Source organism: Streptomyces sp. NPDC057271 (assembly GCF_042668715.1).
Taxonomy (GTDB): domain Bacteria; phylum Actinomycetota; class Actinomycetes; order Streptomycetales; family Streptomycetaceae; genus Streptomyces.
Genome location: NZ_JBHUYJ010000011.1, coordinates 1 through 56,727 on the forward strand (window position 1 = coordinate 1; position 56,727 = coordinate 56,727).

The window sequence follows — 56,727 nt, forward strand, 5'->3', positions numbered from 1 at the left end:
GCGTGGACCTCGGTGGTCGCCGTGGCGCCATGGTGCCAGTGGTACGGAGGGAGCATTCCGGAGCAGCCGAGGAGGTCGCCAGACACGAGCGTGTCGACGAGCGCGGTGGCGTCATCGGGGCGGCGCTCGTCCAGGTCGACGCGGCCCGACTCGATGATCCAGAAGCGGTCGGCGGGCTGCCGTTCGCGGAAGATGCGCGTGTCCGCGGGGATACGGACCGGCCTTGACTGTCGCAGCAGCCGGTCGCGTGCCTCCGGAGTGAGTTCGCCCAGCAGCATGGTCATGGTGCTCATACCGCGCCTCCAGCCCTTTCCCGTACAGCTTCCCGCGCGGCGTTCGGGCCCGGGGAGGGCCGGACAGGCCCCACATGAGGGCCGACAGGCCCAGTCAGCGGATCAGCACGCCCTCCCCCGAGCGTGGTACGACGGCCGTCCAGCCCAGCTCCCGGTCGATGCGGTCGCGCAGTGCCTCGGACGCGGCCGGCTCGCCGTGGACGAGGTAGGTGGTGTGCGGGGGAGGGGCGCCGTGCAGCCAGTCGATGATCTGTCCGGCGTCCGCGTGGGCGGAGAAGTGGGGGACGTCGGCGACCTCGGCTCGTACGGGCACGTACTCGCCGAACATCTTGAGCGTCCTGGCGCCGTCGACCAGGTCCCGTGCGCGGGTGCCGGCCGCGGCGAAGCCGACCACGACGACCGCGTTGCGTGGATCGGGGAGCAGCCGGTGCAGGTGGTGCAGGACACGGCCGCCGGTCGCCATGCCGGCCGAGGAGACGATGACGGCGGGGCCGTGGACCTCGTTGATCTCGATGGACTCCTGGACGCTGCGCGCGGCGAGGAACGGTTCGGGGCTCAGCGCGGCCACGCCCTGGGCGAGGATCTCCGGCCGCAGTTCGGGGGACCGCGCGCGCACCGCGTCCCGGTACACGTCGAGGGCGGCCAGGGCCATGGGGCTGTCCACGTACACCGGTACCGACCGGGGCAGAACGCCCGACTCACGCAGCCGGGTGAGTTCGTGCAGGACGACTTCGGTGCGGTCGATCGCGAAGGCGGGGATGACGACGGTACCGCTCCGGGCGACGGTCCGGGCGATGACGCCGGCGAACTCCGACCGGGCGGACTCCTGGTCGTGGCGGCGGTCGCCGTACGTGGACTCCATGAGCAGCACGTCGGCGCCCGAGAACGGCTCGGGCGGTACCAGCAGCGGATGTCCGGGCCGTCCCAGGTCTCCGGAGACGGCCAGGGTATGGCCGTCCTCGAGCGTCAGGCGGGCCCACGCCGATCCCAGGATGTGCCCGCCGTGGTGGAGCGTCAGCCGGGTTCCGGCCATGATCTCGACGTCCTCGCCGACCGGCACCGGGTCGAAGAACGCCAGCGTCCTCTCCACGTCGGAGTCGTCGTACAGCGGCTTGGCCGGGCGGTGCTTGGACCAGCCGTGCTCGTCGGCGTGCCGGGCCGCCTCCATCTGGAGCCGTGCGCTGTCGCGCAGCACGATCGCGGCGAGCCGTGCGGTGTGCGCGCTGGTCAGGATCGGCCCCCGGAAGCCCTGCCTGACCAGGCGGGGCAGATAGCCGCAGTGGTCCAGGTGGGCATGGGTGACGACCACGGCGCCTACGTCGGCGGCGTCGCGGGCGAACCGTTCCCAGTTGCGCCGCCGCAGGGTCGCGAAACCCTGGAAGAGCCCACAGTCGAGGAGGATCCGCGCATGGTCGCTCTCGACCAGGAACTTGCTGCCGGTGACCGTTCCCACGCCGCCCAGGAAGCTGAGCAGCGCGGCTCGCGGAGCGGTGGGGGCGGGGTTCGGGGCTGCCTCGGACATGGTCAGCCCTCCTTCGGAGTGGACCGGTCTCCACCTTCGCATCCGGACCGGCCGGGTCCGGAGGGTCCGAGCGGGCCCCTTCCGGGGGCCGACCGGCTCAGGCGTGGGCCGGGGACTCCGTGGAGGCTCGCGGAGGACGTGGCGATGCCCGGCTCCGACCACGGCCCGGAACGGAGTGCCGCCGTGGACGACCGAGACCCGCGACTGCGCCGGCTCCGTGCCCTCGTCCTGGACACGGACGGCGTGCTCCTCGACTCGGCCGGCCTGCACGCGACGGCCTGGAAGACCGCCCTGGACGCCTGCCTGGAAGCGGTGTCGGGCGAGGATGAGCCGCCTTTCGACGCGGACGCCGACTACCGGCGGTTCGTCGACGGAAGGCCCCGCTACGACGGGGCGGCGGCCTTCCTCGCCGCCCGGGGGCTCGGACTCCCGGCCGGGACGCCCGGCGACCCGCCCGGCCGCACGACGATCTGGGCGGTCGCGGCACGCAAGGAACACGCGTTCGTCGATCTGCTCCGTACCGAAGGCGTCGCGGCGTTCCCCGACGCCCGGCCGGCCCTCGCGGACCTGCGCACGGCGGGTGTGGCGTGCGCCGCGGTGTCCGCCTCCCGGCACGCCCGGGCGCTGATCCGCGCCGCGGGGCTCACGGATCTCCTCGCGGTGATCGTGGACGGCGAGGACGCCGCCCGGCTCGGCCTGGCCGGCAAGCCGGATCCGGCGCTCTTCCTGCGGGCGGCGTCCCTCCTCGGCAGCCGTCCGCGGGAGACCGCGGTCGCCGAGGACGCGCTCGCCGGGGTCGAGGCGGCACGGCGCGGCGGTTTCGGGCTCGTCGCCGGTGTCGACCGCACGCCGCTGCGGACCGCGGCCGACGCCCTGCGAGAGCGGGGTGCCGACCTGGCGGTTCCCGATCTCACGACGCTGGTCCGGAGCGTGTGGGGTGAGCGCGGATGACCACCGGCTGGACGTGGAGTTACGACCGGTACGACCCGGAACGCGAGCCGCTCGTCGAAGCCCTCTGCACGCTCGGCAACGGCCGGTTCGCCACCCGGGGCTCCGCTCCCGAGTGCGCTGCCGGGACCAAGCACTACCCCGGCACCTATCTGGCCGGCTGCTACGACCGGGCCACCTCGGTCGTCGCCGGTGAACAGGTCGAGAACGAGGACCTCGTCAACCTTCCGAACTGGACGCTTCTGCGCTACCGCTGCCTCCCGGAGGACGGGCCGGCCGGCGACTGGCTGACGCCCGATGCCAGAGAACTGCGCCACTACGAGGTGCGACTCGACCTGCGCGCGGGTGTGCTCACCCGACGCCTGTTCTTCGAGGACGCCCGTGGGAGGGGCCTGCGCGTCAGCCACATCCGCGTCGTTCACATGGGAGACCCCGGACTGGCGGCCCAGTGCACTCTTTTCCGCGCCTACGGCTGGAGCGGTTCCGTCGAGGTGCGGTCCATCCTCGACGGCGCCGTCACCAATGCCGGAGTCGAGCGGTACCGGCATCTCGAAGGGCGTCATCTCACCGACCACCGGACCGGATTCGAACCCGAGGGCGTCGCCTGGATCTCCTGCCGTACGACCGACCCGGGCATGAGGATCGCCATGGCCGTGCGCACGGTGACCCGCCCCGTACGGCCCGCCCGAGAGGAGGCCACCCCGGCCGCCACCGTACAGACGTACCGCCTGCCCGTCGTTCCCCGGCGCTCGGCGATGGTCGTGAAGACCCTGGCGCTGCGCAGCTCATCGGACTGGCCCGCCGTCGACCCGCTCTCGGCGGCCACCGACGTGATCGCTCGTGCTCCGGTCTTCCCCCGGCTGCTCGCCACCCACAAGTCTGCCTGGCAGCGCGTCTGGGAGCAGGGTGAGCTGCATGTGCCCGGTGAGGCCGGCCGCATCCTGCGGCTGCACGTGTTCCACCTGCTGCAGACGCTCTCCCCGCACACGGCGGATCTCGACGTCGGCGTGCCCGCGCGAGGGCTGCACGGCGAGGCGTACCGGGGGCACGTCTTCTGGGACGAGCTCTTCGTCCTGCCCTACCTCGACCTTCACTTCCCGGAGGTGGCCCGGGCGCTGCTCATGTACCGGTACCGTCGACTGCCGGCCGCCCGAGCGGCCGCCCGCCTCGCCGGACACCAAGGGGCCATGTATCCATGGCAGAGCGCGAGTTCGGGCCGGGACGAGACACAGGCCCTCCATCTCAACCCGCGCTCAGGACGCTGGCTGCCCGACCGCTCCCGGCTGCAGCGCCACGTGGGCTCCGCCGTCGCGTTCAACGTCTGGCGGCACGCGCAGGCCACCGGCGATCGAGGATTCCTCCACTCGGCCGGGGCGGAGATCCTGCTGGAGGTGGCCCGCTACTGGTCCTCGGCCGCCACCTTCGACCCCGCCCTCGGCCGCTACCGCATCCGCGGGGTCGTGGGACCCGACGAGTATCACGACGCCTGCCCCGGTGCCACGACCCCCGGGATCGACGACAACGCCTACACCAACGCGACCGCCGCCTGGGTGCTCGCGCGCGGCCTCGACCTGCTCGGCGAACTGCCCGAGGCCCGCCGCTCGGAACTCTCGGAGCGACTGGCGCTGGACGACGGGGAGCTCGCTCGCTGGGAGGATGTCTCCCGCCGCCTGTACGTGCCGTTCCACCACGGCGTGGTGAGCCAGTTCGAGGGCTACGGGGACCTGGTGGAGCTCGACTGGGAGGCCTATCGGACCCGCTACGGAGACATTCGCAGACTCGACCGGATCCTGGAGGCCGAGGGCGACACGGTCAACCGCTACCAGGCGTCGAAGCAGGCCGACACCCTCATGCTCGGCTACCTGTTCCGGCCCGAGGAACTGTACGGGCTGTTCGGCCGGCTCGGCTACCGGCTGGACGACGAGGTGTGGCGCGCCACCGTCTCGTACTACCTGCGGCGCACCAGTCACGGCTCGACGCTCAGCAGTCTCGTCCACGGCTGGGTGCTGGCCCGGCAGAAGGGGCCCGACGCCTGGAGCTACTGCGAGGAGGCGCTGCTCGCCGACGTGGCCGACGTCCAGGGCGGAACGACCGGCGAGGGCATCCATCTCGGCGCGATGGCGGGCACGGTCGACCTCGTCGAACGAGGGATCACCGGCCTGGAAACGGGACCGGAGGGGCTTCGGGTGGCTCCGGTGGCGCTCGCGAGGATCCCACGGTTCGCCTTCACCCTGTGCGTCGGCCGTCATCGAGGGGTGCGCCTGCGGATGCTCCCGGGTCGGCTGGCCATCCGTGTCCCCGCCGCGTCCGGGGGCCCGCTCGCCGTGGTCCTCCCGGGCGACCGGCGGGTCACCGTCGCACCGGGACAGGAGCGTTGGTTCCGTCTCTGAGAGGTGGCTCGGAGAGGTGGCTCGCTCCGCCGGCGAGCGGCGCCTCAGCCGAAGGCCAGCACCTCGGAGACGGGCCGGCGCGGCGTGGCCTGCCCCTGGGGGCCGTAGCCCAGCCGGATCACCATGTGGACGAAGCCGACGGTCGAGCCGGGATCGCGTGCGTCGGCACGGAGTTCGGGCCATTCCAGCGGCTGGGACATGAGCGAGGTGGACAGACCGTCGAGTGTGGCCTGCAGCAGGACCCGATGCAGGGCCTGACCGGCCTTCAGCCATGCCTCCGGGGTGTCCTCGACCGTGCCGAGCAGCGCGATCTGCGGGTTCTTCTCGAAGCGTGCCGATGGACGGCCGGACACCTGGCGGGGGGCGCCGAAGTCCCTGACGGGGGAGGTCACGTCGTACTGCCGTGGACCGAAGGCGTACGCCGGGACACCCTCCGTGCCGGGGCCCTCGCCCGCCGCACCGGTGCGTGTCCAGGTGGCGATCTCCGCGCGTACGGCCTCGTCCGTCGCCTCGAACAGCTCGGAGGCGTGGACAAGTTCCATGACGGTGTCGGTGTGCCACGCTCCCGGCACGACGAGTCGGCAGCCCTCGAGGAGGGCCGCGGCACGGAGCCCGTCGATCACCTCGGAGGAGATCCGCTCCTCGGTGAAGGGAAAACGACTGGTGTGCCGCCGCGACAGGGCGGCATGGAGTACGCCCAGGTCGCTGTCGGCGTCGTCGGGAGCGTCCAGCCGTACGTCGGCGAGGTGCCAGGGATCGTCGGGCGAGGGCAGCAGCCGAACCGTGGGTCGCAGGCCCCGGTGTGCGGCGGCGACTCGCAGACCGAACAGCGCGGCGCCGCAGCCGATGTGGAGGGCGCGGTGGACCGGGTCCTCGTGCGGCATGCCGCGCAGCGGGTCGCCGTGCAGTTCGATGACCCCGTTGGCCGCCTTGCAGACGAACTTCCAGGGCTGTGCGTTGTGCATCGAGGGAGCCGTGACGGCGTCCTCGATCAGCGACGCCACGAGTGGCCGGGTCAGAGCGGTGGTGGACACGGTTCGTCCTTCTGCGGTGAGTCCCCGTCTGCGGTGAGTCACCATGAGATGTCCTGCGGGGTCCGGGTGGGGGATGTGAGACGCCGGTCGTCCTCGTGGAAGGACAGCCGGTCCACGACGGCGACGACGCCGTCCACGCGCTCGACGAGTCCGACGAGCATCTGGGCCTGACTCCGTCGCCGGACGCGGCCTCCCAGCGTCACCACACCGTCGAGGACGTGCACGTCCACCGCGTCCCCCGGCAGGTCCATGGCGTCCGTGAGGACGTCCTCACGGACACGGCGCCGTATCTCCGAGTCCGGGCGGAGGTATACACAGAGCAGATCGCGGCGGGTCACGATGCCCACCAGTCGTTCCTCCTCGTCCACCACGGGAAGTCGCTCGACCCCGCGGCGCAGCATCAGCCGTGCCGCGTCCGCCACCGTCTCCTCGGCGTGAACCGTGACGGGGGGCGAGGTCATCAGCTCCCGCGCGGTCAGCACGTGCCGGGCCAGGAGGTCGCTCTCGGAGACGACCCCGACGACGTGGTCGTCCTGGTCCACGACGGGAACTCCGCTGATGTCGTGCTCGGCCAGCAGCTTCGCCACTTCCTTGAACGGCGTCGCGGGGAGGGCGGAGACCACGTCGTCGGTCATCAGACCGCCGACCTTCATGTGCTTCATCGCCGCGCCTCCTGTTCGAGGGGTTCGGACGCTGTGTTGTCTCGCGTCACCACCCTCCAACGGACGCTCCGGGGCGGCGAGGGCCGAATGGTCCACCTTCAGGACCGAACGGGCTCGTCGCCGCCGGTCCCCTCCGCCCGCCGGGCGGGACCTTCGGTCCCGTCGTCGGCCCCAGCGGCCCTCCGGCCGCTCGGACCCGTTGTGCCAGGGTGGAAGTAGTCCCATGCACCCCGCATGAGGAGGAGCCGGGGACGGAACCACGACCCGTCCCCGCCTCGGCAGGGTCTCGCCGGTGTCTGCTCCAGCACGCCCACCGCCCCGTGGAGCTCATCCCCGGCAAGGACCCGGACACGGGAGCACGTCATGACACGCACAACGAACCGCCGTGACATCGTCGTCGGTGCCGGCCCCGTCAGGAACGGGCACCCGGCCCTCGCCCGGGCGCACGCCCGGCAGCCGGACGTGGCGACGCTCGCGGACGCGGCCGGGCACGCCCTTGCCGTCGTCGTCGGCCGTCGGGGCCGGGATGGGTACCCCGGGACGCGCGTCGGCTCCGTCGTCCGAGGGCTGCCGCACCGTCACCATTGCCCGGTGAACACCGTCCCTGCCGGGTGAGCGGGTCATGACGGCGTCCGCGGAGGACCGGGCGCGCGCCTCGCTGCGCGGGACCACGGGACTCACCGAGGCGGAGGCCGCCCGGAGGCTCGCCCGCACAGGCCCCAACGAGGTGACCCCGAGGAAGCCCGTACGGCTCCACAAGCGGGTCCTGGCCCAGCTGACCGACCCGCTGATCATGGTGCTCCTCGGGGCCGTCGTGCTCACCCTCGCGATCGGCGACCACCCTGACGCGATCGTCATCGGGCTGGTCGTCCTCGTGAACACGACCGTCGGCGTGGCGCAGGAGATCCGGGCCGACAACGCCGTCGCCGCACTCTCGGCCCTCACCGCCCCTCACGCGCGAGTGCGGCGCGACGGTTCCGTCCACGACCTCCCGGCGGCGTCGATCGTCCCGGGTGACGTCCTCCTGGTCGGTGAGGGCGACATCGTCGCCGCCGACGCCGAGCTCGCCGAGGCGTCCGCCGTCCTGGTGGACGAGTCCATGCTCACGGGGGAGTCGGTGCCCGTCGACAAGGACCCCGGCGCGACGCTGAGCGCGGGCACGGTCATCGTGCGGGGCCGGGGCGTCGCCACGGTCACGGAGACCGGGGCGTCCAGCGCGCTCGGCCGCATCGCGGCTCTCCTCGACGAAGGCCGCGAGCCGACCCCCCTGCAGCGCCGGCTCGCCGCCCTCGGTCGCGTCCTGGCGGCCGTGACGCTCGTGCTCTGCGTCCTGGTCTTCGCCCTCGGCCTGGTGCGGGGGCTCCCACTCGGCACGATGGCCGTCACCGCCATCAGCCTGGCCGTCGCGGCGGTCCCGGAATCCCTTCCCGCCGTCGTCACCCTGGCCCTGGCCCTCGGGGCCAGACGCATGGCCGCCCGGCACGCCCTGGTGCGGCGGCTGCCCGCGGTGGAGACGCTCGGCTCGGTGTCCGTCCTCGCCACCGACAAGACCGGCACCCTGACCGAGGGACGCATGGTCGTCCAGCACGTCTGGACACCGCGAGTGAGCGCCGAGCTCTCCGGCGTGGGTTACGAACCCGAAGGCGAGGCCCTTGTCGCCGGGAGGCCGGCGGAGGCGGACGAGCTCGAGCCGCTGACGGAGCTGCTGACGGTGACCACCCTGTGCAACGACGCCACGCTGCGCCCGGCGGACGAGAGGGCGTCCGACGGCCGCTGGACGGCTCTGGGCGACCCCATGGAGGCCGCGCTGCTGACGGCCGCGGCCAAGACGGGCTGCCCGGGGCCGACGGAACTGTCGGTGACCCGCCCCCGGGTCGCAGAGGCGCCCTTCGACAGCCTCCGCAGACGCATGACCACGCTCCACAGGACCGGCACAGGCGGGGTGCTCGTCTGCCTGAAGGGCGCCCCCGAGGCCGTACTCGACCCGGCGGTCCTGCTCGATCCTCCGGACGGGCTCGCGGCGGCACGCCAGGAGGCCGCGCACCTGGCCGCCCGGGGATACCGCGTGCTCGCCGTGGCGTCGGGCGTGCGGAACGACGTCCCGAGCCCGGTCACCGCGGCGGAGTCGGGGCTGGCGCTCCTCGGTCTCGTCGCGCTCAGCGACCCGCCCAAACCGCATGCCGCGGCAACCCTCGCCTCCTGCCGTGACGCGGGCATCACGCCCGTTCTCATCACCGGGGACCATCCGGCGACGGCCCGGGCGGTCGCGTCGCACGTCGCTCTCCTGGGCGACGCCGACGAAACCGAGGGCCGAGTCGTCACCGGGGAGGACGTGGCCGCGGGGCGAGTCGTCGACCTCACCTCGGTGCGGGTCTTCGCGCGTACGGACCCGCAGCAGAAGCTGGACATCGTGGAGGCGTGGCGTGCCCGGGGAGCGGTGACCGCGATGACCGGCGACGGGGTCAACGACGGCCCGGCCCTGCACCGTGCCGACATCGGTGTCGCCATGGGGGAGCGCGGAACGGAGGTGGCGCGGCAGGCGGCGGACCTCGTCCTCACCGACGACGAGCTCTCGACGGTCGTGGCGGCCGTCGAGGAGGGGAGACGTGTCTACGACAACATCCGCCGCTTCCTCGTCTACGGGATGGCCGGCGGCGCGGCGGAGATCCTCGTGATGCTCATGGGCCCGCTCCTGGGACTTCCGCTGCCTCTCCGCGCAGGCCAGATTCTGTGGATCAACCTCCTGACACACGGTCTCACGGGCGTCGCGATGGGCGCCGAGCCCGCGTCCCCGGGAGCGATGCGCCGCCCCCCGCGCCCACCTGACCAGCACATTCTCGGCGGCGGCGCCTGGCAGAGGCTGCTCGTTCTCGCGGCCGTCGTCACGGTGGCCTCCCTCGGCGCAGGGCTCGCCGCCCAGGCACTGGACCTCGCCTGGCAGAGCGTCCTCTTCCTCGCCCTGCTCGCCGCGCAGCTCGGCGTCGTCCTGGGACTGCGCACCCGGCTCCTGACCAAGGAGAATCCGTTCCTCCCGCTGTCCGTCCTCGCTTCCGCCCTGCTTGCAGCGGCCGCCCTGTACGTGCCCTTCCTGGCATCGGTCCTGGAGACCGAGCCGCTCGGCTGGGCGGGTGCCGGGATCGCTCTCGCGTGCGCGCCCGCCGGATTCGTCGCGGCCCGCGTCCTACGGACCGCCTTCCACCCGAGCGGCCCGACAGGAACCGGTGCCTCATCCGGACTACGGTGAGACTGCGTGCTTCGGGTGCCGCCCGAGCGCTCGACGCAGCCGGAGGTTTCGATGGGTCGTGAGGGCCCTGAGCGTGTGGAGAACCGGATTCCGCGGCTGAGACTCGACGAGCTGCTCGACGAGGTCCAGGTGCGCATCGACGAGGTGCGGGGCACCAGGGACCGGCTCGACGGTCTGCTCGAAGCCGTCATGTCCGTGGGCCGCGAACTCGACCTGCCGCAGGTGCTGCGCGGCATCGTGGAGGCGGCCGTGACGCTCGTGGACGCCGAGTACGGAGCCCTGGGCGTCATCGGCGACGACAGCAGACTCTCCGAGTTCCTCCCCATCGGCATCGGCGACGACCTGCGGAGGCAGATCGGCGACCTGCCCTCCGGACACGGCCTCCTCGGCGAACTGATCCGCAACCCCCGGCCGCTCCGCCTCTCCGAGCTGTCGGAGCACCCCACCTCGTACGGATTCCCGCCCCACCATCCGCCGATGCACACGTTCCTGGGCGTCCCGATCCGCGTCCGCGACGAGGTCTTCGGCAACCTCTACCTCACCGAGAAGCGTGGCGGAGCCGACTTCGACGCCGAGGACGAGGCCGTCGTCACGACCCTGGCCGTCGCTGCCGGCATCGCGATCGAGAACGCCCGGCTCTACGAGGAGGGCCGCCTCCGGCAGCGGTGGCTCGCCGCCAGCTCCGACCTCACCAGCGCCCTCCTGTCGGGCGCGGAGGACAGCCAGGTCCTGGACAGGATGCTGGAGCAGGCGGTCGACATCGCGGGTGCCGACGTGGGGGTCTTCTACCTGGTGGGGGCGGGCGGCGAGCTGCGGGGCTCGCTCGCCCGCGGTGAGGGGGCCGACGTGCACGCGGACGTCGTCCTGCCGAGCAGCGAGGGAACCCTGGCCGCTGCCGCCCTCACGGAGGGGGACGGCCTGATCACGGTGCCGGACGTCGAGAACGACCCGCGCGTCACGGTGCAGCCCGAACGGTGGAAGGGCTTCGGACCGGCCGTAGCCGTCACGGTCGGCACGAAGGAACGACTGAGCGGCGTACTGATCCTCGCGCGGCGCCACGGACGGCCCCCGTTCACAGGCTCGGAGATCACCGCTCTCCCCGGATTCGCGGGACAGGCCGCAATGGCGCTCGAACTGGCCGACCGGCGCCGGGAGGCCGAGCAGGTCGTCCTCCTGGAGGACCGCGACCGGATCGCCCGTGACCTGCACGACCTGGCGATCCAGCGGCTGTTCGCCACCGGGATGACGCTCCAGAGCGCCCGGCGGTTCGTCGAGCACCCGGAGGCCGTGGACCGGCTGGGACGGGCGATCGACGACCTGGACGCCACTATCAAGATCATTCGGTCGACCATCTTCGGGCTCCGGGACCACGGCACCCCGGGCGCCGCCCCGAGGCTGAGGAACCGCGTGGTCAAGGCGGTGGACGAGGCCGCGACCACGCTCGGGTTCGCCCCCGCCCTGCGCATGGAGGGCCTCCTTGACACGGACGTGCCCCCCGAGGCGGCCGAACAGGTGATCGCGGTCATCGGTGAAGCCCTCACCAACGTGGCCCGGCACGCGCGGGCCCGCCGGGCCGACGTGTCGGTCGTCGCCGACGACGGCGTCCTGGCCGTGACGGTGAGCGACGACGGCATCGGCATCCCGCCCGACGGCGCCCGCCGGAGCGGGCTGCGCAATCTGTCCGAACGGGCTGAGCGGTCGGGAGGCACCCTGTCGGTCCACGCGCGAGCCGAGCCGGCCGGCGGAACAGTCCTGGAGTGGCGTATCCCGCTGCCGGCCGAGCGGGAATGAGGACCCTACGCCTCCTCGTCGTCGTGCTCGTGGGCCTGTGCGGCGATGACGGCGGCCTGGACGCGGCGTTCCACGCCGAGTTTGCCGAGCAGGCGTGAGATGTGGTTCTTGACGGTCTTCTCCGACAGGTACAGCCGTTTGGCGATCTGCCGGTTGGTGAGCCCCTCGCCGATCAGGTCGAGGACGGACCGCTCCCGCTCGGACAGCACCGCGAGCCGCTCGTCCTCCGGCGGCTTCGCCGCCTCCGGGTCCCGAAGCGAGTGCATCAGCCGGGCGGTGGTGGCCGGGTCCAGCATCGACTGCCCGGTGGCCACGGTCCGTACCGCCGACACCAGATCGGATCCCTTGATCTGCTTCAGGACGTACCCGGCGGCCCCCGCCATGATCGCGTCGAGCAGTGCGTCCTCGTCGTCGAACGACGTCAGCATCAGACAGGCCAGTCCGGGCATCCGGGAGCGCAGTTCCCGGCACACGGAGATGCCGTCGCCGTCGGGCAGCCTGACGTCGAGAACCGCGACGTCAGGCCGCAGGGCGGGACCCCTGGCCAGTGCCTGGTCGGCCGTCGACGCCTCGCCGACCACCTCCATGTCGGGCTCGTCGTCGATCAGGTCCCGAAGGCCCCGGCGGACGACTTCGTGATCGTCCACGAGGAAGACCCGCGTGGGTGCGGTGGCTGTCTGGCGATCGTTCATGGCGATCCCTGTGGTCGGTCGCGTACGTGGTCCGCCCCTCACGAGGATTGTCCGTCATCGAACGCCTCACGGGCCGGGATCGAGGTCCATCCGGACGTCGACGACCCCCTCCACCGCGCGCACCGCCCGGGCCAGGAGCGGCACCAGCGACCGATCGGAGAGCACACCGCGGATCGTGGCCACCCCCTCCGTCACCGTGACGTCGAGCGCCGCCGGGGCAGCGGACTCGCTGAGCACGGAGCGACGGACGTCGTCCTCGATCTCGGCGTCCGTGCGGAGGAAGACCTTCAGCAGATCGCTCCGGCTGACCACGCCCTCCAACATGCCCACGCCGTTGACGACGGGCAGGCGCTTCACCCTCCGCGTCGCCATGATCCGTGCCGCTTCGGCGAGCGTCGCGTCCGGGTGGACGGTCACGGCCGGGCTGGACATGAGTTCCCCGGCCCGCAGGGCTCCGGCCTTGGACGCCGCGGGGAACTCGTCAGGACGGGGTTCGTCCGTGCGGAACTCCTCCTTCGGCAGCAGGTCGGCCTCCGACACGATCCCGATCACCCGTCCCTCCCCCTCCAGGACGGGCAAGGCGCTCACCTTCCACTGGTCCATGAGGGCGACGATCTCCTTGTACGAAGCGTCACGCCCGATGGCGACGGCGGTGTGGGTCATGACGTCGCTGACGGTGTAGCGCGAGGCGGGCATCACGTTCTCCCTGAGAGGTGAGGATCTACAGGCCGCTTCCGTGGGGGGCGTACAGATCCAGCAGCCGCACCCGGGCGGAGAAGAGACGATGGGCGAGCATCTGTCCGACGAAGTGGTCCAGGGCGAGGCCGAAGGCCGGATCGACGTCCATCATCATGCGCACGGTCGCCGCGTCGAACTCGTCCGCGCGTACCCGCGTCATCGCTTCGGCGCCGAAATGCCAGCGGTACGGCTCGAACAGCCACGACCAGCCGAGCAGTTCACCGGCGCTGACGCTGTCGACCACGGCCGGCCGCTTGCCGGGGACACGGACGTCCAGGGTGACTGTTCCGGTACGGACGATCCAGAACCGGTCGGCGTATCCGCCCTCCTCGAACAGGCGGGTACCTTCAGGGAAGTCCACCCGGTTGGCACAGTTCAGCAGCCGGTCACGCTGGTCGGCGGAGAGGGCTGCGGTGAGGCGTGGGTTGGGGGGAGTGCTCATCGGGGCCTCCTGATCGGTGTCCACTCCCAGTCTGGTCCTGTTCCGCGAGGGGCGAGGAGGGCCGGATGGCCCCCTTGGTGCACCGCTCGGCCCCGTGCCAGTCGGATCAGCCCCGGCTCCGGCATCCGCCGCGCGCGGCAGGCATCGGGTTCCGGATCACAGGCTCGACTCCGACGGCGGCCTTCCGGATCACGGACTCGACTCCGGCGGCGGCCTTCCGGATCACAGTGGCGACACCGGCGGGGCGACCTTCCGGCACGTATCGGAGGAAGGGCGCACCGGGCCGGGTGGCACGGGGCGCGTCTCACTCCGGCTGTCAGCGGGCCCTTCCTCGCGGGTCGGTCACGAGGCCTGGAGGGCCGCGCCCCACGCCCTCGCGCGCTCCCTCTCGCCTTCGCGCAGCGGCCCTTCGGTGTCCTCGATGATGAATCCCTCGGGTTCCGCGACGAGTTCGTAGCCATGGCTGCGCAGCCGGCGCGCGATGCCGCCGGCGGCGGCGCCGGCCAGGCGCATGTCCGCCCGGGTGTCGAAGGCCGCGGCGGCATGGGTACCGGTGTGGGCCTTCGGGAGCGTGTCGTGGAACCAGTCGCGGACGCCAGGACCCTCGGCGCCCTCCTCGGGGGCGAAGGGACGTTCCCCCTTCTCGGCGTCCTTCTCCTCCGACTTCAGCCCCATCTTCCGGCTCATCCCCGTTGTCATGCCCCGCATGTGGGTCGGTCCGCCGACGACCAGCAGGTCGGTGGGGCCGATGCGCTCCGGCAGCGCGTCGACCACGGCCACGCACTCGACCTCGGCGTCCGGGTGCGCCGCCTTGACGCCCTCTCCTATCGCGTCGGCGACCTCGCGCGTGTTGCCGAACAGACTCTCGTACACGATCACGGCACGCATCACGTCTCATCTCCTCAGGTGCTTCGTTCTCCGGCTTCCGAGGCCGCCTCGATCGTCCGCAGCGCCGCGCGCAGCACGATGCCGACGCCTGGGGAGACCAGCGTCCAGTAGCGGCCGAACCGTCTGGTGGAGACCGGGTCGGTGCAGGCGGTGCGGGCTTCGTAGGTCAGAAGCGACCGCTCTGCCCCGTAGGGGTGGACGACGAAGGCGGCGGCCATCTTCGCCCAGCCGGGTTCCTCGAAGCCCGCGAATTCGCCGGGTTCGACGCGGCGCCACTCGATGGTGGGCTTCCACACCTTGCCGACCGCCCCGAAGACGATCTCGCGCCCCGCGCGCTCTCCCAGGGCGACCCAGGGTTGGGCCTCCGGGTCCCGCCGATCATCACCTGTGGGCGTCTCGAACAGGTCGGAGACCCGCATCGAAGGCGGTGTGACCGCGGGCCGACGGCGCAGTCGGTCCGGTACGCCACGCGCCCACGTGACCGCGTCGAACAGCGGGGAGTGGATGGACAGCATGTCCAGATCCCGGGCTGCTCCGTACACCACGTCCGGCGGGGCGCCGATCACGGAGCACTCCAGGCGGGAGAACCGGAACTCGGGCAGAGCGGCGTCGAGCAGAAGAGACTCGGCGGTCGCGTCGGCGCTCGGCTGGGTGTTCATGTACACCTCCTGAATCCGACACCACCAGTCTGGTTCACAGCTCGGGCGTCTCGCTTGGGTCGAACGGTCCCCACTCGCCGCTCGACACGGCGGAGTCTCCGCTCGCACGGAGGTGCATCGACGATGTACGGCGGCCGGGGGAGGCACCGGGCGGCCCCGGGTGGGCGTGTCACGGACCCGGCCCGCGTTCCGGTGCGGGATGTTCGTCTCCGACGATCGGCGAATGTGCGGAGGTGTCCCGGTGGAGGCGAGCGACGGAGAGCGGAATCGGCCCGAGTCCCCGTCCCGGGCGCCGTCGGAGCCCGCGAGGCGGCCGGCTCCGCTGACGCGTCTGCGGGCTGCCGTGTCGGGGCCGCCCCCGCCGGGGCCGTCGCGGCCGGAGTTCTGGCGCAGCCCGCTGCGGGGGCTGTGGCTGACCGCCGTGCTCGGAATCGTCCTGCTGGTCGGCATCACGCTGCTGTTCGTCACGGGCCTGCTGTCGTACGCCGCGTACAACCCGGATCTGTCGCCCATCAACGACCAGACGCCGGACAAGGGGTGGCTAGGCTTCTACCTGTTCTCCTGGCCGACCTCGCCGTACTGGCTCTACCGGGTGAACCAGGGCGTACACGTGGTCCTGGGCGTCGTCCTCGTACCGGTGCTGCTGGCGAAGCTGTGGTCGGTCATCCCCAAGCTGTTCCGGTGGCCGCCCGTACGGTCGGTCAGCCACGGCATCGAGCGCCTGTCCTTGCTCCTGCTGGTGGGCGGCGCCGGCTTCGAGTTCGCCACGGGCATCCTCAACGTGCAGTTGCACTACATCTTCCCGGGCTCCTTCTACGTCCTCCACTTCTACGGGGCGTGGGTGTTCATCGGCGCCTTCGTCGTGCACGTGGCCTTCCGGCTGCCGCGTGCCCTGCGCGCGGTGAGGTACGGACGCGAGCTGCCGGAAGCCGGTACGGAGGAGGCGGCCGGCCTTGCGTCGCCCCGGCCGGCGCCGCCCACCATCTCGCGGCGGGGCGCCCTGGGCATGGTCGGACTGGGGTCCCTGGCGCTCTTCGTGGTGACGGCCGGGCAGAGTGTGGGCGGCTGGTGGCGCCAGACGGCGCTGCTTGCCCCGCACGGCCGCGATCCCGGCTCAGGTCCGAACGGTTTCCAGATCAACAAGACCGCGGCATCCGTAGGGATCCGGCCCAGCGACATCGGCCCCGCCTGGCGGCTGACCGTACGCGGCGCGGGCCGCCAGGTCGTGCTGACCCGAGATGCGCTCCTGGCCATGGAGCAGCACGAAGCGGCGCTGCCCATCGCCTGCGTCGAGGGCTGGTCGACCCCCGACCAGCTGTGGAGCGGCGTTCGGCTCACGGACTTGGCCGCACTGGTCGGGCGCGGCACGGACACCCCGCGGGCCCTGGTGGAATCGGTACAGCGGGGAGGGGCGTTCAGCTCCGTCGTCCTGAGGGACAACCAGGTACGCGACCACCGTTCGCTTCTGGCCGTGCGCGTCAACGGAGCCGTGCTCTCGCGGGACCACGGCTACCCGGCCCGCGTGATCGTCCCGGGCGCGCCCGGCGTCCACAACACCAAATGGGTCACCCGGATCACCTTCGGAGAGCCGGCATGAGCCACCTGGCCGCCTTTCGCCGCCGCTACGGAGCGTCCCCGCTCCACCTGCTCCTCGTGCTGGCCTCCTTCGCGCTCGCCGCCTACGCCGGCGTCCGGCTGTTCCAGGGGGACACCCTGGGTGTGGCTCTGTGGTTCGTCGGTGCGGCACTCCTCCACGACCTCGTCCTGCTCCCCTTCTATTCAGTGACCGACCGGGCCGCGCAGCGTCTGTTCAGGGAGAAGGCACCCGCGGGGGAGGGGCCGCCGAGGGCGAGTGTCAACTACGTGCGTGTCCCGGTCTTCGTCTCGGGGCTCCTGCTGCTGGTCTGGTGGCCGCTGATCCTGGGCCGGGTCGACCACTACACCGCGTACACGGGGCTCCCGGCCGACGGGTTCCTGGGACGCTGGCTGCTCGTCACAGCCGCCCTCCTCGTCGCCTCGGCAGCGACGCTCCTCGTCCGGAGGTGGCACGCGTCGGCGCCCCGACGACGCTCGGCGCGACGTCGGCGCCGGGCGCGCCGCGCCGCGGAATGACCTCCCCGGAGGCGTGCACCGCGCACGTCGAGGGCCGGCGCCACCCGATCCAGGAGACAGAACCTAGGTCGGCCGGCTCGCGGTCCGGGCCGAGGGCGGCGACCCCGGTCCGGACGCCTGGACGGAGACGTCCACGGGCCGACGCGTTCCGGTTCCGCGCTGCCGCCGCACGGCAGCGGCCGTGAGGACGAGGAGGGCAGCGAGACCGTACGCGATCGCGGCCGTCGGTTCCCGGTGGTCGAAGACCCGGCCGAGGACGTAGACGGCTGGGCCGGCCAGGGCGACGCCGAGCCACTCCCAGCGTCCGCCCAGTGCGACGAGGGCGACCAGGAGGAGGGCGTACCAGGAGTAGCCGGGCGTGAGGAGGGTGAACGCCCAGCCGGTGACCAGCAGCGCGCCGCTCCATGGCCGGTGCGGATCACCGCGCCACATCACGTACAGGGACACGCCCGCCATGACGACGAGGACCACGGGGAGCGCCCAGCTGTCGGGCAGGACCTGGCGGAGCAGCGCGTACCGGGAGCCGTCCGCGGGGTCGTCGTAGCCTTCCTCCTCCACATAGCCGCCGAGGTAGCCGAAGACGGAACCGTCCGAGAGGAGGGAGTACGGGAGGTAGGCGAGCGCGGTGAACGCGGCGGCGGGCAGCAGCACGGCGGCCGCGTCGCGGACGCGGCGGACTCCGGACAGCGCGCCCGGCAGGACGACGGCGGGCATGAGCTTGGTGGCGACGGCGGCGCCGAGGACCAGTCCGCCGGCCGGGCGACGGCCCGGAAGGACGGCGAGGAGCCCGAGGCCGGCCACGGCCAGCAGCGCCCCGAGGACGTCCACATGCGCGTTGTTGACCGCTTCGACGGGCACGACGGGACACCACGCCCAGTACGCGGCCCGCCGCAGGTCCGTACCCCTGCGGCGCAGGATCATCAGCACCGCACCGGTCACGCCCAGGGAGATCAGGCCGGAGCCGATCTGGAGGGGCTTGTGCCGGGCTCCCTCCGGGGAGAGCTGGTCGACGGCCAGGAAGTACGCTTCGGCCACGGGCGGGTAGATGGTGTGTACGGCGGGCCGGTTGAGACGCGTGCAGTGCCGTACCGGTCCGGTAGCGGGGATGCGGGCGCGGTCCGGCCCGGCGCAGGCCGCCCCCGTGGGAAAGAGCCACGAGTCGCGCAGCCGGACCAGCTCCGGGTCCTGCGGCGCGTGGTCGTACGGGGAGACGCCGGCCGACTGGACGCGGCCGTCCCAGGCGTAGCGGTACGAGTCGGTGCTGGTCCGGGGCGGCGCCACCAGCCCGGTCACCGTGACGGCGATCGCCCCGGCCACCAGCAGGGGTACGACATGGGAGGACGGAACCCGGCGCAGCGCGAGCAGAGCACCGGCGAACAGCGCCCAGCACGCCGCGTACCACCAGAACAGCCCGCCGGGGTCGGTGAAGTAGCCGTCGTACCGGATGGTCAGGACGAGGACGGTGGTGAGTGCGGCGAGGGCCGTGGCGGTGAGGGCAGTGCGCGTGTTCACGTCCGCAGCGTTCCAGGAACGGTCCTCGAAGTGGGGTCGGGCGTCCCGCGCGTCCGTGTTTCGTAAGGTGTTCCGACCACCCACGGGGGCCCTGCCGGGGGTGTCATGGGCTCATGCGCCCGACTCCGCCTCCCGGACCGCCGATCACCTTCACGGCGCGTCTGCACGATGCCCGTACCGCGACCGCGATCGGCCGCCTGCTCGGGCTCGCCGTCGTCGTCTGTTTCGCGACCGGCGTGCTCAGCCACTACCTCCAGCACCCGCCCATCTGGCTCGCCGACCGGCTGCCGAGCCGTCCCTCCTGGGGCTACCGGCTCACCCAGGGGCTGCACGTGGCCTCCGGCATCGCCGCGATCCCGCTGCTGCTGGCCAAGTTGTGGGCGGTCTACCCCCGACTCTTCACGTGGCCTCCGGTCCGGTCGGTCCGGCACGCGCTGGAACGCCTCTCGGTGGCCGTGCTCGTCGCCGCGGGGATCTTCGAGCTGTTCACCGGGCTGCTGAACACCTTCCAGTGGTACCCCTGGCCGTTCTCCTTCGTACCCGTCCACTACGCCGTCGGCTGGCTCCTGGTGGGAGCGCTGCTGCTCCACGTCGCCGTGCAATGGCCGCGGATCCGTGACCACTTCAACCGCCGCTCACCCGGCACCCTCGCCCTCCCCGCCGCCGACGGACCGGACCGCCGTCAGCTGCTGGCGGCCGTCGCGGCCGGGGTGGGCGCCGTCACGCTGACGACCGTCGGCCAGTCCGTCACCGCGCTCGGACCCCTGGAGCTGTTCGGCCCGCGCAGTCCGGACCACGGGCCACAGGGACTGCCGGTCAACCGCACGGCCGCCGCGGCACGCGTCACCACGGCGTCGCTGACCGACTGGCGGCTGACCGTCGCCGGGCCGCGCCCGTACAGCCTCACTCTGGAGGAACTGCGCGCGATGCCGCAGCACGAGGTGACGCTGCCCATCGCATGCGTGGAAGGGTGGAGCAAGTCCGCCCGCTGGACGGGGGTACGGGTGCGCGACCTGCTGAACCGGGCGGGCGGCGGCCCGGGGGCACGGTGCCGGGTGGTGTCACTGGAGGCGGCGGGCGCGTACCGGGTGATGGAGATGGGCCGCACGTACGCCCAGGACCCGCTCACCCTGCTGGCGTTGGGCCTGAACGGCGAGGTCCTGTCCCTGGACCACGGCTACCCGGCGCGGATCATCGCCCCGAACCGGCCCGGAGTGCTCCAGACCAAGTGGGTCGGCCGACTGGAGGTGCTGTGATGGCGTACCGGTACGTGCTGGGCGGCTGTGGGATCGTCCTGATGACCTTCGGCGGCTCCCTGCTGCTGGAGCAACCCGAGCCGTGGCGGGTCGGCGTGTGGCTCGTAGGCGGGGTCCTCGCGCACGACGGGCTGATCGCACCACTCGTCTTCGCGCTCGCCGCGCTCGCCGCGGCGGCGGGTCTGCGGCTGCGCGGTGTGCCGCGCGCCGCGCTGATCGTCGCAGGCTCGCTGACGGCCATCGCCCTGCCGCCGCTCCTGCGCCCTGGGCGCGTGGCCAACGCGACGGTTCTGCCACTGGACTACGCACGGAACTGGCTGCTCGCGATGGCGGCCGTCGCCGCGATCACTGTCGCGTACGTCGGGGTGCGCGCATGCCTGCGACGGGCGGCTCGGCGGCGGTGAGCCGGGGGCTGTGGAGAAGGGGGCCGCGTCTCCGGCGTCGGCCCCCTCCACGTCGCGTCGTCAGCGGCGTAGGCCCACGAAGCCGCGGCCCGCGGCCTGCCAGGTGAGGGTGCGGGTCCAGCCGGCCTCCGGGGCCTCGGCGCACAGGGCCCGCGTGCCGAGCCGGGCCCACCGGAAGGGTGCCCCGCGGCCGCCGCGGCCGTCGTCGACGTGGACCTCGCGTTCGTCGACCTCGGTGGTGGCCACCTCGACCTCCAGGGAGTGTCGTCAAAGTAGCGTCGTCCGGCCGACGGGCAGACGGGACTCTGACGACACGACCTAGGGGGCACCGGCGGGACAGCCGTTCCCACCAGGCCGGCCCTACGGCTGCCGGGCGAGCCCGGCCTCCCGCAGGGCCGGGCCTTCCGCGCCGCCGGTGAGCTCGGCCATCCCGTCGGCGAACGGCACTGTCGGGCGCCAGCCCAGTTCGCGGCGCAGCCGCCCGGAGTCCGCGGTGATGTGCCGCACGTCGCCCAGCCGGTACTCGCCGGTGACGACCGGGTCCGGGCCTCCGCACGCGGAGGCCAGCGCCCGGGCCATGTCGCCGACGGTCCTCGGATCGCCGCTGCCGACGTTGTACGCGGCGAAGCACGGTCCGTCCGCCAGAGCCTCCAGCGCCACCACGTTGGCCGAGGCCACGTCCCGTACGTGGACGAAGTCCCGGCGCTGTCCGCCGTCTTCGAAGACGCGCGGCGACTCGCCGCGCGCGAGCGCGGAACGGAACAGGGCGGCCACGCCCGCGTACGGGGTGTCGCGGGGCATCCCCGGCCCGTAGACGTTGTGGTAGCGCAGCGAGATCACGCGTCCGTCGATCGCCCGGGCCCACGAGGACGCGAGGTGCTCCTGAGCGAGCTTGGTGGCGGCGTAGACGTTCCGCGGGTCCATCGGCGCGTCCTCGGCGACCAGACCGGGTGCCAGGTCGGCGCCGCAGTCAGGACAGCGCGGCTCGAACCGACCGGCCTTCAGATCGGCCTCGGCACGGGGCCCTGGCCGGATCACGCCGTGCGCGGCACACTCGTACCGCCCCTCGCCGTAGACGACCATCGACCCGGCGAGCAGCAGCCCTCGTACGCCCGCCTCCGCCATCTCGGCCAGCAGCACCGCCGTACCGAGGTCGTTGACCGACACGTACCCCGGTGCGTCCCCGAAGTCCTTCCCCAGGCCCACCTTGGCCGCCTGGTGACAGACCGCGTCGACCCCGGCGAGGGCCTTCCGCACGGCGACGGGATCCCGTACGTCCCGCCCGTCCTCCGTCATGTCGAAGAGCAGCGGGTCGTGCCCCCGTCCGATCAGCTCGGCGACGATACGCGAGCCGATGAAGCCCGCTCCTCCAGTCACAAGTACGCGCATGACCCGAAGCTATGCCGCCCCGGCCCCCGCGAGGTGTCCGGACGGCCGCGCGTCACGGATCCGTAAGAGGATCCTCGGCCTTCCTGAGGCTTCGCTTGGCGAGTGAGCGCTTGCGTGGGCGGCTGCAGCGTCCGGTGCCGCAGCCTGGTGAGCCGGAAGGGGTCTACTCGAATTCGCCGGCCTGAACGCCAACATGGCGGGCACGTCCGGTGAGCGACGATCAAGCTGTTGTCAGAGGCTGACCCTAAGGTCGGCCCTATGACAGCAGACCTGGTCCAGGGCTCATGGACTCGCATCGACGCGTGGCTGCGCGAGCACGCGCCCCGCACTTTCGCCACGCTTCGGCCGCCCGCGGGAGACGAGGAGATCGCGGCGGCGCAGGAGGAACTGGGTGTCACCTTTCCTCCGGACCTGGTCGCTTCACTCCTCCGGCACAACGGGGCGCTGGAGGGACCTGAGGCTTTCCGGTTCAGTACGGGCGACCGGCTGCTCGGAGTGAGCGGGATCCTCGGGGATACCGCGTTCATGCGCGGCATCGACCAAGGCGTCGACGGGGAGGCCGAGGACTACTGGCTTCGCGGCTACGTGAAGTTCGGTTCCCATGACGTGACGTCGGACGGTCTCCTGATGGATTGCCGTACCGAGCGGGACTCCTTCGGTGCGATCGGACGGTTCTTCGACGAGACCGGCACCAGTTTTGGGCAGGCCCACTCGCTGGGTGGGTATCTGGCCGAACTGGCCGACATGCTTGAGCACGGCCAGGACGCTGGTGTCGTCACGTTCAACGGCCGACTGTTCTGGGAGGGGCCTCTGCCTGCCAGGCCGGAGTACAGGGCCGACGAGCCCCTTCCCGCACCGGATGAGAAGCTGCCAGAGCTGGACCTGTCCCACAGTCCCACCGACCTCCTCCACGTGAGCCACCTGGACGGACACGAGGAACTCGGTGCACTGATCGCGATCCTGCCGTATGAGCGGGTGGTCGATGCCGCGCGGAAGCAGCTGCGCAGACTGGCGGTCGAAACGGGGCTGTACAACTACCCGGAGGTCAAGGCAGCCCTGGACGCGTGGGAGCGGGGTGCGGCCCTACCGCGGCCGGACCGGACCGACCCGCTCGCCCTGCGACTCCGCGCGGTGCTGGCGCAGGCCGACACCAGCCGAGACCACACTCGTAGGTGGGCCGCGGAGAAGATAGCCCTCGGGATCTGGGGGTCCCCCTACAGGTCCGTGTGCGAGAGCGCGGACATCCGAAGTCACTTCACTCTCGACTGGCGTGCGGATCTGCATGCGGACCTGGGCAATCCGCCACTGCCATCGATACCTGACGACCGATTCTGGGGAACCCTGGGCAATCCCGCCATCGACTCCAGTTGGTACGCGGCTCAGTACACCGGAGATCAGGACTGACACCAGAGGGTTTCGGTTCCGCGTGAGCGCTTCATGTGGCGGTTGTCGCCCCATGAAGCGCTCAGCGGAGGTGATGGATCGTGAAGCGCAACGAGCGAGGTCTGAGGGCATCCGGAGCGGGACCGGCCACGACGGTCCCGCTCCACCTCCACGGCCCTGTGGACCTCGGCTTCAAGGGCCGTCAACGGCCCTGTGGACCGCGGCTCCGAGGACCGTCAACAGCCCTTCCCGTCCGCGGAGGCCCGATCGCCGAGCGGGGCGGCGGAGCGCGTCCTGCGAGGGGCTACTTCTTGGGCAGCCACGCCTTCCAGGTGGACTCGTTCTCCTCGACCCACTTCTCGGCCGCCTTCTCCGGGCTCATCTTGTCGGCGGCGACGTACTTGGCGACGAGGTTCTGCTGCTCGGTCGTCCACTTGAAGTTCTTCAGGAACCGCGCCGCCTCGCTGTCCTCCTTCGCGAAATCGGCGTTCATCCACTTCTTCAACGGCACGTCGGGGTAGGCGCAGGCGACGGCCTTCTTGTCCGCGTCACAGCCCTCCGCGTACGGCGGCAGCTTCACCTCGACCAGGTCCATGGTCGCGTTCATCCACTGCGGGGTCCACCAGTAGGTGAGGAAGGGCTTCTTGTTCTTGTACAGCTGCTCGAGCTGCGCCAGGTGCGTGGCCTCGGCACCCGCCTCGATCGGCTTGTAGTTCAGACCGAGGTTCTTGATCAGGGCGTTGTCGTGCGAGACGTAGGACGGGTCGCCCTTGATGAACTGGCCCTTGTCGCCGCTCTCCGGGGTCTTGAAGAGGCCGGCGTACTTGTTGAGGTTCTTGTGGTCCGTGATGTCAGGCTTCTCGTCCGCCAGGTACTTCGGGACGAACCAGCCGATGTGGCCCGTCACGCCCAGCTCGCCGGCCGAGACGACGGACTTGTTGCCCTGGACGTAGCGCTTCTCCTCCTGGGGATGGCCCCAGTCCTCCAGGATCGCGTCGATCTTGCCCTGACTCATCGCGTCCCAGGCGGGGGTCTCGTCCATCTGCTGCGTCTTGACCTTGTACCCGAGCTCGTGCTCCAGGAGGTACGCCGCGACGGCCGTGTTGACCTCGGCGCCGACCCAGGAGGGCGTGTGCAGGCTGACGGTCTTGGTGTCGCCGCCGCCGGTGTCGGCGGCGGCGCACGCGTTGACGGTGAGCAGGGCGAGTACGCCCGCCGCCGCGAGTCCGGCCCGGCGACCACGCGTCCGGGCGTGCGTGCGGATGTCGGTGGGGGTGTGCGTGGTCATGGTGGACTGCCTTTCGTAGGGGTGGGTGGGGGGAAGCGCGGGCCGGGAGCGGCCGGTGTCGGTCAGTGCCGGGCGGGGGCGGACGCGGCTCCGGCGGCCGGCTGGGTCAGTTTGTCCAGGGCCAGACCGAGGCAGACGATGCCCGCGCCGGCGATCAGGCCGGTGCCGAGCTCACCCGCGGTGAGGCCCTTGACCACGTCGAAGCCCAGCGCTCCGCCGCCGACCAGGCCGCCGATGACGACGACCGCGAGGACGAGTACGACGCCCTGGTTGGCGGCGACCAGCAGCGCCGGGCGGGCGAGCGGCCACTGCACGTCGCGGATCTGCTGCCAGGTGGTGGCGCCCAGCGAGCGGGACACCTCCATGGTGGCCGGGCTCACCTGCCTGAGCCCTTGGGTGGTGACCCGCACCACGGCGGGCAGGGCGTACACGGCCGCCGCGGTGATCGCGGCGACCCGGCCGGCGTTGAAGAGCTGGACGACCGGGATCAGGTAGATGAACTGCGGCAGCGTCTGCATGGCGTCGAACACCGGCCGCAGCAGGCGTTCGACCGTCCGGACGCGGGCTGCGAGGGTGCCGATGGCGAAGCCCAGCACCAGGGTGAGGGCGACGGCGACCAGGACCTGGGACAGGGTGTAGAGGGACTTGTCCCAGATGCCCAGGACGCCGGTGCAGGACAGGGCGAGTACGGCGGTCAGCGCGCCGCGCCAGGTGCCGACCAGCCAGGCGATCACGCCGGCCAGGAGCAGCAGGGACCACCACGGCAGTGCCTGGAGCCCGGTGTCGAGCGGGTTGAGCACCCAGGTGGTGACGCTGCCCGCCCAGACCGAGGTGCCTCCGAGGACCGGGACGTCCTGGTAGGCGGCGCCGACCAGCCAGTCCACGGCGGTGTTCAACGGGGCGGCGATGTCCACGGTCAGCGCTTCGGGCCAGCCGGCTGCCAGACGGGGGCCCACCAGCAGGCCGGCGGTCGCCAGTGCGAGGGCGAACCCTGTGCTCCGGCGGCCGACCGGGCTGCCGGTACGGGCCCCGGCCGCCGCGGTCGTCCGGTCCAGCCAGACGGCGATGAGCACGATGGCCAGGCCGGCGGTGAGGCCCTGGCCGAAGTCCCGGGTCTTCAGGGCCTGGTAGACGCTCTCACCGAGACCGCCGGCGCCCACGACGGAGGCGATGACCACCATGGACAGGGCCATCATGATGGTCTGGTTCAGGCCGAGGAGGAGTTGGGGGCGGGCCACGGGCAGCTGTGCCGTCCACAGCCGCTGCCACCGGGTCGAGCCCAACGACCGGGAAGCCTCCAGAACCCCGGGGTCCGCGCCGCGCAGGCCCAGGGCGGTCATCCGGACCATGGGGGGAGCGGCGTAGATCACCGTGGTGATCAGCGCTGACGGAGTGCCGATGCCGAAGATCAGGACGAGTGGCAGCAGATAGGCGAAGGACGGCAGCACCTGCATGGTGTTCAGCACCGGGGCCAGGACCCGCTGGGCGGTGTCGGAGAGCCCGCCGGCCAGGCCGAGCAGCAGCCCGAGCAGGGACGCGGCGGCGACGGACACCAGCATCAGGGCGAGTGTCTCGGTCGCCTGCTCCCACAGCCCCAGCAGGCCGCAGCCGGCCAGGGAGCCGAGGGCGACGAGGGCCGGGCCCCTGCCTCTGCGGCCACCTCCGCCCGCGCACCAGGCGAGCGCCGTGGCGACGGCGAGCACACCGGCCCAGCCGACCGAGGCGAGCAGGCCGTGGACCCAGGCGACCGAGTCGGTGGCCGCGTTGGACAGGTGCAGGAGGAAGTAGAGGAAGACGGGGTGGCTGTCGCGGTTGTCGACCACCCAGTCGGCGAAGGAGTCCAGCGCGGGGATCAGGTCCACGCGCAGCGCCTGCGGCCAGCCGCCGTCCGCGAGCAGCGAGGCGGTGGGCAGCAGCAGGGTGAGGAGCAGGAGGACCACCGGGGCGGAGGGCCTGGAGAGTCGCCGGGTGCGACGGGGCGGGGGTGTCTCGCCGCCGTCCCGGGTGCGGTCGTCGGCGGCGCGTGGGCTGGAGGTGGTGGTGCTCATGCGGTCACCGCGTCCGTGGCCTGATCCGGGTCCGCGTCCGCTGCCGGCCCGGTGACCGGGTCGCCGTCGCTGGGCGCCAGTCCGGCCACCACGGCGAGCAGTCGCGCGTGGTCCACGACACCGAGCACCCTGCCGTCGGACACGACCCGGGCCGGTACCCCGTCGCGGGCCACGGCGGCGATTCCCTCGGCGACCGTGGCGTCCGGGCTGAGCACCGCACCTCGGTCGGCCTCGCCGGCGGCGGCCGGGCGCATCGCCCGGGACACCGGCACGATCTGCTCGCGCGGAACGTCGCGTACGAAGTCCCGGACGTAGTCGTCGGCCGGGCGGGTGACGATCTCCTCCGGTGTGCCGAGCTGTACGACGGCGCCGTCGCGCATGAGCGCGATCCGGTCACCCAGCCTGAGCGCCTCCGCGAGGTCGTGGGTGATGAACACCATGGTCCGGGCCTCCTCCCGGTGCAGCCGGGCCACCTCCTCCTGCATGTCGCGGCGGATCAGCGGGTCGAGGGCGCTGAACGGCTCGTCGAACAGCAGGACTTCGGGGTCGGTCGCGAGCGCGCGGGCCAGGCCCACCCGCTGCTGCTGCCCACCGGAGAGCTGGTTCGGCCGGCGTTCCTCCAGGCCGGCGAGGCCGACCTTCGCGACGACCTCGCGGGCCCGTGCCCGGCGTTCGGCCTTCGGCACGCCCTGGATCTCCAGCCCGTACGCCACGTTGTCCAGCACAGTGCGGTGCGGGAGCAGGCCGAAGTGCTGGAAGACCATCGCGGCGCGGTGCCTGCGCAGGTCGCGCAGCCGAGCCGGATCCATGGCCAGCACGTCCTCGCCGTCCATGGCGAGTTCACCGGAGGTGGGCTCGACGAGCCGGGTCAGACAGCGCACCAGCGTGGACTTGCCGGACCCGGACAGGCCCATGACCACGAACACCTCGCCCCTGCGGACGTCGAAGGAGACGTCCCGGACGGCTGCGGTGCAGCCGGTCCGCTCGCGGAGCTCGGCCGGGGACAGCGAGGCGTACCGGGGGTCCCCGGGCACGCGTTCGGCCTTCGGCCCGAAGACCTTCCACAGGCCGCGTACCGAGAAGACAGGATCGTGACCGTCCATCAGACGTCCTCCTTCCTGGCGGCGTTCGGCACAAGCGTGCCCGCGTACTCTTCGCCCGCCACCGGGACGGCGTCCGTGTGGATGGTCGTTCGTATCAACAAGAGCCAAGTGACTTTCTTCTACGGGTGGGTTGGCGCCGGTGTGCCGACGCGCCCGGGCTGCCCGTCGCGGACGGCGATGCCTGCACATGACGGGTCCGTACGGTCCGGGGTGAGCTCAGCGCAGCGCCCGGAAGGCGGTCCGTGGACGACGGAGGCGCGGCGCGGACCGCCGGTGCGACGCGGCAGGTGTCGGGGTGTCGTAACGGGAACACCCGCGCCGGGGCCGCCCGCCGGTGATCGGCCGGAGTGCGGGAAGTGGTCATGCGGGCCGAAGTTACCCAGCAGAAAATGAAATCGCACGAGGCGAAAGGGGTTGTGCCGGTCATGTTCGGGTGCTACCGCCCGAGCCGCCCTTGAGGGCCGGAGAGTGGCGAGGGTCACGCGAATTAAGGACAAACGGCGTGAGGCCATGACTAATGCACGACATGTAACGAAGGTGCAACACCTTTGCACCATGCCACGTTTGAGATGTGAACGTTATGCCATCGTCGGCAACTCGCTGGTTTGACCGGTCCGGGAATGGTTACCGGGGCAGTCGTCCTGCCGCGCGTCCTGCGGCGGCAGTGCCCCGTCGTCGCCGACCGGGGCGGCCGTCTGGTGTCCGCCGCCCGACCCGGCGCCGTCGGGGGCGGCGATGGCCGCCCGGCCACGGTCGTGGGAGGCCTCGCGGACCCCGGCGGGGCCGCCGTACGCGTGGTGTTCGGCGGCTCGCGGTGATCGGGCGGGGCGCCCCGCGCGGGCGCGAACGAGGGCCGCCCCGGCCTCGAGTCAGGCTGACCCGTCGGCAGCCTGGCCGGGGGCCGGGGCGAGGTGCGGGAAGTGCCGCACCGGGCAGGTGGGGATCACGCCTCGCGGGAACCCTCGTACATCCCCTCGATGACCTCGGCGTACTCGCGTTCCACGACAGGCCGCTTGACCTTGAGGCTCGGGGTGAGTTCGCCGTGCTCGACGTCGAGGTCGCGCGGGAGCAGCGAGAACTTCTTGATGGTCTGCCACCGTTGCAGACCGCCGTTGACCCGCTGGACGAATCCGTCGACGAGCTCGCGGACCTGCGGCGACGAGACCACCTCGGCATAGCTGCGGCGGCCGAGGTCATGGGACGCCGCCCACGGCATGATCACGGTCTCGTCCAGAGTGATCAGGGCGCTGCAGAAGTTGCGGCCGTCACCGATGACCAGGATGTTGCTGACGAACGGGCAGACAGCCTTGAACCGGCCTTCGATCTCGGTGGGCGCCACGTACTTGCCGCCCGACGTCTTGAACACGTCCTTCTTGCGGTCGGTGATCCGGACGAAGCCGTCCTTGTCCATCTCGCCGATGTCGCCGGTGCGCAGCCAGCCATCGCTCTCCAGCACCTCCGCGGTCTTCTCGGGGAGGTTGTGGTAGCCGCGCATGATGCCGGGGCCCCGCAACAGGATCTCGCCGTCATCGGCGATGCGGACCTCGGTACCGGGCAGGGGCGTGCCGACCGTGCCGATCCGGTTGTCGTCGGCGGGGTTGACGATGCAGCCCGCACTGGTCTCGGTCAGACCGTAGCCCTCGAGGACGGGCACGCCCGCGCCGGAGAAGAAGTAGCCGATATCGGGTGCGAGTGCGGCACTGCCCGAAACGCTGCCGCGCAGATTGCCTCCGAAGGCTGCTCGGATCTTGCCGTACACCAGCCTGTCGGCGATCGCGTGCTGCAACGCGAGCGACCGAGGCACGCTCCGTCGCCCGGTTGCCGCCATGCTCTCCTGTCCGGCCCTGGCGTGGTCGCGGGCGACCTTCGCCGCCCAGAGGAAGATCGTGTACGTGGCGCCGCCCTCGGCTCTCGCCCTTCCCGCGATGCCGTTGTAGACCTTCTCGAAGATCCGCGGAGCCGAGGCCATCACGGTGGGGCGCACGGCGGGCAGGTTGGTGATGATGCGGTCGACCCGCCCGTCCACCGCCATCACGTGCCCGGTCCTGATCTGACCGGAGATCAGGGCCTTGCCGAAGACGTGGGACAGCGGCAGCCACAGGAACTGCACGTCGTCGGAGCGCAGCAGTCCGGCGGCCTCCTGCGCCACGGCCTGGTACGACCAGCAGTCGTGCACCAGGCGCACGCCCTTCGGCCGGCCGGTCGTGCCGGAGGTGTAGATCAGTGTGGCGAGCTGCTCCCGCCCTATGGCTCGGACCGTCTTCTCGACTGCGTCCGGCTGCTCTTCGAGGTACCTCAGGCCACGCTTCTCCAACTCGGCGAGAGACAGCACCTCCAGCCCTTCCACCTGTGGGATGTCCACCTGAGGGTCGAAGAGGATCGCGTGGACCAGCTCGGGCAGGCGTTCGGTGTGGGCGGCCACCTTGGCCAGCTGGGCGGCGTCCTCGACGAAGATCGCCCGGGTGCCGGAGTCGGAGAGGATGTACACCGTCTCGTCGGCATCGGTGCCGGGGTAGACGGCGGTGGTGGCGGCCCCCGCGCACATCGCGCCCAGGTCGGCCAAGATCCACTCCACCCGGGTGGATGACGAGATCGCCACCCTTTCCTCGGGCCGCAGCCCGAGGGCGAGCAGGCCGGCCGCGATCGCCCTGACGCGCTTGCCGGTCTGCGCCCATGTCAGCATGCGCCACTGCTCGGTGCCGGGAGCGCCGTCGGCGGCCGGCACGGGGTGGCGATAGGCCTCCTGGTCGGGCGTGGCCTCGACTCTCGAAAGGAAGAGGTGCGCCACGGAAGCCGGGCGGTTCTCAAGAAGGGACTGCGCGGAACTCACATCGGCCTCCGGGCCCGGTGCACTCGTCGACGACCTGTTGACTGGTGGGTGACTCACAAGCGGCGATGCAGACTGGAGAGACGGTCGCCGATGGGCAGGGAACCGCGACCGCCGTTCCTCCACTCATGCGGGGATCCCCGTCAGAGGGTGATCACGAGTTTGCCCCGGACCTGGCCGGTCTTGCTGGTCCGGTGTGCTTCGGCCGCCCTGTGCAGGGGCAGGACGTCCTGGACCTCGACATGGACGGCCCCGCTGTCGATCAGCGCGCCGATGCGGTGAAGTGCCTCGCCGTCCGGGGTGACGATCACGCGCTGCCCCGCGATCCCCGGCACGCGGTACGCCTCGTCGATGGGTTCCGGCAGGGTGATGAGGGCCCCGCCCGGTCGCAGCAGCCGCCATGACTCCTGCTGGGTCCGGCCGCCGACGGTGTCGATGACGGCGTCGACCGGTTCGATGGTGTGCAGGCCGTCCGAGGTGCGGTCCACAGGTTCGTCGACACCGAGTCGACGCAGGAAGTCGAGATTGCGCGGTGACGCGGTGGCCGTGACGTGTGCCCCGCGGGCTTTGGCGAGCTGCACGGCGAAGTGACCGACCCCGCCCGCGCCGGCGTGCACCAGAACGCGCTGCCCTGAGGCCACGTGTGCGGCGTCGAGGGACTGCCAGGCGGTCAGGGCCGCCAGCGGAACGGCCGCGGCCTGGGCGAACGACAGGCCGACGGGCTTGGGTGCCAGCGCCGAAGCCGGCAGGACGGCGAACTCCTGGTAGGCGCCGCCGCGCGGCAGGGGCAGCATGCCGTACACCTCGTCACCGACGGCTGGACCGTCCGCGGTCGGCGTGGCGACGACCTCTCCTGCCACATCCCAGCCCAGTGCCAGCGGGAACGGGCCGTCCGTGCCGAGCGCACCTTCACGGAACTTCCAGTCGACGGGGTTGACCCCGGCTGCCCGAACCCTCACCAGGACCTCTCCGGCTGCGGGGGCCGGTACGGGTTGGTCGGACAGTTCCAGGACGCTTTCATCGCCGTAACGGGAGAAGACCACTGCACGCACAGGTGCTCCTGAGAAATCGGAAACGAGCCGTTCAGCCATGACGGCGACGGTGGTGTGCGGGGCGCACTGGGCCAACCGTGGGCCAGGAAGGGTCTCCCGACCATTACCCCGTGAGTACCGGTCTGCGCAGGGAGGGTGGTACTGGGAGGGACAGGCCGGCGGATTCCCCGGAGGGCATAATGGCGCGGCCGACGCCGACAGGAGACAGCGGCACAGGACGATCCAGGGGGCGGCCGTGAACGAAGCGCGTGAGCTCGGCAGGTTTCTTCACTCACGGCGGTCACATCTGACGCCCCAGGCCGCGGGTGTCCGTGTCCACGGCAGACGACGGGTGCCCGGCCTCCGTCGCGAGGAGGTCGCGGAGCTCGCCGGGGTGAGTGTCGTCTACTACACGCGCCTGGAGCAGGGCCGTGCCACCAACCCCTCGGACGCCGTGCTGAACGCCCTGGCCCGAGTGCTCCGTCTGGACACGGCCGAACGCGCCCATCTGTACGATCTGGCCCGCCCACCGCGGCTCCGGGTGGCTGAGCCGTCGATCCCGCAGGCGCAGCGAGTACGTCCGGACGTCCGTCGGCTTCTGGACGCCGTGGGCGCCGTGCCCGCATACGTCCTCGGCCCGAGCATGGACGTACTCGCCGCCAACGACCTCGCCCGGGCGCTCTTCCTCGACGCTGCAGGTGACCCCGCGAGTACCCCCAACATCGTCCGTCACATCTTCCTCGATGCCACGGCCCGCAGCCTGTACCCGCACTGGGACCAGGTAGCCCGCCAGACCGTCGGGTTCCTGCGCCTCTCAGCCGCGCGGCACGCCGGCGACTCCCGAGTGGGGCGCCTCGTCGAGGAAGTCGGCGAACTCAGCCCGGAGTTCCGGACGTTGTGGGCCGCACAGGAGGTCCGGGAGAAGACACACGGCACCAAGACCTTCCGCCACCCTGTGGTCGGCCGGTTCGACCTCGCCTACGAAGCCCTCACTCTGCCGGGCGACGACGGACAGTCACTCATCGTCTTCACCGCCCCCTGCGCCACTTCGGAGACCGCGCTGAAGCTGCTGGGCAGTTGGGCAGTGACAAGCTCACGCCCGTAGGGAAGTTCGCAGAGGCCCCGGCAACGGGGGAAGGGCCCGTCCTGCGCGGTGCCACCGTCGACGGCCGCATGGGCGTAGGCGACGTCGGCGAGGGAGGCGGGTGGTTTCGCCGGCTTCTGTTCGCCGTGAACCCGCCGCATGTTGGACCCACGCACGCCGGACCGACGCACGCCGGACCGACGCACGCCGGACCGACGCACGGTCGGATGCCAAGGCCCCGTACGGCCCAGGTGCGGTGGCGGCTCGTGCACGAACGAATCATGGTTGACGAGGCGCCAATTCCACGGGAACCGAGAACGGAGCACGTCCATGCAGCAGGCCCCAGGGACCTCACCACAGTTCATGGAATCCATTGCGACTCCCGAACAGGTCGAGACCCACCTGGGCACTCTGGAGTTTCCGCTCGGTGTTCCCACCGAGGAGACCGCGAAGCGCGTCTACGACCACCTGGACCACGTGCACGCGGTCAGCGCCTTTCTCGACGCGTATTCCGGTGTCAGCATGTGGGCGTTCCGCAAGGGCTTTCTCGCGGCGGGGATCCAGGACCACGACGTCATGATCTGCTCGGAGTTCATGGATCCGAAGAGCCTGGTGCTGACCGGAAACGCGGACACCGTCTATTTCGTGACGTTCCTCGATCTGACCGAGGGGCCCGTGGTCGTGGAAATGCCGCCACGCACTCTCAGTTTCGTCAATGACATGTGGTTCGGCTGGGTCGTGGACCCCGGCCTGCCCGGACCCGATCGCGGGGTGGGCGGCAGATACCTCTTCGTGCCGCCCGGATACGAGGGCCCGCTGCCCGAGGGCGGGTTCTTCACGTGCCGGGCACGCACCACGCGGCTGGTCCTGGGCGGGCGGGCGTTCCTGGAGGGCGACGATCCGAAGCCGGTGGCCGAGCGCGTCAAGGAGGGGCTGCGCCTCTACCGCTACGTCCCGGGACTGTACGGAACAAGTCTCGCGGAGATCGTCACCGGGGGCACGGCCCCACCGCTGCCGTGGACCGCGGAGACCTGGACCGCCGCGCTCCGGGAACCCGCTCCGCCCCGCTTCGTCGAAGGCACCGGGCTCTCCATGAACACGGTCCCGCCCTCGGACGCGACGTACTTCGACTTCGCGAGTGAACTGGTCCATGACCAGCCGGCGGAGGCGCTCGATCCCGAGATCGCCGGTGCTCTCGCCGCGATCGGGATCGTCAAAGACAGACCCTTCCAGCCGGACGCCCGTATGAAGAAGATCCTCACCGAAGCGGCCGCGGTGGGGAACGCCACGGCCCGCACGCTCGCCTTCCTCCCGCGCCCGGCCGAGGGAGCGCACTACTACGGCACGTCCTCCCGGTGGCTCAACGGCCTGATGGCATCCGGCTACGACTTCATGACCCCACCGGCGACGGTCACCGACAAGGGCATCGAGCCCTGCCCGAGCGACGGCGCCCGGAAGCTCAACCTGCGGGCCTGGTGGTGGTACCTGGCCGTGGGCATCAGCCCGGCGTTCGCGACGTCGCTGACCGGTATCGGCTCACAGTACGTGTTCGCGTTCGCGGACCGGGAGGGCCGGTCCCTCGACGGCGGCAGGGACTACCGTCTGGTGCTGCCGCCGGACATCCCCGCGGCCAGGTTCTGGTCGTGCACCGCGTACGACAACCAGACACGCTCGATGCTCGACACGCCGCAACGGTTCCCCCGGGCCGGCAGCCAGGCCTACCCGAGTCCGGCGGCGATCGCCGATGCCGACGGCACGACGACGGTGCACTTCGGGCCCCGCCGGCCCGACGGCGTGCCGGAAGGCAACTGGATCCAGACGATGCCGGGCAAGGGATGGTTCGCGGTCCTGCGGCTCTACAGCCCCCTGCAGGCGTTCTTCGACAGGACCTGGCGGCCGGGCGAGATCGAGGCGGTGGACTGATCCCGGCGTGCGACTGCGGTGATCCGAAGGCGCGAGGATCCGGACCGCGAGGTGGCCACGGACGGCGCCTGCGCGGGTGCGGTCGGCGTGCGGGCTCGGGAAGCCGGCCGCGCGGCTGACGGCAGATCCGTCGGAGGCCCGGAAGCGGCCCGACCGGGCGATCGCCTCCCAGGACGAGTTCTTCCGCGCGGTGGACATGCGTTCCGCGGTGCCGTGACGTCGCTGGCGGAGGCCGTCGGCCCCGGAGTTCGCCTACCGGGACGGCGTGATGGTCCGCCGGGCGACCTCGCACGGTCCGGTCGCGGTCGGGCCCGGCAAACCGGAGGACGTCCTCGCCCGCACCGGCAGGCTGCCGGCCTTCGCGGCCGGCAACGACGACGTGGACGTCGAACTGCTCCGGTCCGCGCGGTTCGCCCTGCTCGTCGTCCACGACGACGACGTCCGGGAGTACGCCTACACCGACTGTGCGGAGCGGGCACGCGCCGCGGCCGAGAGGTACGGCTGGACGACGGTCAGCGTGTAGGACGACTGCAAGACCGTGACGACTGCAAGACCGTGACAACGTGAAGACCGCTCTGACGGAGCGGCACGACTAGGAGGAGCACGATGAGCCAAGTGAGCGAAGGCGTCAGCCCCGGCACATCGGCCGGGACCCTGACCTCGATCAGCGTCCCGGACCGGTTGGAGACGGTCTTCGGCACGCTGGACTTCTTCGACGGCCTGCCCCTGCCCGACACCGTCACCCGCAGCTACGACGCGCTGGACCTGCTGCGCGGGATCGAGGTGTTCCTCAACTGCGTGCCCGGAGCCTCGATGGTGGCCATGCGGCGCGGCCTCGCCGGCCTCGGCATCGACTCCCGCACCATCGGCTTCACCTCCCCGCGCTGCAGCTCGGCACCGCTGGTGCTCACGGCCAACACGGAGACGACGTACGGGATGGCCTGCCTGGCACTCGACCAGGACGGACCCACCGTGATCGAGGCGCCGCCGAACTCGCTGTGCTTCGTCAACGACCTGTGGCAGCGCTACGTCACCGACATGGGCATCGCCGGACGCGACAAGGGAGAGGGAGGCAAGTACCTCTTCCTGCCGCCGGGTCACGACGGCGACGTCCCCGACGGATACTTCGTCACGCGGCCTGCGACCTTCTCCTCCTGGGTGCTGATGCGTGCGCTGGGCGGTGAGGAGAGCCTGCTCCAGACGCGGATCTACCCGCTCTCCGCCGCTGCGGACCCGCCCGAGCAGCGATTCGTCAACTTCGCGGACTCGGACTTCAACACCGTCCATGCGAACGACTTCTCGTTCTTCGAGGAGATCGACACCCTTGTCCAGTCGGAGCCGCCCGAGGCGCTCGATCCCGAGCGGGCCGGACAGCTCGCCGCGATCGGCATCGTGCCCGGCAAGCCTTTCCAGCCGGACGACCGGATGCGCTCGATCCTCGACACCGCCGCGCGGATCGCCTCGGGCATCGTACGGACGCTGGCCTTCAAGCCGCGTGACCCGCGCTATTACTACTACCCCGGCAGCTCGTGGAAGAACCCGTGGCCGTCGCGCAGCTACGAGTTCCTGTCGGCGGAGGGCGCCCGGTTGCTCGACGCTCGGGCGGTGTTCCACTACGTCGGGGCGGGCACCTCGCCGGCGATGGCGGCGGCGGCCGTCGGCGCCGGATCGCAGTACGCCTACACGGCGGAGGACTCCACCGGTGCCTGGCTCGACGGTGGGCGCTCCTACACGCTCAGGCTGCCGAGCGGCATCCCGGTGAAGAACTTCTGGGCCGTCAACGTCTACGACCCGCAGACCCGTTCGATGCTGCGCACCGACGATCCGTATCCGAGCGTGAACAGCCTCTCGGACGCCGTCCGGTCCGAGGACAACGGCGACACGGTCATCCACTTCGGCCCGACGGCGCCGCAGGGCAGGGAGGGCAACTGGGTCCGGACCGTCCCCGGCAAGGGATGGTTCATGATCCTCCGCCTCTACGGTCCGCTCGAAAGCTGGTTCGACAAGAGCTGGCGGCCGGGCGAGATCGAACCGGTGTGAGGTAGGCGGCCGTGGGTGAGGCGATCGGTCAGATTCTGCCCTACGGCGTCGCCGTGGCGCTGAGCGCGTTCCCCATCATCGGTGTGGTGCTGATGCTCGCCACCCCCAGGGCGCGCTCCAACGGGCCGGCGCTGCTCCTGGGCTGGGCCCTGGGCCTGGCCGTGGTCGGCACGATCGTGCTGCTGGTCTCCGGCGGCGCCGACCCGAGCGACCAGGGGCAGCCGGCCGACTGGGTCAGCGCGCTCGACCTGGCGCTCGGCGTACTGCTGCTGTGGGTGGCGGTGAAGGAGTGGCGCGGCCGGCCACGCGGCGACGAGGAGGTGCCGCTGCCGAAATGGATGAAGACGGTCGACTCGTTCACCCCTCTCAAGGCGCTGGCACTCGGGACGGCCCTGTCCGCCCTCAACCCCAAGAACCTGCTGCTCTCGATCGCCGCGGCGTCGGCGATCGCGCGCACGGACACCTCCGCCGGCGCACAGGCCGTGGCACTGGCGGTCTACGTGGTGCTCGGGGCGCTCGGGCCCGGAACACCGGTCGTGCTCTACTTCACCCTCAAGGAGCGCTCGAAGCACATCCTCGACGGTCTCAAACGCTGGATGGAGCGGAACAACACGGCGATCATGGCAGTGATCTGCCTGCTCTTCGCCGCGAAACTGCTGGGCGACGCCATCAGTGATCTCTCCTCGTGAGGGCGGACATGCGCGGGCTGTTCCCCTCGCTGCGGGGTTACCGGCGTCAGTGGCTGGGCCGGGACGCGCTGGCCGGGATGACCGTGTGGGCGGTGCTGGTGCCCGAGGCACTCGCCTACGCGACGATCGCCGGCGTCTCGCCCGTCGTCGGCCTCTACGCCGCGCCGGCGGCCCTGATCCTCTACGCCGCCTTCGGCAGCTCCAGACACCTGGTCACCGGTCCCATGGCGGCCACGGCGGCACTCTCGGCGGCGATCGTTGGCGAGGCCGCGGGCGGTTCGAGTGCGGACTTCGCCGCGATGACGGCGGCACTGGCCGTCACGGTGGGCATCGCGGCGCTCCTCGCCGGTCTCCTGCGCCTCGGCTTCGTCGCCAGTATCATCTCCGAGCCCGTGCTGAAGGGCTTCATCGTCGGCCTGGCGCTGACGATCATCGCAGGTCAGCTACCGAAGCTGTTCGGTGTCGAGGGCGGGTCCGGGAACTTCTTCGAGAAGATCTGGGCCCTGATCGGAGACCTCGCCGACACCAGCGGGTTCACCGTCCTGGTCGGCGTCGGCAGTCTCGCCCTGATCCTCGTTCTCAAGCGGGTCGCCCCGGGGGTACCCGGCTCGCTTATCGCGGTGGCGCTGGGAATCTCCTTGGCCGCGGCCTTCGATCTGGAGGCCCATGGTGTCGATGTCGTCGGCAGCATCGAGAGCGGTCTGCCCTCGTTCGGCTTCCCCGATGTCTCGGTCGACGACCTGGGCGGTCTCGCCGCCGGAAGCGTCGGCGTGACGCTCGTCGCCTTCGCCGAGGGACTCGGTGCGGCGAAGAACTACGCCGCCCGCGACCACTACGCGGTCGACGCCAACCGTGAGCTGATCGGGCTCGGAGCCGCCGGCCTGGGCGCCGGCCTGTCCAGTGGCATGGTCGTGAACGGCAGCCTCTCGAAGACCGCCGTCAACGTGTCGGCGGGCGCGCGCACCCAGCTTTCCGGGGTCTTCGTGGCCGCCCTGACCCTGATCACGCTGCTCTTCCTCACCGGCCTCTTCGAGAAGCTCCCTGAGACGGTGCTCGCGGCAGTGGTGATCGCGGCCGTGGTCGAGCTGGTCGACATCCCCGCGCTGTCCGCCCTCTACCGGGTCTTCACCCGCAGGCTCGGCCAGGCGTACGGCGTCGCCGCGCGCCCGGATTTCCTCGCCTCGGTGGCCGCGTTGCTCGGAGTGATCACCTTCGACACGCTGCCCGGCCTCTTCATCGGCATCGGCGCCTCGTTGCTCCTGCTCCTGTACCGCTCCTCGCGCCCGGTCGTGAGCGAACTGGGGCGGCTACCCGGGAACGGACACTTCGCAGCGCTCGACAGACACGTCGAGAGCCGCCGGGTCCCGGGTGTGATCGTGCTGCGGGTCGAAGCCGGCATCTACTTCGCCAACGCCGAACGGATCGAGTCCACGGTGCGAGAGGCAGCCGGACGGGAAGGGGTGACGGCCGTCGTGATCGACGCCGAGACGGTCCCCTTCGTCGACGTCAGCGCGGTGCGCATGCTCGACGAGCTGACCGAGGTACTGGAGGCCCGAGGAGTCCGGCTCCTGCTGGCCCGCGACGTGGGACAAGTCAGGGACGTCCTGCGCACCGCCGCGGCCAGGGCGCAGCTGAGGCACGTCTATCCCACCGTACGGGCGGCGGTCGACGCGGCCGTGACCGGCACATGACGCGACCGGACGAACGGCAACCCTGTCGGCAGTCGCGTGCCGACTTCTGAGCGCAGGCAACGGGTCAGTGTGAGTGCTGATACACCGGGGGACGGCTGACCGGACATGCGAACCGTTGTAGGCTCCGAACATCGCCCTTGACCTGCAGAAAGCAGGCAGGGAGCAGACACTTCGGGAGTTTCTCCATGCTTCGTACGATGTTCAAGTCCAAGATCCACCGCGCCACCGTGACCCAGGCCGATCTGCATTACGTCGGATCCGTCACCGTCGACGCCGAGCTCATGGAGGCGGCCGATCTGCTGCCCGGGGAGCTCGTGCACATCGTCGACATCGACAACGGTGCCCGGCTCGAGACGTATGTCATCGAGGGCGAGCGGGGCTCCGGGGTGATCGGGATCAACGGGGCCGCCGCGCATCTCGTGCACCCCGGGGATCTGGTGATTCTCATCAGTTACGCCCAGGTCGAGGACGCCGAGGCGCGGGCGCTCGTGCCGCGCGTGGTGCATGTGGACGCGGACAACCGGATCGTGGAGCTCGGGGCGGATGCCTCCGCGCCGGTGCCCGGCGGCGACACCGAGCGCAGCCCGCACGCCGTGGCCGCACGCGCCTGACCGCACGCCGTAGCCGCACGCCGTGGCTGCACGCGCCTGACCGCACGCCGTAGCCGCGCGCCTGACCGCGCCGTTCCGAGGGAGACGATTCGCATGGCCGAACGGGAGATCCGCGACGACAGGGAGAAGGGGCGCCTGGAGGCGTTCGAGGACGGCCGCTACGTCGGAGTGGTCGTCTACTTCACCCTGGACGCCGCGCCGCACGCCCTCGTGGCCGTGCACACCGTCGTCGAGGAGGGCGACGAGGGCAAGGGCATCGCAGGCTCCCTCGTACGGGAGTTCTATGCCATCGCCGCTCGCGAGGGCGTCCCCGTGGTGCCCCTCTGCCCGTACGCCGCCGCGTGGGCCGAGAAGCACCCGGACGAGGCTCCCCCACCCCCGGAGGACATCGTGCGTGCGGCCAAGCTGCAGCTCAAGGCCACCCCCGAGCTGTGGTGACCCTCGCTCTCCTGCACACCTCCGAGGCGCACGCCGCCGTCTTCGACGGGCTGCGCGACCGCCATCACCCCGGCCTCGGCCTGCGGCACCTCGTCGCCGAGGAGCTGCTCGTGCGAGCCGGGGCCGAGGGTCCGGACGCCGTGTCCGACGCCGTTCACGACATCCTCGCCGAGGCCGTCGCGGGCGGCGCCGACGCTGTCCTCTGCACCTGCTCGACCCTCGGCGGGGTCGCCGAGCGGCATGCCACGGCGCTGGGCGTGCCCGTGCTGCGGGTGGACCGGCCGATGGCAGCCGAGGCGGTCCGCTCCGTACGCGGTGAGACGGGGGTCCCCCCGGGCGAAGGCCGGGGGAGGATCGTCGTCGTCGCGACCGTGGAGTCCACGCTCGCGCCCACGCTCGACCTGCTCCGGGAGGAGTCGGGGCAGCGGACCTCCTTCGTCACGACCCTGCTCGTCGACGGCGCCTGGGACCGGTTCCTGGCCGGGGACCGCGACGGCTATCTGGACGCCGTCGCGACGGCCGTGGACGGCGTCGAGACGGCCGGCGCGCCCGTGATCGTCCTCGCCCAGGCATCCATGGCCGACGCCGCCGAGCGGACCGCCACCCCGCTGACCGTCCTCTCCAGCCCTCGCCTCGGTCTCGCCGCCGCGGCCACGGCGGTGCGCCGACACGGATGAATGGCCCCGACGGGCGCGGGCAGACGCTCCGGGAGAGCCTGGGGCCGTACCGCCCCGTCGACCGAGAGGCCCGACATGACCCAGCCACCCGTCCCGGCGCCGCCGTCGCCGATCCCGCCGCCCGGCCCGGTGCCGTCCCCGCCGGCCCCGGTGCCCGAGCCGCCTCCCGTGCCACCGCCGAACCCGGTCCCGGAGCCGCCGGGCCCCGCCCCCGTTCCGAGTCCCGAACCCCAGCCCGAACCGGGCCCCGCCGGGCGCTGAGCCCTTGTCACGGCCTGTGACCTTCCCCTACCTTGGGCGACTGCTGATGAGTTCAGCCGAGGGGTTCAAGGGGGGGCCATGGCCTTACGGGGACGACACCGCCGGCAGCAGCCGAGCCGGATCAACGCCGCGTCGCTCACCGTCACGGCGAGCGGCGTCGGCATGGCGCTCCCGCTGGTCGGCGCAGGGACGGCCCAGGCGGCATCCCTCGACGTCTGGGAGAAGGTCGCCGCCTGCGAGTCCTCCTCCAACTGGCGGATCAACACCGGCAACGGCTACTTCGGCGGCCTTCAGTTCAGCCAGTCCACCTGGGAGCGGTACGGCGGCACGCACTACGCGCCGCGAGCCGACCTCGCCTCCAAGGACCAGCAGATCGCCATCGCGGAGAAGGTCCTGAAGGGACAGGGGCCGGAAGCCTGGCCGACCTGCTCCACACGCGCCGGACTCGGCGCGGAGAAGACGGGTGTGACGCCCGCCTCCGTCCCCCGGCAGCGAACCGTGCAGGCGAAGGCCCCTGCCGCGCCCGCGACGCCGACGACCGTGCCGACGGTCCGCGAGATGTACACGGTCACCCCCGGCGACTCGCTCTCCCGCATCGCCCGCGAGGAGCGGGTCAAGGGCGGCTGGCAGCGGCTGTACGAGGCCAATCGCACGGTGGTCGGCGACGACCCCGATCTGATCCGCCCCGGTCAGAGGCTGACCCTCCGGATCACCGCGCCCGCGAAGCCCGTACCGGCGGCCAAGCCCCCGGCCGCCAAGGCCCCGTCCACGAAGGCGCCCGCCACGAAGGCCCCGGTCACGAAGGCGCCCGCCACGAAGGCCCCGGTCACGAAGGCGCCCGCCACGAAGGCCCCGGTCACGAAGGCGCCCGCCACGAAGGCGCCCGCACCCACCACCAAGCCCGTCTCGAAACCGGCCTCCCGGCCCGCGGCCACGACGAAGCCCGTCAGCAAGCCGGCGAGCAGGCCCGCGGCCGACGCCGACAGCTTCTCGGCGCCCGTCTCCGCCTCCATCGGCACCCGCTACCGCGTCTCCGGTTCGTCCTGGTCGAGCGGCTACCACACGGGCGTCGACTTCCCGGTCCCGACCGGCACCTCCGTCAAGGCCGTCGCCCCCGGCCGGATCGTCTCCGCCGGGTGGGGCGGGGCCTACGGCTACGAGATCGTCATCCGGCACGACGACGGTCGCTACAGCCAGTACGCCCACCTCTCCGCGCTCTCCGTGCGCGAGGGTCAGCGGGTCAACGGCGGGCAGCGCATCGCCCGTTCAGGATCGACCGGCAACAGCTCGGGACCGCACCTCCACTTCGAGGTGCGGACGGGTCCCGGGTACGGCTCCGACATCGACCCCCTCGCCTACCTGCGCGCCCGCGGCGTCTCGATCTGACACCTGCCGGACCGCCCCCCGGCGATCCGCCGCCGTAGGGTCGGAGGGCGACGGCCGATCTGACACCGACAGGGAGTCGGACGACGTCGTCAGCCGCTCGACGGTGAGCTGGACGATCCCGAGGGCCGCCACCGCGCCGCAGATCAGCGCCGCGACCGTGCCGGCGGCGCCGTAGCGGAAGGTCTCGCCGAACAGTGTGAGACCGACCGTCGCGGCCACCACCGGGTTGACCACCGTCACGGTCGCCAGCGGGGCAGCGAGCCCGGCGCCCCGGTAGGAGGCCTGGGAGAGCAGCAGCCCGGTCACGGCGAGCGCCGAGAGGACCAGCAGGCTGGGCCACTGGGCGAGCGGTGCGCTCGACGTCCACTCCACCGCCACGGTCTTGGTGAAGACCGAGGCGATCCCGAACGAGACGCCCGCCGCTGCCGCCAGGGCGATGCTGCGCAGCACCGGCCGTCCCAGCAGGTGTGCGACGGCGAAGAGCACGCCCACCACGCCGAAGGTCCCGGCGGCGAGCAGCCAGCGCTCGGCGTCGGCCAGGGACTGCGTGTCGGCGCCGCCCGTCAGGCTGAGCAGCCCGGCGAGACCCACCGTGGCCATGAGCGCGCCGCGCCAGGCCGTGCGTCCCGCCCGCCGTCCGACGAAGAGCGCCGCCATGGGCAGCGCGAAGACGATGGTGAGGGCGCCCAGCGGCTGGACCAGACTGAGCGGACCGTAGGCGAGCGCGGCCACGTGCAGCACCGCGCCGAGACCGTTGAGCAACACGGACCCCCACCAGGCCGGGCTGCGCAGCGGCGCGTACGTGAGGCCTGCGGCGGAGGCCGCGACCCGCTCCTGCACGATCGCCGCGGCCGCGTAGGCGACCGCCGAGACCAGTGACAGGAGCACGGACAGCAGGAGGGGGCTCATACATACAACGATCTCTCTTCCGGGCGTTCACGTCGTCGTACCTGGGAACGCCTTCGGTCGTACTGCCGTCGCAGTACGGGACCGTCACGTACGGCCTGAGATGTACGCCCGCGCAGGTCAGGAGGGGTGGAAAGCGACGTTTCCGGTATCCAGGTCGAAGCGGGCGCCCACGATCCGCGCCCTGGCGAAGGCCTCATCCCGAGCCAGTCGGCGCCGGATCCGAGCCACATTGGCCCGTACGGTGTTCTCCACCCAGTCGCCCGGAAGCCCCCGCGCCGCCCGCGCCGCGGGGGCGCCGGCGGGCCCGCGAGGCGGGCTGCGCGTGGCTCCACGTCGACTTCGAGGACGACCTGCGGCCGTTCTACCTCGATGCCTGCGGATTCACGCCGACCACGGCCGGCCTCCTCGCCCTCTGACTCCTCGGCCGACCCGCCCCCGGCCGTACCATACGGCCCTACCTACAGGGAGGTGTCGTGAAGCGACGATGGAAATGGATGCTGGTCCTCAGCGTTCCCGCGCTCGGGTTCTCGGGGCTCGCCGTCGCGGCGCTCGTGGCGTTCGTCGCCGACGGCCCGACGGCCGAGTTCTGGTTCCCCACCAAGGGCTCGGACAGCATGATGAGCGCCCGGGGCGCGTCCCTCTCCTATGCCCTCGTGGCGGCCCTCGGCTTCGCGATCGCGTGGTCCCTGTCGAAGGGCGCCGACAGGACCGGACCGGCGCATGGCGAGGACCCGCCCGCCGACGCCCGCTGACACCGCCGACGAACGAACACAGGGCCCTCGCCCGCGGAGAAACTGCGCGCGGGGGCCCTGTTCAGGCTTGTGGGCTACTTCTTGCCCTGGGTCTGAAGGGCCCGTTTTCCGCCCTGCTCAGAGGGCCGCGCACCCCGGGTGACCTGCGGTCGAGCGGTCGTTGTTGGTCACTGGTGGCCGTCGCTGGTCGGCGTCGGTGGGCCCAGAGAGGGCCCAGCTTGGGACCCGAGGATGACCGCTGCTGAGATTGCCGGCAGCTGCTTGGCTACCGGCAGTTCAGAGAAGAGGGCAGGTCGAACGGTCATGCGCCCGAGCGTTACGGTGATCCGTGGTCACCGGCCACGGCTTGGCCCGGTCATGAGCCGATGATGACCGTGGATGACCGAGTCATGACCTCGGGCGACCGGAACCTTTGAATTCCCTTACCCGGGCACGACATGGCCAGGAGGCGGCGACGGTGGATCTCGTCGAGAGCGGACGGGTCGGCGGCTTCTTCGCCCTGCGGACGACCGCCCCGGAGACGGTCGGCGCTCATCGGCCGCTCGCACGCCTGTACGCGGGGGAGGGCGGCCCGCTCTCCGCTCGCGTCGACCGCGTGGGCGCCCGGCTCGGGGCGCCCGAGCGGCGGGTCGCGGCCTCCATCGCCCACCTGGGGCTCGCGGCCCGGCTCTGGTCGACCGCCCTCGGCCCGGCCGCGCTCTTCGGCCGCTTCCCCGACCTCGACCCGAGCCGGCTGCACTGGGATGGCGCCCTGACCTCGCCCGACGACCTGTGGTGGGCGGGCACGGCCACCCGCCCCGCCACGGTGGCCGATCTCCGCGAGGCCGTTCAGCTCGCCCATCTCGTCCCCCTGCACGAGGCCCTCCGCCGCGACGGACGGATCTCGCCCCGGCTGCTCTGGGGAAACGCCGGTTCGGCCCTCGCCGGGGCGCTGCGGGAACTCACCCGCTGGGCCCGCGCCCAGGACCGGCCCGAGGTCGCCGCCCGCGCCGGGGCGCTCGTCACCGGCCTCTTCGCCCACCCCGACCTGGCCGGGACCGTCCAGGGCCCGGCCCTCCGCCGTACCAGCTGCTGCCTCTACTACCGCTGTCCGAGCGGCGGGCTCTGCGGAGACTGTGTGTTCGACCACCCTCCCGCGCGACGACGCCCCACGGGTTTGGAGACACGGCCCCCGGCTCCGTAAAGTTCATCTTTTGGAACGACTGGAACGACCCGCGATCGAGGAACGGCAGAGGCCATGACGGTGACCGAAGAAACCCAGGGGTACGGGCCGGGTATCGACCCCGATCGCCTGGCCGTCTGCCTGAGCGTGCTCGACGAGCTCGACAAGCTGGAGGTCGACCACCCCGACGCGATCGCCGTCCGGCGCGCCACCGCCGGCATCTACCGCACGGTGAAGCAGCGTCGGCGCCAGGAGCGCCGGGCCGCGAAGACGGCGCACGACAAGGCGGTCACCGAGGCCACCGCCACCGGCTCCGCCCAGCGGATCGACGACGAGACCGAGGGCCTGCTGCCCTCCTCCGTCACCGAGGCCGGCAAGATCGCCGGGATACTCCAGCGTCCCCGGTCCTGCTACACCTGCAAGACGCGGTACGTCGAGGTCGACTTCTTCTACCACCAGCTCTGCCAGGACTGCGCGGCCCTGAACCGCGCCCGTCGCGACGCCCGTACCGACCTCACCGGGAAGCGCGCGCTGCTCACCGGCGGCCGGGCCAAGATCGGCATGTACATCGCCCTGCGCCTGCTGCGCGACGGCGCCCACACCACGATCACGACCCGCTTCCCCAAGGACGCCATCCGCCGCTTCAAGGCCATGGAGGACTCGGCGGAGTGGATGAACCGGCTGGAGGTCGTCGGCATCGACCTGCGCGACCCCGCGCAGGCGGTCGCCCTGGCCGAGCAGGTCGCCGAGCAGGGCCCGCTGGACATCCTCATCAACAACGCGACGCAGACCGTGCGCCGTCTGCCCTCCGCCTACTCCGCCCTGGTCGAGGGCGAGAGCGCGCCGCTGCCCGCCGGGGAACTCCCCGCACACCACGTGATCGGCGCCTTCAACTCCGGCGCGGTGGACGGCCTGACCGCGCTGCCCGTCGGCGTCAGCGGCCTGGACGCGCAGAAGGTCGCCGACCTCGCCCTGGTCGCCGGCAACGCGAGCGTCGAGCGGCACCGTGACGGCAGCGCCATCGACGCGGGTGGACTCCTTCCGGACGTCGTCGAGACCAACACCTGGGTGCAGACGATCGACCAGATCTCCCCGGTGGAGCTGCTCGAGACCCAGCTCTGCAACTACACCTCGCCGTTCATCCTGATCAGCGCGCTGCGGCCGGTCATGGCCGACGCCGCCAGGAAAGCGGCCAGCGGGCGCGCCTACATCGTCAACGTCTCCGCGATGGAGGGCGTCTTCGGTCGCGGGTACAAGGGCGCCGGGCACCCGAACACCAACGCCGCGAAGGCGGCGATGAACATGGTGACGCGGACCAGCGCCCAGGAGATGTTCCAGAGCGACGGCATCCTCATGACCTCGGTCGACACCGGCTGGATCACCGACGAGCGCCCCCACTTCGACAAGCTGCGGCTGGCCGACGAGGGCTTCCACGCCCCGCTCGACCTGGTCGACGGCGCCGCCCGCGTCTACGACCCCGTCGTTCGCGGCGAGGCGGGCGAGGACCTGTACGGCTGCTTCCTCAAGGACTACGCGCCCGGCAACTGGTAGATCACCGCGCCACACGGCCCGTCACCCGTCACCACGCCGTACGGACGCGTCACGACGCCACACCGCCTGCACCACCGCGTCAGCTCACCCGGATCACCTCGCCAAACCGCTCCGATGTCCGAAATTCACTCGATTGCGTCACACTTCTCAGCCCCATGGAGCGTTGGCGCGCTCATTTGGTTAGTCTGATGCCCAAGGTCGACCACCCGGGATTCACCAAATCCTCACGGTCGGCCTGGGGACTGGCCTGCCACCAAGGCCGCGGTCCCGCCCGAAAGCCGGCGCCACCGCGACCGAAACGGCCATGTCCTCATAGGTACGCGACACAAGGGAGTGCGCGGTGACACCAGAACTGACGAAGCAGGAACAGCGACCGGCCGAACGCCCGGAGCGGCCCCACCGCCCCGGTGAGCTGGGAAGCCTCGATGTGTGGGCGCATGCTGCACCGATCCGGCTGGCGGGCTACGAGGACGACCTCGCGGAGCCCCACATCCTGCCCGGTATCGACTGAGTCGTACCGCTTCATTCGTGCCCCCGGACACCTCCGCGCCCGGGGGCACGGGTCTGCCCGGCCCGCGTACGCCCCGGAACGCAGAGGCCGTCAGCGGCGGGCCGTGCTTCCCAGTTCGACCGGCGGCAGGTACTCCCGTACCAGCGTGCGATGCCACCACGCGCCGGTCTCCCGCAGCTCCCGCCAGGTCGTGAACCGGTAGCGGTACAGCCGGGCCCGGACGAGGGCGGGCGGCGCGTCGGGGAACGGGTTGTGCCGCAGCAGTCGCAGTGTGTCCCGGTCTCCTTCGAGCAGCCGCTCCACGAACGGCCCGAACCAGTCCCGGGCGTACACGGGGGAGAGCGCGGCGAACCACATCAGCCAGTCGAGTCGCAGATGGTACGGAGCGAACTGGCGCGGCACCCTCCGAGGGTCCCCGGGCTTGCCCTTGAAGCCGTACTCCTTCCATACCATGCCCGCGTGCGGCACCCGCTCGTCGGTGCCCTCGACGACGATCTCGTCCCGGATCCGGCCGACCGTGCCGAAGGCGCCGTACGAGTTGACCAGGTGGAACGGGTCGTACGAGCGGTTCATCGCCTGGCGCCGGGAGAGCAGGTTGCGCGCCGGCCGGTAGCTGCGGACCAGGACCAGGGCGGTCACGGCGGCGACCACGACGACGTACCAGACCGGCGGGTCGGGCTGGGGGTGGTCGCCCACGAGGAGCGAGCCGTCCACCGCGGAGAGCGCGAGGACGATCGTCAGCCAGTTCAGCCAGGCGAAGTTCCCCGAGAGCACCAGCCACAGCTGGGTCGCCACCATCAGACCGGCGGCGACCGTCGCCACCGGCTGCGGTGTGAAGAGCAGCACCGGGACCAGCAGCTGGACGATGTGGTTGGCGGCCACCTCGGCGCGGTGCAGCGGGCGCGGCAGGCGGTGGAAGAACCAGCTGAGCGGACCGGGCATCGGCTGGGTCTCGTGGTGGAAGTAGAGGCAGGTCAGGTTCCGCCAGCAGCGGTCACCGCGGATCTTGATGAGCCCCGCGCCGAACTCGACGCGGAACAGCAGCCAGCGCAGCAGGAACAGGACGAGGACGGGTGGTGCGGTGTCGTCGTTGCCGAGGAAGACCGCGAGGAAGCCGGCTTCGAGGAGCAGAGACTCCCAGCCGAAGCCGTACCAGGTCTGCCCGACGTTGACGATCGAGAGGTACAGGGCCCAGAGCACCGCCCACCAGAGCATCGAGACGGCGAGCGGCACGGCGTCGCCGACGCCGGCCACCAGGGCGAGGGCCAGGACCGCGCCGGTCCAGGCGACCGTGGCGAACAGCCGGTCCGAGTAGCGCCAGTGGAAGAGGCTGGGGGTCCGGCGCGGCTCCACCCGGCGCAGGTACTCCGGTACGGGGAGCATGCCGCGCTCGCCGATCAGGGCACGGAACTGGAGAGCGGCCGACAGGAAGGCCACGACGTAGAGGCCCGCGAGCCCCCGCTGGAAGACGATCCGGCTCAGCCAGTAGTCCGGTGCGGTGAACCACTCCATCGCTTCCAGTATCGGCGCCGCACGGAGCGGGTGTCAGCCGCGGTACGGAGCAGCGTCAGCCCTTCTCGTCCTCGTCCTGGCCGCGCATGCCCTCCGCCTGGGACGGAGTGGTGCGGGTGGTCGCGGGGTGCCGGTGGTCCCGCTGGAGCGCGTCCATGTCCTCTTCGAGCCGCTCGCCCTCGGCCTGCGAGGGAGTGCTGTACATCTCGTACTGGTCCTGGGCCACGGCAGCCTCCCGGGTCGGAACATCTGCCTACAAAGGGAGCGTAACCCCGGGCGTCATCCCGCGGCGCGCTCCGCGACGACGCGTCCGAGCGTGCGGCCGAGACGGCGTGCGTAGGTGTGCTGGAGGGCGGGAACGAGGGGGCCGGCGAGGCGTGTGTACCAGGTGGCGGGGCGGCTGAAGGCGGTGACCGTGAACCAGACCGTGCCGTCGGGGTGGAGATCGACGACGAAGGACTCCTCGCCGCTCTCGGGATGTCCGGCGCGGGTGCCGTACGCGAAGCCGATACGGTCCCGCTCGTACGCCGTCCAGATCACCTCGCAGGGTGCGGCGAGACGGACGGGCCCGGCGCCGACCGAGACCTCGACGAAGGCGCCGGGTTCGGCGCGGACGGCCCGGCTGCGGACCTGGGCGCCCGAGGCGCGGTGCATCCGCCAGGTCGTGACGGCGGCCCCGGCGCGCTCGAAGGCGTCCCGGCCCCGGCCGACGCGGACCATGTGGTGGAGGTGGTGGTACCCGCCGGGGAGGACGTCGCGCGCGGTGGCGCCGACCTCGCGGTAGTTCAGGGGTGCGGCGGCCGGAGTGGTGAGGTCGCGTATCAGACGGGCCATGGTGCGGTCTCCTTCGAGGGGGTGGCCGCCCGCAGGCGGCGCCAGGCGAGCAGTGAGCAGAGCGCGAAACCGAGGGCGTTGCCGAGGCCGTGGGTCGCGGCCATCCAGGTCAGGTTCGGGTGGGGGAGTCCGGTGGCCTCGCCGAGCGCCCAGCTGAGGGCGAGCAGCATCGTCGCCACCAGGACGGCGGCCGAGACGGCGAGGAGGCCGCGGGTGACGCGGTCGGCGGCGCCCGGCCGCAGGTCACGCCAGGTCGGCAGGGCGACGGCCCACATCCCCGCGGTGAGGACGACCGCCCCGGCGAGCTCGGCCCAGTCGTCGATGAAGTAGCCGGTCAGGACGAGCAGGGTGCCGAGCGGGACGCTGAGCGCGGCGAAGCGTGTCGCGGCTCCGTCGGACGTACGGCAGACCAGGCCGGCCACGAGGGCGGCGGCGAAGCCCGCGAAGTGGAAGTGCGGCACGGTCAGGGCCAGGATGTCGAGGTCGAAGCCCAGCAGTTCGTGGCCCGCGCGTTCGGCGACGAGGGCGAGGCCCGCCACCGACGGGGTCACGAGCGCGGTGAGCACGGCGACCTCCGAGGGGGCGGCGGACCGGAGACCGCCGGGCGGCCCCCCGGCGGGAGGTGGTCGGAGGAGCGCCGCGAGCCGGGCCGGGGCGCAGAGCGCCAGCGCGAGCGTGGCGAGCGCGTAGACGGCGGCGAGCGCGGCGGCGGTGGGGGAGCGGGGGAGCCAGAGGGCCACGGCTCCGGGCAGGGCGAGCAGTGGCCAGGCGCGGCGGAGCAGGAGGAGACCGCGTGGCCGAGGGCCGTCGATCAGTCCGAGCCCGGCCGGGACGACGACGAACATGCCCAGCATCACGATGAGGCCGACCAGCACGGACACAGGTTCCACCCCCTGGTTGAACGTGTTCAAACTTGCTGGCTCAGAGACTAGGGCCTTACTTGAACGTGTTCAAGTCCTCTTCTCGGCCGGCTTCCCCCGCTCGGCCCCGCCCCGCTTGCGGCCGACGTCCCGGTGCGACAGACATGAAGGAATGTCTCGGGGTGGAAAGAGGCGGGAGATCCACGTGCCATCACCCATACGCCGGTCATCCCGGCCCCACGTCACCGCACCGGCCGTCGGCGTGCTGGCCGTGGCACTGGTCCTCGCGGGCTGCGCGGCCGGCGACGACGCGGGCGAAGGCGGGGCAGCGTCGGACCGGACGGCCGCCACCTCCCAGGAGGTCTTCCTCCAGCCGGTCGCCGACCGGGGCCCCGACCCGTTCACCGCCTCCACGGCCAGGGCCGGCGTCCCGTCCCCGGCCGCCACGGCCCCGCCCGGCACCTCCACGGGCGGAACGATCCGCGAGGTCACGGGATCCACCCCCGGGCTCTACGGCGGCACCCGGCAGGTCGCCAGCTGCGACGTCGAGCGGCAGGCCGAACTGCTCGCTCGCGACCGGGTCAGGACCCGGGTCTTCGCCGAGTCGGCGGGCATCCCCGAGGCCGGTGCCGCCGACTGGCTGCGCGGCCTCACCCCCGTCGTCCTGCGCGCCGACACCCGCGTCACCAACCACGGCTACCGCGACGGGGGCGCCACCGCGTACCAGTCCGTCCTCCAGGCCGGTACCGCGGTCCTCGTCGACCAGTACGGCGCGCCGCGGGTGCGCTGCGCCTGCGGAAACCCGTTGCGCTCACCGGTCACCGCACAGGGCGCCACCCACCAGGGCAAGCCCTGGTCCGGCTACCACCCCGACCGCGTCGTGGTCATCCGGCCGACGACGACCGTCGTCACCAGCCTGGTCATCGTGAACACCGTCGACAACACCTGGATCGAGCGGAAGACGGGCACCGACGGGGAGCGGGACACCCGCCCGGCCGTGATCCCGCCCTGCGCCCCCGCCGCGTGCGACCTCACCGGAACGCCCGCCCCCGTACCGTCCCCCTCGGTCACCGACGGCTCGCCCGATCCCGGCCGTGGCGAGTCGACGCGCCCGGACGGCTCCACCCCGCCCGGGGACGTCTCCCCGCCGGCGCCGCCGACGACCGAGTGCCCCGCACCGGACCCGTACCCGAACGGCACGCCGGACACCGCCTCCCCCGACGCCACCGCCCCGGACCCCTCGATCCCGCCCGACTGCCCCACCCCGCCCTGGCCGGAGCCGCCCGTGGAACCGCAGCCCGAGCCGGAGCCCGAGTCCGACGCGCCCTCCTTCGAGGACCTGTTCCCGATGGAGACGGCTCCCCGGCAGCCGGAGACCTTCGAGGGCTGAGGCGTGATCTCCGCCGTGCGCACGGCCGGGCCTGCGCCTAGCGTGGCCACATGAGCGCGGGTAGCGGGGGTGACGAGCCGACGGAGCCCTGTCGCTGCGAAGCGGGCACGGGCGGCGTGACGTGCTGCTTCCTCCGTGACTACGGCCGGGCGTTCCGCATGGGCAGCTTCGACTGGGATCTCGTCGCGGGCCTGATGACCATGGACGAGGGTGCCCTGCGGGTCTTCGACATGCGCCCCGACGAGTACGACGACCACCCCGCCACCCTGTCCTCCCGCGTGGGGCCCGACGAGGGCAGGCAGCTCGACACCCTCGTCACGCACGCGCTGAAGGACGGCAGCGACCACTACGGCGCCTACTTCCGCGTCCGCACGCGGAGCGGCACACCCCGCTGGACGCACACCGAGGGGCAGATCCTGCGGGACGAGACCGGCCGCCCCGTCCGAATCGTCGGCATCGTCCGGGACGCGTCGGAGGAGGTCACCGAGCAGGCCGCCCGGCTCGGCCTGGACGAGGGCCGGCGCGAACGCACCAGCGTGGTGGAGTCCACCACGGCCGCCCTCGCCCACGCCCGGACGGTTCAGGACGTCATCGACCTCCTGAACGACACGCACGGCCTGGAGTCCTTCGGTGCCACCAGCCTGGTCATGGGGCTCATGGAGGCCGGCCGGATCCACCTCGTCGCCGAGGGTCCCCAGGGCGCCTTCGTGCCCGGCACGCGATTCACCCGGCTGGACGAGCCGTACCCGATGGGCGAGGTGATCCGGACCCTCAGGCCTCGGTTCATCGAGTCGCCGGAGGACTTCGCCGCGTCGTACCCGATTCTGTGGCCCCACATCAGCGGGCTCGGCATCACCTCGGCGGCCTACCTCCCGTTGATCGCCCAGGCCCGGCCGATCGGCGCGCTGGGGCTGCTCTACAGCGACCGGACCGGCTTCAGCCCCGACGAACGGAACCTGCTGGTGGCGCTCGGCAGCAGCATCGCGCAGAGCCTCCAGCGCGCCATGCTCTACGAGCAGGAACACGACCTCGCCGAAGGGCTCCAACAGGCGATGCTGCCGCGCCGCATCCCGGACGTGCCCGGCGCCCAGATAGCGGTCCGCTACCGCTCGGCACGCCTCGGCCGGGACATCGGCGGCGACTGGTACGACGTCATCCCGCTGCCCGGCGGGCGGGTCGGCGCCGTGATCGGAGACGTCCAGGGGCACGACACCCACGCCGCCGCCGTGATGGGGCAGCTCCGGATCGTGCTGCGCGCCTACGCCGCCGAGGGCCACATGCCCGCCACGGTGATGGCCAGGGCCTCGGTCTTCCTCCACGAGCTGGACACCGACCGCTTCGCCACCTGCACGTACGTGGAGGCGGACCTCACGACCGGCGCCGTGCAGGTGGTCCGCGCCGGGCATGTCGACCCGCTGCTCCAGGACACCGACGGAAGCTGTCGTCGGCTGCCCGTGGACGGAGGGCTGCCCCTGGGCCTGTCGGCCGAGTTCGACCGCCTCGACTACCCGTCGACGACGCTGGGGCTGTCCCCGGGGCAGACGCTGCTGCTGTACACCGACGGGATGATCGAGAAGCCCGGATCCGACCTCGACGACGGGCTGAGATGGCTCTCCTCGCTGGTGCAGGAGGGACCACGCGACCTCCAGCCGCTCGCCGACCACCTCTGCGAGGTCGTGGACGAGCGGGGAGGCGAGGACGACATGGCGCTTCTGCTGCTGCGGCGGCAGGGCGCGTACTTCCCGCAGTCGGGCGGCCGGCTCCAGCAGCACGTGGCGCAGAGCGACCCGGAGGCGCTGCGGTCGGCCCGGCACATGATCCGGGCGGCCGTACGGGCCTGGGGAGCGGGGGAGCGTTCGGACGAGATCGAGCTGGCCGCCGACGAGCTGATCACCAACGCGCTGATGCACACCGACGGCGGCGCGATCGTGACCCTGCGCATGCTGGCGGGCCCGGAACGCCGGCTCCGGGTGGAGGTGGAGGACCGTTCCAGCGCGCTGCCACGGCGCCGGGAGGCGGGCGAGGCGGGCGTCTCCGGGCGGGGTCTGATGCTCGTGGACCGCATCTCGGACGTCTGGGGCGTCGAATCGCGGGGCAGCGGCAAGTGCGTTTGGTGCGAATTCATTGTTAACTCTGCGTACATAGATCGTACTTGACCGTAACGGACCGCACACGATTGACTGCGGTACCCGCCGCCCTGGTTTCCGCCACGCGGTTTCCGCCACCTGAGGACATGGGGATCTCTTGAGCAGTCAGCTTCTGGCACCTCTCGATCTGGCTTTCTGGCATCTCGAATCCACCGACCACCCCATGCACCTGGGTGCCCTCGCCCACTTCGGCCCGCTCCCCGGCGACGGCGACCCGTCCGCCGTCCTCGACCTCCTCGGAGACCGCACCGCCGCCATCCCGCGTCTGCGGATGAGGGTCCGCGACGTCCTGCTGCCCGTCGGCGGCGCCGCCTGGGCCACCGACAAGCACTTCGACGTACGACGCCACGTGCGGGAGCTCGCGCTGCCCGGCGCCGACTTCGGCGCCGAGACCGCCCGGCTGGCCGGCGAGCTGATGGAACGGCCGGTCGAACGCGGGCTGCCGCCCTGGGAGATGTACCTGCTCACCGGCGCGCCCGACGGCTCCTTCGCCGTCCTCGTCAAGCTCCACCACGCCCTCGCCGACGGCATGCGGGCGGTCGCCATCGGCGCCGGGATCTTCGACGAGATCGCCGCCCTCACTCGCCGTACCGGGCGGAAAGGGGGTACGCGAGGCGACGACCCGGACGGGCGGCGGCGTCCGGTCGCCGTACCGCCGCGCTCCTGGCTCCCCGGTCCCGGGCGGATCATGGGCGCCGCCCGCGAACGCATCGGCGACCTCGGCCGGGCCGTCGACGTCGGTGCCTCCGTCGTCGGCGCCTCGGTCGCCCGGGCCGGCCGGCTCGACCCGCCCGCCACGGCCGCACTCGCCGCCGACTCCAGCGGCACCCGCCGGGTCGCCACGGCCGTCCTCGACCTGGACCGCGTCCACCGGATCCGCCGGGCCGCGGGCGGCACCGCCAACGACGTCCTGCTCGCCCTGGTCGCCGGAGCCCTGCGCCGCTGGCTCGACGAGCGCGGCGAACCGCTTCCCGGCGTCGACCCGCGCGCCCTGGTCCCCGTCTCGCGCCGCCGGCCCGGATCCCCCGCGGCCTCCGGCAACAGCCTCTCCGCCTACCTCCTCAGCCTGCCGGTAACCAAGCCCGACCCCGCCGTCCGACTCGCCGAAGTACGCCGTGCCATGGACCGCAACAAGGCCGACGGGCCGCTGCGCGGCGCCGGGGCCCTGGCCGTCCTCGCCGACCAACTGCCTCCGCTCGCGCACCGCTTCGGCGCCCCGCTGGCTTCCGGCGCGGCGCGGCTGCTCTTCGACGTCCTGGTCACCAACGTGCCGCTGCCCCGCTCCGCCCTCTCTCTCGGCGGGGCTCCCCTTCGCACCCTCTTCCCGATGGCCCCGCTCGCCCGCGGCCAGGCGCTCGCCGTCGCCATGTCCCCGTACGGCGGCCGCGTCCACGTCGGCCTGGTCGCCGACGGCAAGGCCGTCCCCGACCTCGACGCGCTGGCCACCGCGCTCTCCGCCGAACTGGACCTCCTCGACGCGCTCGACCTCCCCGACGGACGCGGTCCCCTCGGCGGGGCCGGCTGAACGCGCGGCCGGACAGCGGCTGCGGCAGGGTGGAGCCATGCCCGAACTGCCCGAGGTGGAAGCCCTGCGAGCGTTCCTCGACGAGCACCTGGTGGGCAAGGAGATCGCCCGCGCCCTGCCCGTCGCGATCAGCGTGCTCAAGACGTACGACCCGCCCCTGAGCGCCGTCGAGGGCGCCACCGTGACCGGGGTCGCCCGGCACGGCAAGTTCCTGGACATCGCCACCGACGGCGCCGCGGGGCGGCTCCACCTCCTGGTCCATCTGGCGCGCGCGGGCTGGCTCCAGTGGAAGGACCCCCTGCCCTCCGGCGCCCCGCGCCCCGGCAAGGGGCCGCTCGCCCTGCGGACCGCGCTCACCGGCGGCGACGGCTTCGACCTCACCGAGGCGGGCACCACCAAACGCCTCGCCGTCCACCTGGTCAGGGACCCCCGGGACGTACCCGGCGTCGCCCGGCTCGGCCCCGACCCGCTCGCCGAGGACTTCGACCTCGCCGCCTTCACCGCCATGCTCACCGGGGAGCGGCGCCGGCTCAAGGGCGCCCTGCGCGACCAGAGCCTGATCGCCGGGATCGGCAACGCGTACAGCGACGAGATCCTGCACGTGGCGAAGATGTCGCCGTTCAAGCCGACGCAGAACCTTACCGAGGCCGAGACCGCCGTCCTCTACGAGGCGATGCGGGCCACCCTGCGCGAGGCCGTCGAGCGCTCCCACGGAGTCGCGGCCGGCGAGCTCAAGGCCGAGAAGAAGAGCGGGCTCAGGGTCCACGGCCGGACCGGCGAACCGTGCCCGGTCTGCGGGGACACCATCCGCGAGGTGTCGTATCGAGACTCCTCGCTCCAGTGCTGCCCCACCTGCCAGACCGGCGGCACCCCCCTCGCCGACCGCCGGACGTCCAGGTTCCTCAAATAGCGACCTCGCCTAGACTCCGCCGCATGCTGCGCGTACTGGCCGTCGACGACGAAGAGCCGGCCCTCGGGGAACTGCTCTACCTCCTCCGTGCCGATCCGCGGATCCGCAGCGCCGAGGGCGCGACAGATGCCACCGGGGCCCTGCGCAGGATCGGGCGGGCGCTGGAGGCCGGGCCCGACGGGGACGAGGCCATCGACGTCGTCTTCCT

52 protein-coding genes and 1 pseudogene (1 of these 53 only partly in view) are annotated in these 56,727 nt (G+C 71.9%); 31 read left to right on the forward strand and 22 right to left on the reverse strand.

Annotated elements, in window-relative coordinates; translation table 11 throughout:
• Together ACFUJR_RS07955 and ACFUJR_RS07960 are read right to left on the reverse strand one after the other, a co-directional pair.
• A partial coding sequence (locus tag ACFUJR_RS07955; RefSeq protein WP_383450275.1) for a cyclic nucleotide-binding domain-containing protein occupies positions 1-293 on the reverse strand: 293 nt, incomplete at its 3' end.
• A gap of 94 nt (positions 294-387) precedes the next feature.
• Positions 388-1,815: an MBL fold metallo-hydrolase RNA specificity domain-containing protein gene (locus ACFUJR_RS07960; protein ID WP_383165136.1), complete on the reverse strand. Its 1,428-nt coding sequence runs from the start codon at positions 1,813-1,815 to the stop codon at positions 388-390.
• A 144-nt stretch (positions 1,816-1,959) separates the two neighbouring features.
• On the opposite strand from ACFUJR_RS07960, the gene ACFUJR_RS07965 reads away from it, so the two are divergent.
• Both ACFUJR_RS07965 and ACFUJR_RS07970 read left to right on the forward strand, forming a co-directional pair.
• Entirely contained in the window at positions 1,960-2,766 is an 807-nt protein-coding gene (locus tag ACFUJR_RS07965; protein ID WP_383165133.1) for an HAD family hydrolase, read from the forward strand.
• The gene (locus tag ACFUJR_RS07970; protein ID WP_383165130.1) at positions 2,763-5,153 is read left to right on the forward strand and encodes a glycoside hydrolase family 65 protein; all 2,391 of its coding nucleotides are present in this window, start codon (positions 2,763-2,765) and stop codon (positions 5,151-5,153) included. Before ACFUJR_RS07965 ends, ACFUJR_RS07970 begins: the two co-directional genes overlap by 4 nt.
• Before the next feature lie 44 nt (positions 5,154-5,197).
• Here ACFUJR_RS07970 and ACFUJR_RS07975 read toward each other — a convergent pair whose 3' ends face one another.
• Together ACFUJR_RS07975 and ACFUJR_RS07980 are read right to left on the reverse strand one after the other, a co-directional pair.
• Positions 5,198-6,187 carry an Acg family FMN-binding oxidoreductase gene (locus ACFUJR_RS07975; RefSeq protein WP_383165127.1) on the reverse strand — a complete coding sequence of 330 codons (990 nt, stop codon included), beginning with the start codon at positions 6,185-6,187 and terminating at the stop codon, positions 5,198-5,200.
• A 38-nt stretch (positions 6,188-6,225) separates the two neighbouring features.
• Positions 6,226-6,849: a CBS domain-containing protein gene (locus ACFUJR_RS07980; protein WP_383165125.1), complete on the reverse strand. Its 624-nt coding sequence runs from the start codon at positions 6,847-6,849 to the stop codon at positions 6,226-6,228.
• Positions 6,850-7,212: 363 nt separating this feature from the next.
• Between ACFUJR_RS07980 and ACFUJR_RS07985 the strand changes: the two genes are divergently transcribed.
• Genes ACFUJR_RS07985 through ACFUJR_RS07995 form a run of 3 tightly spaced genes read left to right on the forward strand, consistent with a single transcriptional unit; the run spans position 7,213 to position 11,884 of the window.
• Positions 7,213-7,464 (forward strand): hypothetical protein, encoded by a 252-nt coding sequence (locus tag ACFUJR_RS07985; RefSeq protein WP_383165122.1) that lies wholly within the window; start codon positions 7,213-7,215, stop codon positions 7,462-7,464.
• Positions 7,465-7,471: 7 nt separating this feature from the next.
• The gene (locus tag ACFUJR_RS07990) at positions 7,472-10,093 is read left to right on the forward strand and encodes a cation-translocating P-type ATPase (protein ID WP_383165119.1); all 2,622 of its coding nucleotides are present in this window, start codon (positions 7,472-7,474) and stop codon (positions 10,091-10,093) included.
• A 51-nt stretch (positions 10,094-10,144) separates the two neighbouring features.
• On the forward strand, positions 10,145-11,884 hold the full coding sequence (locus ACFUJR_RS07995; protein WP_383165116.1) for a GAF domain-containing sensor histidine kinase: 1,740 nt from the start codon (positions 10,145-10,147) through the stop codon (positions 11,882-11,884).
• A 5-nt stretch (positions 11,885-11,889) separates the two neighbouring features.
• On the opposite strand, the gene ACFUJR_RS08000 is transcribed toward ACFUJR_RS07995, so the two are convergent.
• The 5 genes from ACFUJR_RS08000 to ACFUJR_RS08020 all read right to left on the reverse strand — a co-directional run bounded on the left by ACFUJR_RS08000 (position 11,890) and on the right by ACFUJR_RS08020 (position 15,303).
• Positions 11,890-12,576, reverse strand: coding sequence for a response regulator (locus ACFUJR_RS08000; RefSeq protein WP_383165114.1), 687 nt, complete (start codon positions 12,574-12,576; stop codon positions 11,890-11,892).
• A gap of 66 nt (positions 12,577-12,642) precedes the next feature.
• Complete coding sequence (locus ACFUJR_RS08005) at positions 12,643-13,272, reverse strand: CBS domain-containing protein (RefSeq protein WP_383165111.1); 630 nt, start codon at positions 13,270-13,272, stop codon at positions 12,643-12,645.
• Positions 13,273-13,297: 25 nt separating this feature from the next.
• Complete coding sequence (locus tag ACFUJR_RS08010; protein WP_383165108.1) at positions 13,298-13,756, reverse strand: Crp/Fnr family transcriptional regulator; 459 nt, start codon at positions 13,754-13,756, stop codon at positions 13,298-13,300.
• Between the two features lie 342 nt (positions 13,757-14,098).
• The gene (locus tag ACFUJR_RS08015; RefSeq protein ID WP_383165105.1) at positions 14,099-14,644 is read right to left on the reverse strand and encodes a flavodoxin family protein; all 546 of its coding nucleotides are present in this window, start codon (positions 14,642-14,644) and stop codon (positions 14,099-14,101) included.
• A gap of 14 nt (positions 14,645-14,658) precedes the next feature.
• Entirely contained in the window at positions 14,659-15,303 is a 645-nt protein-coding gene (locus ACFUJR_RS08020) for a hypothetical protein (protein WP_383165102.1), read from the reverse strand.
• 343 nt (positions 15,304-15,646) lie between these two features.
• Between ACFUJR_RS08020 and ACFUJR_RS08025 the strand changes: the two genes are divergently transcribed.
• Positions 15,647-16,900, forward strand: a complete 1,254-nt coding sequence (locus ACFUJR_RS08025; RefSeq protein ID WP_383165099.1) for a molybdopterin-dependent oxidoreductase — start codon at positions 15,647-15,649, stop codon at positions 16,898-16,900.
• Positions 16,897-17,415, forward strand: a complete 519-nt coding sequence (locus ACFUJR_RS08030; protein ID WP_383165096.1) for a hypothetical protein — start codon at positions 16,897-16,899, stop codon at positions 17,413-17,415. Before ACFUJR_RS08025 ends, ACFUJR_RS08030 begins: the two co-directional genes overlap by 4 nt.
• A gap of 63 nt (positions 17,416-17,478) precedes the next feature.
• On the opposite strand, the gene ACFUJR_RS08035 is transcribed toward ACFUJR_RS08030, so the two are convergent.
• The gene (locus ACFUJR_RS08035; RefSeq protein ID WP_383165093.1) at positions 17,479-18,927 is read right to left on the reverse strand and encodes a glycosyltransferase 87 family protein; all 1,449 of its coding nucleotides are present in this window, start codon (positions 18,925-18,927) and stop codon (positions 17,479-17,481) included.
• A gap of 113 nt (positions 18,928-19,040) precedes the next feature.
• On the opposite strand from ACFUJR_RS08035, the gene ACFUJR_RS08040 reads away from it, so the two are divergent.
• Positions 19,041-20,183 carry a molybdopterin-dependent oxidoreductase gene (locus ACFUJR_RS08040; RefSeq protein WP_383165090.1) on the forward strand — a complete coding sequence of 381 codons (1,143 nt, stop codon included), beginning with the start codon at positions 19,041-19,043 and terminating at the stop codon, positions 20,181-20,183.
• Entirely contained in the window at positions 20,183-20,587 is a 405-nt protein-coding gene (locus tag ACFUJR_RS08045) for a hypothetical protein (protein WP_383165088.1), read from the forward strand. The genes ACFUJR_RS08040 and ACFUJR_RS08045 overlap by 1 nt, the downstream gene beginning before the upstream one ends.
• Positions 20,588-20,647: 60 nt before the next feature.
• Here ACFUJR_RS08045 and ACFUJR_RS08050 read toward each other — a convergent pair whose 3' ends face one another.
• Entirely contained in the window at positions 20,648-20,833 is a 186-nt protein-coding gene (locus ACFUJR_RS08050) for a hypothetical protein (protein WP_383165085.1), read from the reverse strand.
• A 114-nt stretch (positions 20,834-20,947) separates the two neighbouring features.
• The gene (locus ACFUJR_RS08055; protein WP_383165082.1) at positions 20,948-21,976 is read right to left on the reverse strand and encodes an NAD-dependent epimerase/dehydratase family protein; all 1,029 of its coding nucleotides are present in this window, start codon (positions 21,974-21,976) and stop codon (positions 20,948-20,950) included.
• 258 nt (positions 21,977-22,234) lie between these two features.
• Between ACFUJR_RS08055 and ACFUJR_RS08060 the strand changes: the two genes are divergently transcribed.
• On the forward strand, positions 22,235-23,380 hold the full coding sequence (locus tag ACFUJR_RS08060) for an SMI1/KNR4 family protein (RefSeq protein ID WP_383165079.1): 1,146 nt from the start codon (positions 22,235-22,237) through the stop codon (positions 23,378-23,380).
• Positions 23,381-23,663: 283 nt separating this feature from the next.
• Here ACFUJR_RS08060 and ACFUJR_RS08065 read toward each other — a convergent pair whose 3' ends face one another.
• From ACFUJR_RS08065 to ACFUJR_RS08075, 3 genes are all read right to left on the reverse strand, one after another.
• Positions 23,664-24,647, reverse strand: coding sequence for an ABC transporter substrate-binding protein (locus ACFUJR_RS08065; RefSeq protein WP_383165076.1), 984 nt, complete (start codon positions 24,645-24,647; stop codon positions 23,664-23,666).
• A 62-nt stretch (positions 24,648-24,709) separates the two neighbouring features.
• Positions 24,710-26,695: an ABC transporter permease gene (locus ACFUJR_RS08070; protein WP_383165073.1), complete on the reverse strand. Its 1,986-nt coding sequence runs from the start codon at positions 26,693-26,695 to the stop codon at positions 24,710-24,712.
• Positions 26,692-27,798, reverse strand: coding sequence for a glycine betaine/L-proline ABC transporter ATP-binding protein (locus ACFUJR_RS08075; protein ID WP_383165070.1), 1,107 nt, complete (start codon positions 27,796-27,798; stop codon positions 26,692-26,694). Before ACFUJR_RS08075 ends, ACFUJR_RS08070 begins: the two co-directional genes overlap by 4 nt.
• 620 nt (positions 27,799-28,418) lie before the next feature.
• On the opposite strand from ACFUJR_RS08075, the gene ACFUJR_RS08080 reads away from it, so the two are divergent.
• Positions 28,419-28,616, forward strand: coding sequence for a hypothetical protein (locus ACFUJR_RS08080; RefSeq protein ID WP_383165066.1), 198 nt, complete (start codon positions 28,419-28,421; stop codon positions 28,614-28,616).
• A 125-nt stretch (positions 28,617-28,741) separates the two neighbouring features.
• On the opposite strand, the gene ACFUJR_RS08085 is transcribed toward ACFUJR_RS08080, so the two are convergent.
• Positions 28,742-30,628, reverse strand: a complete 1,887-nt coding sequence (locus tag ACFUJR_RS08085; protein WP_383165064.1) for an AMP-dependent synthetase/ligase — start codon at positions 30,626-30,628, stop codon at positions 28,742-28,744.
• Positions 30,629-30,768: 140 nt separating this feature from the next.
• Positions 30,769-31,668 (reverse strand): NADP-dependent oxidoreductase, encoded by a 900-nt coding sequence (locus ACFUJR_RS08090; RefSeq protein WP_383165159.1) that lies wholly within the window; start codon positions 31,666-31,668, stop codon positions 30,769-30,771.
• A gap of 244 nt (positions 31,669-31,912) precedes the next feature.
• Between ACFUJR_RS08090 and ACFUJR_RS08095 the strand changes: the two genes are divergently transcribed.
• The 10 genes from ACFUJR_RS08095 (at position 31,913) to ACFUJR_RS08140 (ending at position 42,456) form a co-directional block, all read left to right on the forward strand.
• Positions 31,913-32,761 (forward strand): helix-turn-helix domain-containing protein, encoded by an 849-nt coding sequence (locus tag ACFUJR_RS08095; RefSeq protein ID WP_383165061.1) that lies wholly within the window; start codon positions 31,913-31,915, stop codon positions 32,759-32,761.
• 342 nt (positions 32,762-33,103) lie between these two features.
• The gene (locus tag ACFUJR_RS08100) at positions 33,104-34,663 is read left to right on the forward strand and encodes a DUF1254 domain-containing protein (RefSeq protein WP_383165058.1); all 1,560 of its coding nucleotides are present in this window, start codon (positions 33,104-33,106) and stop codon (positions 34,661-34,663) included.
• Positions 34,664-34,928: 265 nt separating this feature from the next.
• The gene (locus ACFUJR_RS08105; RefSeq protein ID WP_383165055.1) at positions 34,929-35,186 is read left to right on the forward strand and encodes a hypothetical protein; all 258 of its coding nucleotides are present in this window, start codon (positions 34,929-34,931) and stop codon (positions 35,184-35,186) included.
• Positions 35,187-35,269: 83 nt separating this feature from the next.
• On the forward strand, positions 35,270-36,703 hold the full coding sequence (locus tag ACFUJR_RS08110) for a DUF1254 domain-containing protein (RefSeq protein WP_383165053.1): 1,434 nt from the start codon (positions 35,270-35,272) through the stop codon (positions 36,701-36,703).
• Positions 36,704-36,714: 11 nt separating this feature from the next.
• A complete protein-coding gene (locus ACFUJR_RS08115) occupies positions 36,715-37,392 on the forward strand; it encodes a GAP family protein (protein ID WP_383165050.1) in 678 nt (225 codons plus the stop codon).
• A gap of 8 nt (positions 37,393-37,400) precedes the next feature.
• The gene (locus ACFUJR_RS08120; RefSeq protein ID WP_383165047.1) at positions 37,401-39,083 is read left to right on the forward strand and encodes a SulP family inorganic anion transporter; all 1,683 of its coding nucleotides are present in this window, start codon (positions 37,401-37,403) and stop codon (positions 39,081-39,083) included.
• Between the two features lie 185 nt (positions 39,084-39,268).
• Entirely contained in the window at positions 39,269-39,694 is a 426-nt protein-coding gene (gene panD, locus ACFUJR_RS08125; RefSeq protein ID WP_383165044.1) for an aspartate 1-decarboxylase, read from the forward strand.
• Between the two features lie 93 nt (positions 39,695-39,787).
• Complete coding sequence (locus tag ACFUJR_RS08130; protein ID WP_383165041.1) at positions 39,788-40,132, forward strand: GNAT family N-acetyltransferase; 345 nt, start codon at positions 39,788-39,790, stop codon at positions 40,130-40,132.
• Entirely contained in the window at positions 40,129-40,809 is a 681-nt protein-coding gene (locus ACFUJR_RS08135; RefSeq protein WP_383165038.1) for an arylsulfatase, read from the forward strand. Before ACFUJR_RS08130 ends, ACFUJR_RS08135 begins: the two co-directional genes overlap by 4 nt.
• Before the next feature lie 339 nt (positions 40,810-41,148).
• Entirely contained in the window at positions 41,149-42,456 is a 1,308-nt protein-coding gene (locus tag ACFUJR_RS08140; protein WP_383165035.1) for a transglycosylase family protein, read from the forward strand.
• On the opposite strand, the gene ACFUJR_RS08145 is transcribed toward ACFUJR_RS08140, so the two are convergent.
• Entirely contained in the window at positions 42,337-43,365 is a 1,029-nt protein-coding gene (locus tag ACFUJR_RS08145; RefSeq protein WP_383165032.1) for a DMT family transporter, read from the reverse strand. The two genes, ACFUJR_RS08140 and ACFUJR_RS08145, sit on opposite strands and share 120 nt — an antisense overlap.
• Before the next feature lie 299 nt (positions 43,366-43,664).
• Between ACFUJR_RS08145 and ACFUJR_RS08150 the strand changes: the two are divergent.
• The 5 genes and pseudogenes from ACFUJR_RS08150 to ACFUJR_RS08170 all read left to right on the forward strand — a co-directional run.
• Positions 43,665-43,781 (forward strand): annotated as a pseudogene (locus ACFUJR_RS08150) (acetyltransferase); the annotation flags it as partial.
• A gap of 57 nt (positions 43,782-43,838) precedes the next feature.
• Positions 43,839-44,117 (forward strand): hypothetical protein, encoded by a 279-nt coding sequence (locus ACFUJR_RS08155; protein ID WP_383165029.1) that lies wholly within the window; start codon positions 43,839-43,841, stop codon positions 44,115-44,117.
• A 457-nt stretch (positions 44,118-44,574) separates the two neighbouring features.
• Entirely contained in the window at positions 44,575-45,300 is a 726-nt protein-coding gene (locus ACFUJR_RS08160) for a (2Fe-2S)-binding protein (RefSeq protein ID WP_383165026.1), read from the forward strand.
• A 54-nt stretch (positions 45,301-45,354) separates the two neighbouring features.
• A complete protein-coding gene (locus tag ACFUJR_RS08165) occupies positions 45,355-46,830 on the forward strand; it encodes an SDR family NAD(P)-dependent oxidoreductase (protein ID WP_383165023.1) in 1,476 nt (491 codons plus the stop codon).
• A 340-nt stretch (positions 46,831-47,170) separates the two neighbouring features.
• Positions 47,171-47,341 carry a hypothetical protein gene (locus ACFUJR_RS08170; RefSeq protein ID WP_361431199.1) on the forward strand — a complete coding sequence of 57 codons (171 nt, stop codon included), beginning with the start codon at positions 47,171-47,173 and terminating at the stop codon, positions 47,339-47,341.
• A 90-nt stretch (positions 47,342-47,431) separates the two neighbouring features.
• Here the strand turns inward: ACFUJR_RS08170 and ACFUJR_RS08175 are convergent, their stop codons facing one another.
• The 4 genes from ACFUJR_RS08175 to ACFUJR_RS08190 are packed head-to-tail and all read right to left on the reverse strand — an operon-like array spanning position 47,432 to position 50,568.
• Positions 47,432-48,853, reverse strand: coding sequence for a lipase maturation factor family protein (locus ACFUJR_RS08175; RefSeq protein ID WP_383165020.1), 1,422 nt, complete (start codon positions 48,851-48,853; stop codon positions 47,432-47,434).
• Positions 48,854-48,908: 55 nt separating this feature from the next.
• On the reverse strand, positions 48,909-49,079 hold the full coding sequence (locus ACFUJR_RS08180; protein WP_383165017.1) for a hypothetical protein: 171 nt from the start codon (positions 49,077-49,079) through the stop codon (positions 48,909-48,911).
• Between the two features lie 53 nt (positions 49,080-49,132).
• Complete coding sequence (locus tag ACFUJR_RS08185; protein WP_383165014.1) at positions 49,133-49,687, reverse strand: DUF1990 family protein; 555 nt, start codon at positions 49,685-49,687, stop codon at positions 49,133-49,135.
• The gene (locus tag ACFUJR_RS08190; protein WP_383165156.1) at positions 49,675-50,568 is read right to left on the reverse strand and encodes a YndJ family protein; all 894 of its coding nucleotides are present in this window, start codon (positions 50,566-50,568) and stop codon (positions 49,675-49,677) included. The genes ACFUJR_RS08185 and ACFUJR_RS08190 overlap by 13 nt, the downstream gene beginning before the upstream one ends.
• Positions 50,569-50,752: 184 nt before the next feature.
• Here ACFUJR_RS08190 and ACFUJR_RS08195 point away from each other — a divergent pair, with 184 nt between their 5' ends.
• From ACFUJR_RS08195 to ACFUJR_RS08215, 5 genes are all read left to right on the forward strand, one after another.
• Positions 50,753-51,937 (forward strand): DUF6777 domain-containing protein, encoded by a 1,185-nt coding sequence (locus ACFUJR_RS08195; RefSeq protein WP_383165012.1) that lies wholly within the window; start codon positions 50,753-50,755, stop codon positions 51,935-51,937.
• A 50-nt stretch (positions 51,938-51,987) separates the two neighbouring features.
• Complete coding sequence (locus ACFUJR_RS08200; protein ID WP_383165009.1) at positions 51,988-54,093, forward strand: SpoIIE family protein phosphatase; 2,106 nt, start codon at positions 51,988-51,990, stop codon at positions 54,091-54,093.
• 88 nt (positions 54,094-54,181) lie between these two features.
• Positions 54,182-55,609, forward strand: a complete 1,428-nt coding sequence (locus tag ACFUJR_RS08205; RefSeq protein WP_383165007.1) for a wax ester/triacylglycerol synthase family O-acyltransferase — start codon at positions 54,182-54,184, stop codon at positions 55,607-55,609.
• Positions 55,610-55,646: 37 nt separating this feature from the next.
• Complete coding sequence (locus ACFUJR_RS08210) at positions 55,647-56,519, forward strand: Fpg/Nei family DNA glycosylase (protein WP_383165004.1); 873 nt, start codon at positions 55,647-55,649, stop codon at positions 56,517-56,519.
• Between the two features lie 23 nt (positions 56,520-56,542).
• On the forward strand, positions 56,543-56,727 hold the 5' portion of the coding sequence (locus ACFUJR_RS08215; protein ID WP_383165001.1) for a LytR/AlgR family response regulator transcription factor. It continues 568 nt past the right edge of the window; only the first 185 of its 753 coding nucleotides appear in the window; its start codon is at positions 56,543-56,545; the stop codon falls past the right edge of the window.

Excerpts from the sequence above, each read along its gene's own strand:
- ACFUJR_RS08060 (WP_383165079.1), top strand. The coding sequence starts at position 22,235 with ATGACAGCAGACCTGGTCCAGGGCTCATGGACTCGCATCGACGCGTGG.
- ACFUJR_RS08185 (WP_383165014.1), bottom strand. The coding sequence starts at position 49,687 with ATGGCCCGTCTGATACGCGACCTCACCACTCCGGCCGCCGCACCCCTG.
- ACFUJR_RS08005 (WP_383165111.1), bottom strand. The coding sequence starts at position 13,272 with ATGCCCGCCTCGCGCTACACCGTCAGCGACGTCATGACCCACACCGCC.
- ACFUJR_RS08200 (WP_383165009.1), top strand. The coding sequence starts at position 51,988 with ATGAGCGCGGGTAGCGGGGGTGACGAGCCGACGGAGCCCTGTCGCTGC.
- ACFUJR_RS08100 (WP_383165058.1), top strand. The coding sequence starts at position 33,104 with ATGGAATCCATTGCGACTCCCGAACAGGTCGAGACCCACCTGGGCACT.
- ACFUJR_RS08175 (WP_383165020.1), bottom strand. The coding sequence starts at position 48,853 with ATGGAGTGGTTCACCGCACCGGACTACTGGCTGAGCCGGATCGTCTTC.
- ACFUJR_RS07960 (WP_383165136.1), bottom strand. The coding sequence starts at position 1,815 with ATGTCCGAGGCAGCCCCGAACCCCGCCCCCACCGCTCCGCGAGCCGCG.
- ACFUJR_RS08015 (WP_383165105.1), bottom strand. The coding sequence starts at position 14,644 with ATGCGTGCCGTGATCGTGTACGAGAGTCTGTTCGGCAACACGCGCGAG.
- ACFUJR_RS08165 (WP_383165023.1), top strand. The coding sequence starts at position 45,355 with ATGACGGTGACCGAAGAAACCCAGGGGTACGGGCCGGGTATCGACCCC.
- ACFUJR_RS08030 (WP_383165096.1), top strand. The coding sequence starts at position 16,897 with ATGAGCCACCTGGCCGCCTTTCGCCGCCGCTACGGAGCGTCCCCGCTC.
- ACFUJR_RS08145 (WP_383165032.1), bottom strand. The coding sequence starts at position 43,365 with ATGAGCCCCCTCCTGCTGTCCGTGCTCCTGTCACTGGTCTCGGCGGTC.
- ACFUJR_RS08080 (WP_383165066.1), top strand. The coding sequence starts at position 28,419 with ATGGTTACCGGGGCAGTCGTCCTGCCGCGCGTCCTGCGGCGGCAGTGC.
- ACFUJR_RS08055 (WP_383165082.1), bottom strand. The coding sequence starts at position 21,976 with ATGCGCGTACTTGTGACTGGAGGAGCGGGCTTCATCGGCTCGCGTATC.
- panD (WP_383165044.1), top strand. The coding sequence starts at position 39,269 with ATGCTTCGTACGATGTTCAAGTCCAAGATCCACCGCGCCACCGTGACC.
- ACFUJR_RS08010 (WP_383165108.1), bottom strand. The coding sequence starts at position 13,756 with ATGAGCACTCCCCCCAACCCACGCCTCACCGCAGCCCTCTCCGCCGAC.
- ACFUJR_RS08140 (WP_383165035.1), top strand. The coding sequence starts at position 41,149 with ATGGCCTTACGGGGACGACACCGCCGGCAGCAGCCGAGCCGGATCAAC.
- ACFUJR_RS08070 (WP_383165073.1), bottom strand. The coding sequence starts at position 26,695 with ATGAGCACCACCACCTCCAGCCCACGCGCCGCCGACGACCGCACCCGG.
- ACFUJR_RS07970 (WP_383165130.1), top strand. The coding sequence starts at position 2,763 with ATGACCACCGGCTGGACGTGGAGTTACGACCGGTACGACCCGGAACGC.
- ACFUJR_RS07990 (WP_383165119.1), top strand. The coding sequence starts at position 7,472 with ATGACGGCGTCCGCGGAGGACCGGGCGCGCGCCTCGCTGCGCGGGACC.
- ACFUJR_RS07965 (WP_383165133.1), top strand. The coding sequence starts at position 1,960 with ATGCCCGGCTCCGACCACGGCCCGGAACGGAGTGCCGCCGTGGACGAC.
- ACFUJR_RS08040 (WP_383165090.1), top strand. The coding sequence starts at position 19,041 with ATGCGCCCGACTCCGCCTCCCGGACCGCCGATCACCTTCACGGCGCGT.
- ACFUJR_RS07995 (WP_383165116.1), top strand. The coding sequence starts at position 10,145 with ATGGGTCGTGAGGGCCCTGAGCGTGTGGAGAACCGGATTCCGCGGCTG.
- ACFUJR_RS08065 (WP_383165076.1), bottom strand. The coding sequence starts at position 24,647 with ATGACCACGCACACCCCCACCGACATCCGCACGCACGCCCGGACGCGT.
- ACFUJR_RS07980 (WP_383165125.1), bottom strand. The coding sequence starts at position 6,849 with ATGAAGCACATGAAGGTCGGCGGTCTGATGACCGACGACGTGGTCTCC.
- ACFUJR_RS08110 (WP_383165053.1), top strand. The coding sequence starts at position 35,270 with ATGAGCCAAGTGAGCGAAGGCGTCAGCCCCGGCACATCGGCCGGGACC.
- ACFUJR_RS08120 (WP_383165047.1), top strand. The coding sequence starts at position 37,401 with ATGCGCGGGCTGTTCCCCTCGCTGCGGGGTTACCGGCGTCAGTGGCTG.
- ACFUJR_RS08045 (WP_383165088.1), top strand. The coding sequence starts at position 20,183 with ATGGCGTACCGGTACGTGCTGGGCGGCTGTGGGATCGTCCTGATGACC.
- ACFUJR_RS08000 (WP_383165114.1), bottom strand. The coding sequence starts at position 12,576 with ATGAACGATCGCCAGACAGCCACCGCACCCACGCGGGTCTTCCTCGTG.
- ACFUJR_RS07985 (WP_383165122.1), top strand. The coding sequence starts at position 7,213 with ATGACACGCACAACGAACCGCCGTGACATCGTCGTCGGTGCCGGCCCC.
- ACFUJR_RS08130 (WP_383165041.1), top strand. The coding sequence starts at position 39,788 with ATGGCCGAACGGGAGATCCGCGACGACAGGGAGAAGGGGCGCCTGGAG.
- ACFUJR_RS08020 (WP_383165102.1), bottom strand. The coding sequence starts at position 15,303 with ATGAACACCCAGCCGAGCGCCGACGCGACCGCCGAGTCTCTTCTGCTC.
- ACFUJR_RS08210 (WP_383165004.1), top strand. The coding sequence starts at position 55,647 with ATGCCCGAACTGCCCGAGGTGGAAGCCCTGCGAGCGTTCCTCGACGAG.
- ACFUJR_RS08075 (WP_383165070.1), bottom strand. The coding sequence starts at position 27,798 with ATGGACGGTCACGATCCTGTCTTCTCGGTACGCGGCCTGTGGAAGGTC.